The organism is Mesorhizobium sp. P2_B5 (assembly GCF_056404775.1).
Genome location: NZ_JBFUDJ010000013.1, coordinates 56,793 through 110,533, shown reverse-complemented (window position 1 = coordinate 110,533; position 53,741 = coordinate 56,793). Strand labels below are relative to the sequence as shown.

The window sequence follows — 53,741 nt, the reverse complement described above, 5'->3', positions numbered from 1 at the left end:
CCCGGCGGCGCTCAAAGGCACCGGCGAAGGCGACCGCCCGTGGGATCTCGAGCCCAACAGCCGGATGACCAACGGCACGGTCGCCGATGTCACCGAGATTGCGGGTCGCACGGTGACGCTCACCTACGACAATGGCCAGAAAAAGCAGATCGCGATCCCCCAGACGACACCGGTGGTGACCTTTGCGCCGGCCACACCGGCCGACCTTCAGCCCGGTGCCGTGGTGTTCGTCAACGCCGAGCGTGGCAGCGACGGCACGCTGACCGCCGACCGGGTCGTGGTCGGCAACAACGGCGTCGTTCCGCCGATGTGAAAGCGGTTGCTGCTCCTGCGAAGGCGCCAGACACAATCCAGAAACAAAATTCTACAGTCGGGAAAAACTGTCGAAAAATTCGGAGGCGATAGTCATGGCTGCGGGGTTCACGTCACCGATCTTGCTCGGTGGCGGTCAAATTCAGCCCGCGCAGAAAAGGAAACGAAGTCATGAAGAAGTCCCTCCTGTCGGCTCTCGGGCTGGCTTTTGCCCTGGCTGTCTCGCTGCCGCTCATCGGCGCCAGCAGCGCCGACGCAGCACCGCTGCACAAGAAGCACCACCACCATCATCATCACCACAAGCATCACCGCCATCATCACCACCACCACCACCATTACCACAAGAAGGTGGAAGCCAAGAAGGCCTGAGCCGGCTGACTTGCCTGATGGGAAGGCTGGCCTTGGAGTCCTCGCCAAGGCCGCCTTCCCATTGGTCTTTGCCGGGCGAGACGTGGCGAGATGAAGACAGGATTCGATGGCGCCCATGCGCCAGAAGGCGAGCAGCCAACGAACGTATCAGGCGCAAGGCCGAGGAGCACAGCGGTTGCGAGGCATGCTGCAGGACATCGAGAGTGTCTCAGTGCGTTGCCGAAAACCCGCTAGGATGGCGGACCCGGTCTTGGCCGGACATTTTCGGCACACCACCGTGCGACCTTCGCGTGGCATGCGGCGCGTCCATGCCAGCGCACTTCACGCCAAATGCATGATCGATGCCGGCCGTTCCCGCCAGGCGCCGGCTGTTGATGAAGGCTAAAAATCGCCTTCGCGAAAAAACACGAAGAAAATTCGAACCACGCATGAACCTTTCCTCTGCGAGCCGCACTAACCCGGCATGGACGCCAAGAAGGCGATCCCAACCTAGAAGGACGCCATGATGGCGATCCTCGATCCAGAGAAGGAAATGCTCAAATGACCAACTTCAAGCGCATCACGCTCGCTGCGGCTTTCGTCGTCTCGGCTCTCGGTTCGGCTTCGGTTTCGACCTCGGCTTTCGCCGGCGGCACGCATCCCACTGGCGACGGCGGCGCGGTTTGCAAGGGCGCCGGCCATTGCCTAGTGCTCTCGATCGAGTGCAAGGGCACCTATACCGATGCCACTGACAAGAATGGCACGGTCTATGGCAAGTGCAGCCAGACCGCGCAGGTTTCGCCGCAGGGCAAGATCAAGCTCGCCAAGTAATCGGTCCCTGATCAAGGAAATGGCGGCCGTCCACGGGACAGCCGCCATTTTCTTTTGAGGCCTCTTTGTTTTACGCAATTCCCAAGGGAAAGCGCTAAGCGCTTTTCCCGGGAAAACCGTTCACACTTTTCCTGGAATTGCTCTAGCGCCGGCTGAGCAACAGGCTGGCGAGGAGGCCGACCACGACCAGACCCACGGCAGCCGCCGTCGCCGGATGATCGCGCGCCGTCTTTTCAATCGCCCTGCCCTGCTTCCTGATTGCGGGCATGGCATCGCTGATGCGGTCGGCAAGCTGCGCATAGTAGTCGGAGGCAGCATCGCGTCCGTCCTCGTAGTAAGCGCCGCCGCGTTTGGCTACAGCTTTCTTCAAAGCAGCAAGTTCCTTGGAAAGGGTCGCGACCTGCTTTTCAAGATCGAGATCGGAGAGGGTCGAAAGCGATGCCATGATTTTTTTCCTTCTTTCAAGAGAAGGCCAAACGCACGGCTGCGGAACCGGTTCCGATTTTGCTTGCCTCTGGCAATTGACCGAGAGGTCTAGCGCACCTGATCGAGCAGACGCTTGCACTCCAAGAGGTCGAACAGCGCCTCCTGCAGCAAGGCGCGGTTGTCGCGCGACAGTTTCGACGCGCCGGGCTGGACGGGACCTTCCTCCTCGGTTTTGCCCAGCCCGAAAAAGCGGCGGCTGGGTTTTACCTTGGGCTGGCCGACCAGCATCTCGTCATCCATGCCGCGCGGCTGCGCCGCCGGCGTCAGCGGCACCTGATCGGCCTGCCTGCGCTGCGAGATCGCCTCGACGGCAGCCATGTCGCCATTGCCGATGGCGACCAGGAAATGGTTGCCGTTCTCGCGCAGCAGCTTCTGCACGCCCTTGATCGTGTAACCCTGGTCATAAAGCATGTGGCGGATGCCTTTGATCAGTTCTACATCCTGCGGCCGGTAATAGCGGCGGCCGCCGCCACGCTTCATCGGCTTGATCTGGTTGAAACGGGTTTCCCAGAAGCGCAGCACGTGCTGCGGCAGATCGAGATCCTCCGCGACCTCGCTGATGGTGCGGAAAGCGTCGGGGCTCTTGTCCATGGGCGAAATCCTCACGCTGGACGGCGATCCAGCCTAGTCTGCCGAATCGGGTATTATTTCAGCGGTTTATGAAACAACATTCAAGCCCGGCGTCAAACCGGCGGCCGTTTTCAACCGAAGGTTTGGGCAAAACCTATTTGCCGCCCTTGGCCTTGCTGTTCTGGTGCGAGCGCAAGATACGACTCTTCAGCACATTCGACGACTTGAAGGTCATCACCCGGCGCGGCAGGATCGGCACTTCCTCGCCGGTCTTGGGATTGCGGCCGATGCGTTCGTTCTTGGAACGGACATGGAAGGTGGCGAAGGACGACAGCTTCACCGTCTCGCCGCGCACGATGGCTTCGCAGATTTCGTCCAGCACCGCCTCGACGAGTTCTGCCGATTCAGTGCGCGACAAGCCGACCTTACGATAAACAGCTTCGGCAAGGTCGGCGCGCGTAAGTGTCTTTCCCCCCATGCGACCGTCCCATCAGTTCAAAAACATAAATCGATACAAGCAAAGGCAGAGCCTAAGTAATTGATCCGGCAAGGTCAAGGACCGAACCGGACCGTTCGGCACTTACCAGCGAACCAGAACCGCGCCCCAGGTGAAACCGCCGCCCATCGCTTCCAGCAGCACGAGGTCACCCTTCTTGATACGGCCGTCGGCGACGGCCACCGAAAGCGCCAGCGGCACGGAGGCAGCCGAGGTGTTACCGTGCAAGTCGACGGTGACCACCACCTTTTGTTCAGCAATCCCGAGCTTCTTGGCCGAAGCGTCAATAATGCGTTTATTGGCCTGGTGCGGCACGAACCAGTCGAGGTCGGCGGCGGTGATGCCGGCCTGCGAAAACGTTGCCTCGATGACATCGGTGATCATGCCGACGGCGTGCTTGAACACTTCGCGGCCTTCCATCCTGAGATGGCCGACCGTGCCGGTGGTCGACGGGCCGCCATCGACGAAAAGCTTGTCCTTGTGGACGCCGTCGGAGCGCAGGCTCATCGCCAGTACGCCACGGTCGGCAATGCCGCCGGTGCCTTCATCCGCTTCCAGCACCACCGCGCCGGCGCCGTCGCCGAACAGGACGCAGGTCGAGCGATCGCTCCAGTCGAGGATGCGCGAAAAGGTTTCCGCGCCGATCACCAGCACGCGGTTGGCGAGGCCGCCTCTGATGTAGAGGTCGGCGGTGGTCACCGCATAGACGAAGCCCGAGCACACCGCCTGCATGTCGAAGGCAAAGCCATGATGCATGCCGAGCCGGTTCTGGATATCGACGGCGGTCGCCGGAAAGGTATTGTTGGGCGTCGAGGTCGCCAGCACGATCAGGTCGATGTCTGCGGGCGTCAGGCCGGCGCTGTCGAGTGCCGCGCGCGCGGCCGCCTCGCCGAGCGATGCCGTCGTTTCGTCATCGGCGGCGATATGGCGTTGGCGGATACCGGTGCGCTGGGCGATCCACTCGTCGGAGGTCTCGACCATGCCTTCGAAATCGGCATTCTTCATGATGCGGCGGGGCAGCGCGGCACCGGTGCCGCGCACGACTGATCTGATCAAAGTGTCTTTCCTATTCCTTTGCGTCGACGGCGGCGTCGGCTTTCCTGTTTGCCTGGGCATGCGGATTGCGCGCATGGAACAGATCGAGATCGGCCTCGATGCGGTCGATCAGATTGTTGCGCACCATATCGTAGCCAAGCTCGATCGCTGCCGCAAAACCATCCGAATCGGCACCGCCATGGCTTTTTACCACGATGCCGTTCAGACCCAGGAAGACACCGCCATTGGAGCGGCCCGGATCGAGCTTTTCACGCAAACGGTCAAATGCGCCCTTGGCGAAGACATAGCCGATCCTGGCCATCAGCGTACGACTCATCGCGGCGCGCAGATAGCCTGAGATCTGGCGCACCGTGCCTTCCGCCGTCTTGAGCGCGATGTTGCCGGCAAATCCTTCGGTGACGACCACATCGACCGTGCCCTTGCCGATGTCGTCACCCTCGACGAAGCCGTGATAATTCATCGAAGCCATATTGGCCTCGCGCAGCATGCGCCCGGCTTCCTTGACCTCTTCCTGGCCCTTTATCTCCTCGACCCCGACATTCAGCAGGCCGACTTTCGGCCGGTCGATGCCGAACACCGAACGCGCCATGCCGGTGCCGAGAATGGCAAAATCGATCAGTTGATGCGCATCGGCGCCGATCGTGGCGCCGACGTCCAGCACCACGCTCTCGCCGCGCAGCGTCGGCCAGATCGCCGCGATCGCCGGGCGGTCGATGGTGGCCATGGTGCGCAGGCAGAATTTCGACATCGCCATCAGCGCGCCGGTATTGCCGGCCGAAATGCAGGCCTGCGCGCTGCCAGATTTGACCGCTTCGACCGCCTTCCACATCGACGACTTCCAGCGGCCGTGGCGCAACGCCTGGCTCGGCTTGTCGTCCATCCTGACCGCGATCTCGCAATGGTGGAACTCGCTGATCTCGGCCAGTTTGGGGAATTTGGCGAGCTCGGGGCGCACCATCTCTTCGCGCCCATAGATGATGAAGCGGATGTCGGGACGCCTGACAGCGACCGTCATGAGTGCCGGGATGACCACGTTTGGCCCGTGATCGCCACCCATGGCATCGATGGAAATCCTGATCACGCGGTCTTTATCTCACTAGCTTGGGCCAGGGCGCATGGCCCGCGAAATACGAAACTCGCGAAATAAGGGGGGCTCGCGAAGGTTCGGGGAAAATAGCGGTTTTGGGCTGCCGCACAACCGACTTTTCTCGGATCGCATCCTGTTTTAGGATTTTCCGAGCAAGGATCGCAGCTTTTGCTGGAATTCGTTCTCGACCGGTTCGTCCGGGCCAGCCGCCCCGAGCGAGGCGCCGGACTTGCGCGGATAGGGATCGATCGCCAACCCGAAGAACTGTTCGGCGAGCGCGCCGACGTCGATTGTGTCGCCGGAAAAGGTTTCCGGGCCGTCTGGCCCGTCTGCATCGAGCAGGATTTCGCCGCCGCCTTCGAAACCTTGCCGTCCGAGCTTGGATTGCTCGGGCAGGAAGAGCGCCTCGACCTCCTCGTCGATATGGGCCACGACCGGTTCGAGGGTGACGATGCAGGCCTGGGTGATATCAGCCTCGACGCGGCCACTGACCTTGACGCCGTTGCGCTTCCACGGCGCCACCAAAAGCTCAGCACGGTAGTTTTCGACCGAGAGCAGCTCATGCTCCGCAGCAAGGGCCGCGCGCTGCGCGGCGTCGGCGTCGATCACCACCGGAAGGCCTTTGTGCGGCAGGCGACCGACGTTCGCCTTGAACGACACTGGGCTCGATGTGTCCGCATGTTTCATCTCAGCCTCCCTCTCTTGATTTCCTTCATTGCGCCTTGGCGACGGGGAACGCCACCGTGCCGGAGAGGATCGACTCGGACGGCTGTGCCTCAAGCTGCCTTGCGGCATCGATCACATAGGATGCCAGCGGCAGCGCCTGCGGCCAGGCGCCGGCGTCGGGCCTGACATTGCGCGCCAGGGCGGCAGCAAGCGCGTCGTCATCACTGCGTTCCAGCGCATCGTCATAGGCGGCGGTACGGCCGTAGAACATTTTCGCCAGCCTCTTCATGCGCTTCGGCACCCCGACATCGCCAACGCCCAGTTCCCGCAGCGAATGCTCGACATCGAGAAAGAACTCGTCGATCAGCACCTGTGCGACCTCTAGCGCGACACCCTCTTCGCCGCGCAGCCTGTGCTGAAACAGGAACATGTGCAGCGACAGCATCTCGAAACGGCCGAGCGGCGTGTCCGGCACATTCCAGTCGGAATAAAAAACAATCTGCCGCGCCGCTGCCACGATTTGTGCGTAAAGCGCCTCGGTGATAGCGCGGTTGGCGTTGCGTTCGCGGCCAAAAAGGCGCTGGAACATTGAGGGTGGTCTCCTGGGGACCGTTTGTTTGAATTGGCCTTGTTGCATCGGCAAGCAAGCTGGTTTACCGGTTTTGCCGCCCAGCGCAAGTTGCGGTCAGCTAATGGAGTTGTTGTTGCGCGCGCTGAAATTCAAGTCGACTTTGCTGCCCGGAGCTACCGCGGCGGTTTCGCTGGTGTTGGTGGCTTCCGCGCTGTCAGGCTGCAATTCATCCAAAATGTTCGGCGACCTTACCCCGGGCGAGACGCTGACGCAGGGCTATGTCATCGACCAGCAGGCGGTAGACTCGGTGCCGGTAGGCTCCAGCCGCGAACAGGTGCTTCTGGCGCTCGGAACGCCGTCGACGACGGCAACTTTCGACAATGAGGCCTTCTATTACATCTCGCAGACGCGCAAGCGCTATGTCGCCTTCGACAAGCCGCACCTGGTCGACCAGAAAGTGCTGGCGGTCTATTTCGGCGATGACGGGCGTGTCACCCAGATCGCCAATTACGGCCTGAAGGACGGCAAGATCTTCGACTTCGTTTCGCGCACCACGCCGACCGGCGGCAAGGACCAGAACTTCCTCAGCCAGATCATCAATGGCGCCAGCAAGCTCGCGCCCGGCATCCCCGGCGGCGGCGGCGCCTAAGAAGCGGTCGCTTCCTCCAAGATTTTCTCGCTTTTTGCTTCCCTCGAAGCAACATCATCTCAGGCGACCAAAAGCCCGCGGGAGCAATCCTACGGGCTTTTGTTTTGAGGTCACGTCGCCGCCTCGCCCGTCGCGCTTTGCCGCGCTTCCGAAGGCGTCATACCGAAATGCCTGCGAAAAGCATGGTTGAAGGTCGAGGGGTCGCCGGCGCAGGCTGATGGCGGCGTTCGGCATCCATCCCCGCGCTAGGGCCTTCCGCCGCGAGCACAAGCGAGGTGCCTTCGTTGCCAATCTGCGTGGCCTTGCGCCGATGCCTGAGCGCGAGCCTAGCGTAAGCGAATTGCTCGATCGCTACAGCAAGCGCGGCGATGCCGGCACCGAGCCGGATGAGAGCTAGAAAGCTTTCCCGCGTCCGTCCAGCACTCTCAAACAAAAACCCGCGGGATCGCTCCCGCGGGTTTTTCCTAAAGCAGTCGCGTTGCCTCAGCCGTGCGCGAGCACGGCCAGGAGCAACAGCGCGACGATGTTGGTGATCTTGATCGCCGGGTTGACCGCCGGACCGGCGGTGTCCTTGTAGGGATCGCCGACGGTGTCGCCGGTGACCGAAGCCTTGTGCGCTTCGGAACCCTTGAGGTGCTTGACGCCGTCCTTGTCGACAAAACCGTCTTCGAACGATTTTTTCGCGTTGTCCCAGGCGCCGCCGCCCGAGGTCATCGAGATGGCGACGAACAGGCCGTTGACGATGACGCCGAGCAGCGAGGCGCCGAGCGCGGCAAAGGCGGATGCCTTCGAGCCCGAGATGAGCAGCACGCCGAAATAGACGACGAGCGGCGCCAGCACCGGCAGCAGCGACGGGATGATCATTTCCCGGATCGCCGCCTTGGTCAAAAGGTCGACGGCACGCGCATAGTTCGGCTTGGAGGTGCCGGCCATGATGCCCGGATCCTCGCGGAACTGCTTGCGCACCTCCTCGACGATAGCGCCCGCCGCGCGGCCGACGGCCGTCATGGCGATGCCGCCGAACAGGTAGGGGATCAGGCCGCCGAAGATCAGGCCGGCGACGACGTAGGGGTTGGAGAGGTCGAAGGAGATGTCGCCCATGCCCTGGAAGTAGGGATATTTGTCGCCATTGGCGGCAAAGAACTTCAAATCGTTCGAATAGGCGGCAAACAGCACCAGCGCGCCGAGGCCGGCGGAGCCGATGGCATAGCCCTTGGTCACCGCCTTGGTGGTGTTGCCGACAGCGTCGAGCGCGTCGGTGGAGTGGCGTACTTCCTTGGGCAGGCCGGCCATTTCGGCAATGCCGCCGGCATTGTCGGTGACCGGGCCGAAAGCGTCGAGCGCGACAATCATGCCGGCAAGGCCGAGCATGGTGGTGACCGCGATCGCCGTGCCGTAGAGGCCGGCAAGCTGGTAGGTCGAGATGATGCCGCCGACGATGACGATGGCCGGCAGCGCGGTCGATTCCAGCGAAACCGCGAGGCCCTGGATGACGTTGGTGCCGTGACCGGTCACCGAAGCCTGGGCGATCGAGTTCACCGGGCGCTTGTTGGTCCCGGTGTAGTATTCGGTGATCACCACGATGAGGCCGGTCACCACGAGGCCGATCAGGCCGCAGATGAACAGGTTCTTGCCGGTGATGGCCATGCCGGCAACGGTGCCGATCTCGCCCCAGCCGAGGCATACCGAAGTGGCGACGGCGAGGCCGGCGATCGACAGCAGGCCGGTGACGATCAGGCCCTTGTAGAGCGCGCCCATGATCGAGCCGTTGGACCCGAGCTTGACGAAGAAGGTGCCGACGATCGAGGTCAGGATGCAGGCGCCGCAGATGGCCAGCGGATAAAGCATCGTAGCACCGAGAACCGCCGTGCCGCCGAAGAAGATGGCGCCGAGAACCATGGTGGCGACGACGGTCACCGCATAGGTTTCGAACAGGTCGGCGGCCATGCCGGCGCAGTCACCGACATTGTCGCCGACATTGTCGGCGATGGTGGCCGGGTTGCGCGGATCGTCTTCGGGAATACCGGCTTCGACCTTGCCGACGAGATCGCCGCCGACGTCGGCGCCCTTTGTGAAGATGCCGCCGCCGAGACGGGCGAAGATCGAGATCAGCGAAGCGCCGAAGCCGAGCGAAACCAGCGAGTCGATGACGATGCGGTCATTGGGCTGCAGGCCCATGGGGCCGGTCAGGATCAGGTAGTAGATCGAGACGCCGAGCAGCGCGAGGCCCGCCACCAGCATGCCGGTGATGGCGCCCGACTTGAAGGCGATGTCGAGGCCGGCGGCAAGGCTGTTGGACGCTGCCTGCGCGGTCCGCACATTGGCGCGCACCGAGACGTGCATGCCGATGAAGCCGGCGGCGCCCGAGAGCACGGCGCCGATCAGGAAGCCGACCGCTGCGGTGATCGAAAGCAGCCACCAGGCGAGAATGAGCACGACCACGCCGACCATGGCGATGGTGGTGTACTGGCGCGCCAGATAGGCCTGCGCGCCTTCACGAATGGCGGCGGAGATTTCCTGCATGCGTGCGTTGCCCTGATCGGCTGCAAGAACCGATCGTGTCGCCCAGATGGCGTAAAGGATTGAAAGCAAGCCGCAGGCGATGACGGCGTATAGGATGGTCATTGCCGAATTTTCCTCGATTGGTGGCCCAAAAGAACCCCTCCCTGGGCCGTTGGTGCGGGGAGCGGATAAAGCCTAGGCGGAATCCGTCCTTCGCAGCGGTGTATGCGAAACAGGGCTCGGAACGTCAAGATATTGTTCGGTTTTTGCCCGGCTTTCAGCCAAAAGGTTTAGGCCAGAACATTCCCGCCGCCGATGCCTTGCTATTAGATCGATTGAAATGACGCGGCGTCAGTCAACCGTGGCGTGCAGCCTGGCCGCAAATCACTCGCCGGTCTCTTGCCCCATGCGGCGCGCGGTGTAGCGCTCGATGGCCGACAGGCCGTCATAGATCAGCACTGCAAGGGCAGCGACGATCAGGCCGCCTTGCAGGACGAAGGCGAGGTTGTTGGACAACAGGCCGGCGATGATCACCTCGCCCAGCGTCTTGGCGGCAACCGTCGAGCCGATCGTCGCGGTGGCCAGGCTGATCACCACCGACAGTCTGATACCACCCAGAATGATCGGAGCGCTGAGCGGCAGTTCGACCTTGATCAGCCTTTGCCAGCCGGTCATGCCGGCGCCGCGCGCAGCCTCCATGACATTGCCCGGCAGCGTCGTCAGCCCGGTCAGCGCGTTCTCGAAGATCGGCAGCAGGCCGTAGAGGAACAACGCAATCAGCGTCGGCTTCTCGCCAAAACCGACGGCAGGCACCGCCAGCGCCAGCACCGCCACTGGCGGGAAGGTCTGGCCGATGTTGACCAGGCTGCGCGACAGCGGCAGGAATTCGGCGCCGGCTGGCCTGGTGACCAGGATGGCAAGCGCAACCGCGACGATGGTGGCGGCTACAGTAGCGATCAGCACCGTCCTGAGATGCAGCAGTGTCAGCGTCAGCAGGCTGCCCTGATTGTAGATCGCCGGCGCATTGTTTTCGGTTAGCGGCTTCAGCAGCGGCTCGAACCAGCCGGGATTGGTGACGAAGGCTGTGAGCAGCACCACCAGGGCAAGCCTGAGCAGTGAAGGCAGCCAGGCTTTCATGCCGGCCTCGCCGCGCGCTTGACCAGCCCGTCGACGGTGACGCGGCCGAGCGGCTTGCCGTCGTCGCCCTTGACCGGCAGCGCCGGTCGGCCCGACCACAGAAGCTCCGCCAGCGCGTCGCGCTGGCTGGCGTCACCGGGGATCGCCTCGCCTTCGGCCGTCCCCTGCTCCACCGCATCGCGCACACGGCCAAGCGACAACAGCCGGAACGGCTTTTCGCTGGCGCCGACCAGGGTTTCAACGAAGGCACTGGCGGGCCTGGCCAGGATCTCTTCCGGCTTGGCGTATTGCACCAGCTTGCCGGCATCCATGACGGCGATTTTGTCGCCCATATGCACCGCCTCTTCCATGTCGTGGGTGACGAGGATGATGGTGGTGCCGAAGCGTTTCTGGATCGCCAGCAAATCTTCCTGCGCCTTGGTGCGAATGATCGGGTCGAGCGCGCCGAACGGCTCGTCCATCAGAAGCACATTGGGCTCGGCGGCCAGCGCGCGGGCGACGCCGACGCGCTGCTGCTGGCCGCCGGACAGTTCGTGCGGGTAGCGTGGGCCATAGGCCTGAGGGTCGAGCTGGTAGAGCGTCATCAGCTCGTCGACGCGGGCTTTGATGCGGTCCTTGTCCCAGCCGAGCAGCACTGGCACGGTGGCGATGTTCTGCGCCACCGTTCGGTGCGGGAACAGGCCGTGGCCCTGGATGGCGTAGCCGATGCTGCGGCGCAGCTCGTAGCCCGGCAGCGAGCGGTTGTCGTTGCCGTCAAGCTTGATCACACCAGCGGTCGGCTCGACCAGCCGGTTGATCATCCGCAGCAGCGTCGTCTTGCCGGAGCCGGAGGTGCCGACGATGACGCAAACCGTGCGCGGCTCGATGACCATCGAGACGTCGTCGACCACGGTCGTTGCGTCATAGCGCTTGGTAATGCCTTCGATCTCGATCATGCCGTTTCAACCCTGCGCTTGGTGGCGGTCATTTCGATCACTGCGTCGAGGATGATAGCCGCGGCGAAGGCCAGCGCCACCGTCGGCACGGCGCCGAGCAGCACCAGGTCCATCGCCGTCTGGCCGACGCCCTGGAACACAAACACGCCAAAGCCGCCGCCGCCGATCAGCGCTGCGATGGTGGCCAGGCCGATGTTCTGCACCAGCACGATGCGGATGCCGGTGAGGATGACCGGAAAGGCCAGCGGGAACTCGACGCCAAACAGACGCTGGCGGTCGGTCATGCCCATGCCGCGCGCGGCATCGTTGGCCGCCCGTGGCACGCCGGCAAGGCCGACCACGGTGTTGGCCACCACCGGCAGCAGCGAATAGAGGAACAGAGCGACGAAAGCCGGCGCGGTGCCGATGCCTCTGATACCGAGCGCCGCAGCACCTGGAACATGCGCGGCCACCCAGCCGAGCGGCGCGATCAGCAGGCCGAACAGCGCGATCGAGGGTATGGTCTGGACGATATTGAGCACATTGAGCACGCCGGCGCGCAACCGTTCGACGCGATGGCACAGAATGCCGAGCGGCAGGCCGACGATCACCGCCGCCGCCAGCGAGCCCAGCGCCAGCGTGATGTGCTTGGAGCCTTCGGCCCAGAAACTGTCGGCGCGGTTGGCATATTCCTTGAGGATCGACAGGCTGTCCCATTGCCCCGAGATCAACAGCAAGCCGATGGCGAGCGCCGCTATGACGAGCACCCCAACGCGGGCCAGCGGCGACAGGTTGAGCCTTGTCAGCACATCGGCCAAAAGCAGCGTGAAGGCGAAGATCAGCAGCCAGAAGCCGGAGGCCGGCGAGATGCGGGCGAAGGTGTTGCCCGCCGGCGTCAGGAAGGTGCCGGCAACGCCGATCAGGATGGCAAGGGCAACAAGCGCCACCACGCTGGCGGCCAAGCGCAGCACAAGAGGAGTCTTCAGCAAGGCAATGATCGCGGCCACGACGACGATCGCCAGCAGCAGCGGACCGATGGCCGGAGGCAACGCCTCCAGGATCGAACGCGCCTCGCCTGGCACGATGCGGTTGGCGCGGAAGGTGGCGAACGGCGCAAAGAACGCCGCATAGGCAACGATCGCCGCGATGACGACGCCGAGTTTGTCGAAACAAAGGGTCATGGATGCCCCTCATGAGAGGCGATTGGCGCAGGTCGGCATGAGAGCCAATCTCCCCCCTTGCGGGGGAGATGGCCGGCAGGCCAGAGGGGGGTGTGAAGGATCGCCAGCTTTCGACCGTCGGTTCGTTCGGAAGCAACCCTATCAAAGTGCCCAGCTGTGATGGGTTGAGGTGTCAGCGGGACAGCACCCCCCTCTGTCCTGCCGGACATCTCCCCCGCAAGGGGGGAGATCAGCTGCTTCCAGAGTGGAGCGCCTTGCACCGGTGTCACTATGAGCTACGCGCTGACTACTTCAAGAACCCGTTCTTCTTCAGGAAGTCCTCGGCAACGCCTTTGACCGGCTCGCCGCCGACCTGGACGCGGCCGTTGAGATCCTGCAGCGTGACGAGGTCGAGCTTGGCGAAGACCGGCTTGAGCAGCGTCTCGATCTCGGGATGCTCTTTCAGCACGGCTTCACGGATGATCGGCGCCGGCTGGTAGACCGGCTGCACGCCCTTGTCGTCGTCGAGCACGACCAGGCCGGACGGCGCAATGCCGCCATCGGTGCCGTAGACCATGGCGGCGTTAGCGCCGTTGGTCTGGTTGGCGGCCGCGCCAATGGTCGCCGCGGTGTCGCCGCCCGACAGCGTGATCAACTGGTCGGGCTTGAGCGTGAAGCCATACGTGGTCTGGAAGGCCGGCAGGGCTGCCGCCGAATTGACGAACTCGGCCGAGGCCGCGAGCACTACCTTGCCCCCACCCGCGACGTATTTGCCGAAGTCGGAGAGCGTCGCCAGCTTGTTGGTCTCGGCAACCTCCTTACGCAGCGCGATCGCCCAGGTGTTGTTGGCCGGCGACGGCGACAGCCAGACGATCTTGTTGGCGTCGTAGTCGAGCTTCTTGGCGGTCTCATAGCCCTTGGCTGCATCCTTCCAGACCGGATCGTCGGCCTTCTCGAAGAAGAAAGCGGCATTGCCGGTGTATTCGGGATAGATGTCGATCTCGCCGGCGGTGATCGCCTTGCGCACCACCGGCGTGCCGCCGAGCTGGATGCGGTCGGTGGTCTTGATGTTGTTGGCGTTCAGCATCAGCTGGATGATGTTGCCGAGCACGCCGCCCTCGGTGTCGATCTTCGAGGAGACGACGACCTGGGCATTGGCGGAAGCCGCGGTGATGCCAAGCGCCAATGCCGCGCTGGCCAGAACCTTGACTGAAAACATTATGAAAACCTCTTGCTTTGAACCGGAATGCGGCGGCCGCATATGAGCATGGCTTCAACGCCCCGTCGGGGCACACGGTTTCATAACAAGTGGCGCAGGCGCAATAATTTTGTGCCGTCGCCGCGATTTCGGCCGGCGCCATGCTGACAGGCCGTGTCAAGCAAGATGATCTCGGGCGCCGGCTTTGCGCAATCCGGTCAGCTTGAGCGCACCCAGCGCCACGAAGCACAGTGCGACGACCGGGAAGACGAGCCAGTTCAGCATCTCCCAGCCCCAGGCATTGTAGACCGCGCCCGACATCAGCGAGGCGAAAGCGACGGAGCCGAACAGGACGAAATCGTGGAAGCCCTGCACCTTGCTTTTTTCGGAGGGGTGGTAGCTGTCGGCGACCATTGAAGTGGCGCCGATGAAGGCGAAATTCCAGCCGAGGCCAAGCAGGATCAACGCCGTCCAGAACTGCCATAGATGCAGGCCTGACAGCGCCACCGCGGCGCAGCCGATCAAAAGGATCAGGCCGGCGGCGACGACGCGTTCGGCGCCGAAGCGATGGATCAACGAGCCGGTGAAGAAACTCGGCGCAAACATCGCCATCACGTGCCAGGAAATGCCGAGCGTGGCGTCATCCGTCGACAGGCCGCAGCCGACCATGGCCAACGGCGCGCCGGTCATGACGAAGCTCATCAGCGCGTAGCTGCCGACGGCGCAGAACAGCGCCGCGACGAAGCGCGGCCGGGTGACGATGTCGGATAGCGGCCGAGCGTCGCTGTACGCAACTTCGGCGTGGCCGGCGGCCTTGGCCGGGATGCGAAGGAACGACAGGATAATGGCGCCAACCGCCGCCAACACGGGAATGGCCGCGAACGATCCGGCAAACATCACGGGCGCCAGCAATTCGCGGGTGAAGATGACGATCTGCGGCCCGAGTATGGCGGTGATGATGCCGCCGGCCAGCACGAAGGAAATGGCGCGCGCCTTGAATTCGGGCGGTGCGTTATCGGCGGCGGCGAAGCGGAATTGCTGGACGAAGGCGCCGCCGACGCCGATGACCAGCAGGGCGAAAGCGAACAGCCAGAAGCTGGCCTGATACAGCGCCAGCGTGGAGACAACTCCGCCGAGTGCGGTGACGATGGTGCCGGTCATGAAGCCGCCGCGCTGGCCGAGCCAGCGGATGATGGCGGCGGCCGGCAACGCGCCGAGCGCCACGCCGATATTGAAGCCGGTGATCGGCGCGGTCGCCAGCGACTTGTCGGGGCCGAGTAGATATTGCCCGGCCAGTCCGCCCATGGAAATGGCGATCGGCGCGGCAGAGCCGATGATCGCCTGCGACGCTGCCAGGATGATCGCCGTGCGGCGCGCTTCCCTTGCTGCGCCGGCGACTGCGTCGGTCACGACGCGTCCTTGCCGCGCCCCTGACCGCGCACCCGGCGCGACACGCGATCGAGCACGGCATTGGTCAGCTTCGGCTCGTCTTCCTCGTAGAAGGCCTTGGCGATGTCGACATATTCCGAAACGATGACAGCCACCGGCACGTCGTCGCGCTTCATCAGCTCATAGACGCCGGCGCGCAAGATGGCGCGCAGCGTTGAATCCAGCCTGGACAACGGCCAGTCCTCGGTCAGCGCCTGGCGAATGATCGGATCGATGGTCTTCTGGTTCTCGACGACGCCGGTCAGGATGGCGCGAAACCATTGCGCGTCGGCCTCGCGATAAAGCGCGCCGTCGACTTCCTTGCCAAGCCGGAACGCCTCGTATTCCGCCGTGATCTCGAAGACGCCGCTGCCGGCCACGTCCATCTGGTAAAGCGCCTGCACGGCGGCCAGACGGGCAGCGCCACGCTTGTTGGCATGGCGCGGACCGGGCGAAGCGGGCTCGCTCACGATTGCGCTCCCAGTTGCTCTTTGAGCGCGATCATGGTGAGTGCCGCGCGCGCGGCAAAGCCGCCCTTGTCGCCTTCCGTGCGCTTGGCGCGCGTCCAGGCCTGCGCATCATTCTCGGTCGTCAGGATGCCGTTGCCGATCGGGATCGCTTCCTGCACGGACAGATCCATCAGCGCACGGCTCGATTCATTGGCGACGATATCGAAGTGGTAGGTGTCGCCACGGATGATGGTGCCGAGCGCGACAAAGCCGTCATAGTCCTTGCCGCTCTCGCCCATGCCGTCGAGCGCAAAAGTGATCACGGCTGGAATTTCCAGCGAACCGGGAACGGTGACGACTTCATAGGTCGCGCCGGCTTCATCGAGTGCGTTCGTCGCGCCGTCGAGCAGCGCGTCGGCAAGATCGTCATGGAAACGTGCCTCGATGATCAGAAGGTGGGCCTTCTTCTTCGGGCTGATGAACGCTTTGCCGTGTTGGGATGTGCCAGCCATAAATGTCTCCGGGGGTCGCCGGTGACTTAGGCCGAAGCGGCCGCATTCGCAAGCTTTGTCCGAAGGGCCAGACCAATTTCCGTGCTACCTCGACCTCGAGAGCGGGCATTCGCGAACTGCGCCCGGCAATGAAAATAGTTCAGGACCGATGTCGACTTTCGGGAGGCACATTCGTCTTCATGATAGGAGGCGGAAGAAATTCGCCCAGGCAAGGAAACGAATGCGATGACAATCACCATCACGGCCTTTGAACGATCGCCCGATGGCGGCAAGGGGCTGGCGCGCGATACGCGCGTTCGCTGGGCGCTCGAAGAAGTGGGGCAGCCTTATGAGGTTCGTCTTGTGTCCTTCGCGGGGATGAAAGCGCCTGACCATCTGGCCATCAATCCCTTCGGCCAGATCCCCACCTATGAGGAAGGTTCCCTCTCGTTGTTCGAGACCGGCTCGATCGTCTTTCATCTTGCCGAGCAGCATGCGGGCCTGCTGCCGAGGGATCGCGATGCGCGGGCGCGCGCCATCACCTGGATGTTTGCCGCCCTCAACACCGTCGAGCCGCCGATACTCGAACTGACGACGGCAAGGATATTCGAAGCTGACAAGCCTTGGAGCGAGGCGCGCTTGCCGCTGGTAAAGGACCGTGTTCGCGCGCCGTTGGACAAGCTTTCGGCTCATTTGGGCGCCGCCGACTGGCTCGATGGTGCGTTCAGCGCGGGCGATTTGTTGATGGTATCCGTGCTGCTGCGGCTGAGAATGTCAGGCATCCTGGACGAATATCAAAACCTGGCTGCCTATGTCGCGCGCGGAGAAGCCCGGCCCGCTTATATCAGGGCTTTCTCTGCGCAATTTGCAATCAACGCCCCATCAGCCAGCTGAAGCCGCCTGAACGCTACAAACCCTCTTTCGCCGCCTCGACCAGGCGCGCGGCGTAGCGGGCCATGGTGTCGATCTCGAGATTGACGCGGTCGCCGACCTTACGCTCGCCCCAGGTGGTGACGGTCAGCGAATGGTGGATCAACAACACGTCGAAGCGGGTGCCCTCGACCTTGTTGACGGTGAGCGAGGTGCCGTCGAGCGCGACCGAGCCTTTGGGCGCTATGAATTTCGCCAGTTCGCGCGGCGCCTCGAGCGTAAAGCGCACGGCGTCGCCCTCGTCCTTGCGCTCGACGATCTCGGCCATGCCATCGACATGGCCGGAGACGATGTGACCGCCGAGTTCGTCGCCGATCTTCAGCGCCCGCTCCAGATTGATCCGGGTACCGGATTTCCAGCCCATTGCTGTCGTCAGCCGAAGCGCCTCTTCCCAGGCCTCGACCTCGAACCAGCGCGCGTTCGAGCCGCTGTCCGGCAGCGCCGTCACCGTCAGGCAGACACCGCCGCAGGAAATCGACGCGCCGATGGCGATGCCTTGTGGGTCGTATGCGGTGTCGATGCGCAGGCCCACCCCTTCCCTAAGCGGCCGCACCGAGGCGACGGTGCCGACATCCGTAACAATTCCGGTAAACATCAGAAATCTCTATCTTTCGGTTTGACCATGATCTTTCCCAAAAACCGGTTCCCACTTTTTGGGATCATGGTCGTATCCATTCGGCATAGCCGTCTTCGCCGAAGCGCATCTCGCGCAACTTGCGGAACCCTGCCGGGATATGGTCGGCGTCGATGGGCGATGCAATGCCGTCCTCGCCGATCGCCTCCGGCCCCTGGAACAGCACGATGCGGTCGACCAGTCCCTCGGCGAGAAAGGCGCTGGCCACCTTGGCGCCGCCTTCGACCAGAACGCTGGCCATGCCGAGCGCGCCGAGATCCTCAAGCAGTTCCGGCAGAGCCACCCCGCCTTCATGGGTTTCGGTGCCGATGAAGCGCACGCCGGCACGCTCCAGCACCGACCGCCGCAACGGGTCGGCCTCCAGGCAGGCGGCGATATAGAGCGGCACCCGGTCGATGCCGGAGACCAGCTTCGAGGCTTCCGGCAGCCGGATCTGGCGGTCGAGCACGATGCGCGCGGGCGAGCGGTTCTCCAGCCCCGGCAGCCGCACGGTAAGCGCCGGATCATCCTCCAGCGCCGTGCCGATGCCGACCAGTATGGCGTCGGCCTCGGCCCGCATCAGATAGACTTCGCGGCGTGCAATATCGCCGGTGATCGTAACCTGGCCGGCGCCATGCATGCCGATCTTGCCGTCGCTGGAAAGCGCAAGCTTCAGAATCACTTCCGGACGCTTTTTCAGCGATCGAGTGAGATAGCCGGCCATCTGCTCGGCGGCTTGCGCGGCCAGCACCTTTTCGACCACCTCGATACCGGCGGCGCGCAGGATGGCGTAGCCCTTGCCGGAAACGCGCGGATCGGGATCGCTGGCAGCGCCCACCACCCGCGCCACGCCGGCATTGACCAGCGCATTGGCGCAAGGCGGGGTGCGGCCATGATGGGCGCAGGGCTCGAGAGTGACGTAAGCTGTAGCGCCACGCGCGAGCTCACCCGCCTCAGCCAGCGCCTCGGTCTCGGCATGCGGCCGGCCGCCGACGGCGGTGACGCCGGTGCCGACGATCATCGGCCCGGCGCCGTCATCGCGCACGATGATCGTGCCGACCGAAGGGTTGGTCGAGGTGCGGCCGGCATTTCTGCGCGACAGCCGCAGCGCTGCCGCTATGAAACGACGATCGAGAGCTTCCTGTTCAGCTTTGCCAGGCGCTGCCATGCTTAGCCGGCGTCCTCTTCGCTCTTCAGCTCGTCACCCTTGAGCTCGTCACCTTTGAGTTCTCCCAGCACGTCATGGAAATCCTTGGCCTCGCGGAAATTGCGATAGACCGAGGCGAAGCGGACATAGGCGACGTCGTCGAGCGACTTCAGCGCCTCCATGACGAGACGGCCGACCTCGCCCGAGGCGATTTCCGTCTCGCCGGAGCTTTCGAGCTGGCGCACGATGCCGGTCACCGCGCGGTCGATGCGTTCGGGATCGACATTGCGCTTGCGCACCGCAATCTCGACCGAGCGCAGCAGCTTGTCGCGGTCGAACGGCACTTTGCGGCCGGACTTCTTCACCACCACGAGGTCGCGCAACTGGACGCGTTCGAAGGTGGTGAAACGGCCACCGCAATCGGGGCAGACGCGCCGCCGGCGGATTGCCGCGCCATCCTCGGCGGGGCGCGAATCCTTCACCTGCGTATCTTCGGACTGGCAATAGGGACAGCGCATGGAGAGCCTTCGGGTTGGCGATTCTGGCTAGATCAGGATGACGTTTGGTTGAATGACCGAATCGGTATCTGTTCTATCTCTTTGTTGAGCATGATCTTTTCCGAAAACCGGTTCCCACTTTTCAGGATCATGCTTTAGACGAGAGGCTTAGAGTTTTTTGCCGGGACGGGCAAAGGCCGCTCGCTCCCTCAGAGATAGCGAGGCGCGAGGAAAATTGCCAGCCGCGCCAGATACGTCAGGGCGCGACGTCCTTGGTCGGGAAGCCGCAGGACGTTCCGAGGTTGCGGTAAGCCTTGGTGAAACCATCCATCGGGATGCTGGCGACAGTTTGCTTGCCGAACGTCACATCGAGCGAGATGACCTGGCGCATGGCACGCAGCAGCGCGAGGCTGGTCTTGGCCTGGTTGTCGATTGTCCAGCTCGGGCGGCCGGCGGCATCATTGGAATAGACCGTCGCGGAAACCTTGACGCCGGGGTCGCCGAAGGTCGCCGCGATCTTCTTGCCCGTCGGCAGCTCCTTGTTGGCGACAGTGATCATGATGGCCGGATAGGCGTCGGGCGGCAGGGCGTCGCCGGTCGAGATCGAAAGCGTCAGCGTGCCCGCATTGCCGCTGCCATCGAGAAAGGCGGTAGAGGCGGCGCAGGTCTTGTGCGAATCCTGGCCGGTATCGAGCGCATCGATGATGGTGGTCCACCTGCCAAAGGTGGTGGTCGCCGGCATATCCGTGCTCGGCTGCGTCTGCTCCTGGGCAACCGCGCCCGACACAGTGAAAGCGGCAAGCGAGCCGAAGAGGGCCAGAATGGCAGGACGGTACACATGCATCATCAAATCTCCAGTAGGCCGCGCCGCCCGAACAGGAGCGGCGCGGAGCGCGGGATAAAAGACGACGCGCTGCGTGCGGTCAACCGAGATAGGGATAGAGCGGGAAACGATCGGTCAGCGCCACGACCTTGGCCTTCACCGCCGCCTCGACCGCGGCATTGCCTTCGTCGGAATTGGCAACTTTCAGCCCGTCCAGCACCTCGGCGATCAGCTTGCCGATCTCGCGGAACTCGGCCTGGCCGAAACCGCGCGTGGTGCCGGCCGGCGTGCCAAGGCGAACGCCCGAGGTGACGAAAGGCTTTTCCGGGTCGAAGGGGATGCCGTTCTTGTTACAGGTGATGTTGGCGCGGCCGAGCGCCGCCTCGGCGCGCTTGCCGGTGGCGTTCTTGGGCCTGAGGTCGACCAGCATCAGATGGTTGTCGGTGCCGCCGGAGACGATATCGAGGCCGGTTTCCTGGAGGCTCGACGCCAGCGCCTTGGCGTTGGCGGCGACGCTCTCGGCATACACCTTGAAGCTCGGCTTCAGCGCCTCGCCGAAAGCAACCGCCTTGGCTGCGATGACATGCATCAGTGGGCCGCCCTGCAGGCCGGGGAACACCGCCGAGTTCATCTTCTTGGCGATGTCCTCGTCATTGCACAAGATCATGCCGCCGCGCGGGCCGCGCAGCGACTTGTGCGTGGTGGTCGTGACGACATGGGCATGCGGCAATGGCGAGGGATGCACGCCGCCGGCGACGAGGCCGGCGATGTGGGCCATGTCGACCATCAGATAGGCGCCGACCGCGTCGGCGATCTCGCGAAAGCGCTTCCAGTCCCAGATGCGCGAATAGGCGGTGCCGCCGGCCAGGATCAGCTTCGGCTTGGTCTCATGCGCGGTCTTCTCGATCGCATCCATGTCGAGCAGATGATCGTCCTTGCGCACGCCGTAGGACACGACCTTAAACCATTTGCCGCTCATGTTGACGGGCGAGCCGTGGGTCAAATGGCCGCCGGAATTCAGGTCGAGGCCCATGAAGGTGTCGCCGGGCTGCAGCAGCGCCAGGAAGACCGCCTGGTTCATCTGGCTGCCGGAATTCGGCTGGACGTTGGCGAAGTTGCAGCCAAACAGCTTTTTGGCACGCTCGATGGCGAGTTCTTCCGCGACATCGACGAACTGGCAGCCGCCATAGTAACGCTTGCCCGGATAGCCCTCGGCATATTTGTTGGTCATGATCGACCCCTGCGCCTCGAGCACGGCGCGGGAAACGATGTTTTCCGAGGCGATCAGCTCGATCTCATGGCGCTGGCGGCCAAGTTCATTGCGGATGGCGCCGAAAATATCCGGATCGGCATCGGCAAGCGTGGTTTCGAAGAAAGATTCGAATTTGTTCGACGCTGCCGCTGCAGTTGCCATGGCCTGAAATCCTCCGGTTCGGGGCAATTTACCTATGCATATCGCTGCCCCAAAACCGCTGCGCGGTTCTGGGCGACACGCATTGCCGCGCCATTAACACAGTTGTTTTGGCCTCGCCACGTTTGCGGCGCGAAATTTGCTGGCCGGATTGCGCCAGAGCGGACCGCAGGTCGCAATTTCCGCTCCTGCCGCCCCTGAAGCAAGGCTTCAGTAAGCGTGATCTCGGTAAACAGCGATCGTGCCGTATGGTCGTTGATCGCGCCACTGCGGAACATGTCGCGCACGGCGGTGCGCTCCGCTTCGATGCCGGCGAGCCGCATTTCAAACTCCAGCCGCCCGCCTTCAAGACCCGGTGAGACGCCGGCGCCGCGTATCTCCTGGGTGGCTCACCTTGGAGCCGTTCCTGGATGCGTGACGATGCCGTCCTTGCCACCTCCCGAAAGACTTATCCAAGGCCGAGACGAGTGCCGGAACGAAAAAAGCCGCCTTGCCGGCGGCTTTTTAGATATAACATCAATCGCTTAGAGCGAAGATGTAATCTGCAGTTCGCTGGCGCCATCGAGTGCGTAGACGTCGTCGCGGAACTGCACAACGCCCGGACCCGTCGACCACGCCGACAGATAGAGGAAGTGCACCGGTACCGGGTTGACGACCTGCACAGGCGTGTTCTCACCGGTCTTGATGGTCGCCTCGAAATGCTGGCGGTCCCAACCGGGCGTGTCGCGCAGGATCCAGGTGACGAGGTCGCGCACGTTCTGCACGCGCACGCAGCCCGAGGAATCGAAACGCATCATCTTGCCGAACAGGCTCTGCTGCGGCGTGTCGTGCATGTAGACGCCGTCCGGGCTCGGGAAGTTGATCTTGACCGAGGCCATGGCATTGCCGGAGCCCGGATCCTGGCGGAAGCGGTACTTTTCAGCATCGTCCGTCGACCAGTCGACAGTCATCGGGTCGACTTCGCTGCCATCCGGCGCAAACAGGCGGATGTGGCTGTCCTTGAGATAGTCGGGGTTCTTCCGCATCAGCGGAATGATATCCTTGCGCACGATCGAGACAGGCGCGTTCCAGTAGGGATTGACGATGATCTCGTTGATCTTGGAATTGACCACCGGGGTCTGGCGGTCGATCTTGCCGACGATTGCGGTGTGGCGCAGCACCACGCGGTCGTTCTCGACCGCCTCGATCTGTGCCGCCGGAATGTCGACCAGCACATAACGGCTGCCCAGCGTGCCGGCCTTTTCGCGCAGCCGCTCCAGATTGGTCTGCAGCTGGCCGAGCCGGATCTGCGCCGAAACGTTCATCGCGGCATAGGTGTATTTGCCCATGGCGCCGTCTGCCGGCAGGCCATGGCGCGCCTGGAAGCGCTTGACCGCGGCGTCGACATAGGAATCGAACGACGTCGAAATGCCGGCGCTCTGCGCCAGGTCGCCCGAAATTATCAGCCGCTTGCGCAGCGGCACGACATCCGGATCGTCGACGCCAAGTTGCAGCTTCTTGGTCGCCGGTACCTCTTCCCAACCGCCTTGGGCGACAATGTTCTGGTACTGCGCCACGGCCTGCTCCGTGAAGGCAACCGTCTGCAGGCTGAAGATCGGCAGCGTCGAGGCGACCTTGCCGCCTTCCGAGGCGCGGGCGTCGAACTGGTCGTCCCAATTGCCGCGGGCTGAGGATTTCAGGATATCGTCGATGACATCCTGCGCACTGGCGGCATTGGCGACCATGGCGACGGCGAGCGCGGAGGCTCCGGAAAGGAAAAAGCGGCGGCTTGTTCTCATGGACGTTCCAGACATTCTTGTAGCACTTGGCTTGTAGCGTTTGGCTTCGGCTACTTGCACGATCATTGGGCAATATCGCCCGCACTCTAAAGTTGGCACTGTTAACAATTAGCCAACCATGACCTGCATCACTTAGCCGTGAAAAGCGAACCGCGATGCGACCTTACAGGCGCGCCAATGGCTTTCGCCGCTGCATCACCCGCATCCTCGCTTCCACCGCGAATATGGCGGCAACGTGGCTTCGCGCCGAATTTGGACACGCCGGCGATCTGAAATGGAATGACCGGTGCTTTTCGGCACCGTTCCCTGACTGTTCCTTCAAGGCCGAGGCTCGCTGGCCCGGCTCAGTTCCTGGGGTTGCCTTCCAGCTCCGAACAGCGCTGCAGCACCTGGTTTTCCGGATAGCGCAGCATCTTGCTGTCATCGAGCTTGAGCAACAGCGTTCGTCTTTTGTCGACGCTTTGCTCATCGTCCGAGCAGGTCATGTCGAGAATGATGGCGTCCAGGCCTTTCAGTTTCTGGACTTTTTGGACGCTACAGCCGACTTCCCACATGTCGGCCGATTTGTCGGTGAACGTCACGATGGAGTCATTGTTGTCGCACGGGCTCGAGCCTTCGCTAGCGAAGGCGCCTTGCCACCACTCCTGCGCAAACGCCATTTGCGGCGCGGCCAAGAGCATCATTGCGACCGGATAGATTTTGAGATTGTTGCCTAAACGCATGCTGTCCCCTCCGGGCGGTGAGATTAGGCATTGCGGAGGCGAAAGCAAACCGCAGCAAGGCGCGGCGGCATGGTCAAATGGTGGTCACAGCCATGATCGCAAAAAGGACCGACGCCCCCCGGCGCCGGTCCTTCATTTGCTTTCCCCCGGCCGCGCTTCTTCTGGCGCGGCTCGCGATCCGATGTCCGGATTACATCCGGTAGGCGATGGTGTCGTTCCAGAACCGGTCGAGGCGCTGCAGCGCACGGTTCATCTGCTTGAACTCTTCGCTGTTGATGCCGCCGACCTGTTCGATCGAGCCGACATGGCGCTCATAGAGACCGGCAACGACGTCGGCCACTTCATTGCCCTTCGGCGTCAGCGAGACGCGGACCGAACGGCGGTCGATGCGCGAGCGCTGGTGGTTGATGAAGCCGAGATCGACCAGCTTCTTCAGGTTGTAGGAGACGTTCGAGCCGAGATAGTAGCCACGCGAACGCAGCTCGCCGGCGGTCAGCTCGGAATTGCCGATGTTGAACAGCAGCAACGCCTGGATGGCATTGATGTCGGAACGGCCGTTGCGGTCGAACTCGTCCTTGATCACGTCAAGCAGACGGCGATGCAGACGCTCCACCAGCTGCAGCGATTCCATGTAAAGCGTACGGATAGCCTCGCGGCGATCGTCGGATACGTTGGCGGTCTTCGCCGCCGGACGCGAATTGATCATTGTCTTTGCCTCTCGTTTGTCGCCCTGGTGATTTTTTTGTTTTTCACCTTGATCGCGACACTATCGAATACTCATAAAATTCGACTTAAACGCTAGGGCTAACAAGAGCTTACCGGTAATAGGTTTCGGAAGACGCTTAACGAACGGTCACCCGAGCAAGGATAATTAACCTAAAGATTTAGCCAATGGCTGCGGGGCGGCGCTTCAGGCGCGCGCGGGACGCTTCTGCATCCAGATCACGACGCGAAAGACGACGTAAAGCAGCGCCACCGCGAAGTGCGAAAACAGGATCAGCGGCCGGTGGCCGAACAGATCGGGAAAGCCGGCATACATGATGATCTCGGTGACAGCGCAAATGAACCAGATCACCGGGCCCCAGGAGGCCAGCATCCACAGGCCGGCTGCGGCGAAGGGAAAGAACACGGCCAGCATCACCGCCGCCACCTGCCAGTGCACCGGCATCAGGTCGAAGCGCCACAGCGAGCCGGGATAAAAGCCGATCAGCCGGATCCAGTACAGGATGCCGAACAACAGGCAGTAGCCCGCTATGACGCGCTGGAACCAGGCGAAGATGATTTCGACGCCCGAAGGCTGCAGCACGATGCGCCGCGACGTGACCTCGCTCACAGCTCGAGCTCCCGTTCGAGCGGCGCGAAATAGGCGTCCACCGCCGCCGCGTCGACCTCGGCCAAGGTTGCCGGCCGCCATTGCGGCGTCGAGCCCTTGTCGACGATGACGGCGCGGATGCCTTCATAGAAGTCGTGGCTGGTCAGCATGCGGTTGAGGATGCGGAACTCCATCTTCATGCAGGCCTCCATCGACAAAGTCAGCCCGGCGCTGATCTGGCGCCAGGCGACATTGAGACTGGTCGGCGAACGCGAGCGGATCGTGGCCAGCGTTTTGGCGGCGAATTCGTCGGCGTCGGCCGCCCGCTCCAGGCTGACGACGATATCGGCAAGCGAAGGTTGGGCGAAATGGCGGGCGATCGCTTCCAGCACCGGCTGGGCGGTCTCGCGCTTGGCCGGCACAAAAAAGCCGCGCAGCACCGATTCCGGATCGCCATTGATGCAGAGCCGGTCGAGGAACGCAGATTGGTCAGCGGCCTTGATGGTGTGGGTGGCCAGGCCCGACCACAGCGCATCGCCATAGCGGATGCGGTTGCCGGTCAGTGCCAGGTACATGCCGAAGCTGCCGCCGAGATCCGGCAGAAGGTGGCTGCCGCCGACATCGGGGAAAAAGCCGATGCCGACCTCCGGCATGGCGAACTGGGCATTCTCGGTCAGCACACGGTGCGAGCCGTGGAACGAGATGCCGACGCCGCCGCCCATGACGATGCCGTCGATCAGCGCGACATAAGGCTTTTTGAAGCTGTTGATGCGGGCGTTGAGCCGGTATTCGTCGGCGAAGAAGTCGACCGGCGGCTTTCCAGCCCGAGCCTCATAGACGTGCATGATGTCGCCGCCGGCGGAGAACGCCCTGCCCTCGGCCTTGACGACGACGACATCGACGCCGGCATCGCGCTCAAAGGCGTCGAGCGCCTTGTCCAGCGCCTTGATCATGCGATGCGTCAGCGCATTGAGCGCCTGCGGCCGCGTCAGCGTGACGACGCCTGCCTTGCCCAACCGTTCGAAGCGGATCTCGTCGCCGCCGCCAAAATCCATCGTCAGAGAATCCCTCCCCGCGCCTGCGGGACTGAAGTGCTAAAGGTGGCGCATGGGTGCGTCAACCGGCGGAGGTGGTTTGGATCTCCGCTGCGGAACGCGACGGTGCTTTATCGTCGGGCAAAATTCGGGCAAAACTGCCGACGAAACGCTACCTCAGTACCAGCCTGTTTGTGACCCAGGGGCGAAACGATGACGCTTGAAACCGCAGCGCCGGGCAATGGCTGGGAGATGCCGAAAAAGTTCGACCCGGACGATGCGCTCAGCCGCCCGCTGATGGCCAATCTGGCAACGGTTACCGCGGACGGCGCGCCGCGCAACGCGCCGATGTGGTTCATCTGGGAGGACGATGCGATCTGGCTGCTCGGCTCAACCGCGGCAAGTGCTGTCAAACACCTCGAACGCGACCCACGTTGCGCGGTGGAGATCGTCCATTTCGACAATGAGGCCGGCATCCTGCTGCATCTCGGCCTGCGCGGCGCCGCCACCGTCGAGCCGATGTCGCCCGAACGTTTCAAACGGCTGCTGCACAAATATCTCGGCCCGGAGCCGACCTGGAACCGCTGGTTCATCGACACCGTGGCCGACATCCACCATCCGAAGGGGCGCCTGATCCGACTCGCACCGGAGAGCATCTTCACCAACAATGTGTCATTCTTCAAAACCGGGCCGGAGCTGGCGTGGCCGCCCAAGGGATAGCGGCGAGATCGGCTGGCACAATCGTGTCGCATTGGTCAGCGGCAAGGGCTCGTGGTAAAAGCCGCCTCGAAATAGCGGCGGGGCTCGTGGTAAAAGCCGCGCGATCCGGAGTTATGGCGATGAACAAATTCACCCCCGCAAAGCCCGCCTGCGCGCGCAGCGTCGACGAGATCACCGGCAGCCGCCGCTTGCGGCGCATGCGCAAGGCCGACTGGTCGCGCCGCCTGGTGCAGGAGAACCGGCTGTCGGTCGACGACCTGATCTGGCCGATCTTTGTCATCGACGGCAAGGACACGCGCGAGCCGATCGCCGCCATGCCCGGCGTCTTCCGCTTGTCGCTCGACCTCGCCGTCAAGGAGGCTGAGCGCGCGGCAAAGCTCGGCATACCGGCGATCGCCACCTTCCCCAATGTCGAGCTTGCGCTGCGCGACCAGATCGGTTCGCACATCCTCGACCCGGAAAACATCATCAACCGTGCAACCCGCGCCATCAAGGACGCGGTGCCGGAGATCGGCATCATCACCGATGCCGCGCTCGACCCCTTCACCTCGCATGGCCATGACGGCATTTTGCGCGACGGCATCATCGTCAATGACGAGACGGTGGAACAGGTGACCGCGGCGGCCGTCATCCAGGCGGCGGCCGGCGCCGACATCATCGCGCCGTCGGACATGATGGACGGCCGCATCGGCGCCATCCGCGACGCGCTCGATGCCAATGGGTTTTCAGACGTGGCGATCATGTCCTACGCGACGAAATTCGCTTCCGCCTTCTACGGCCCCTATCGCGAAGCGGTTGGCACCGCCGGCCTGCTCAAGGGCGACAAGAAGACCTACTATCTCGATCACGCCAATTCCGACGAAGCGGTGCGCGAGGCCGAGCAGGACATCGCCGAGGGCGCAGACATGCTGATGGTGAAGCCCGGCCTGCCCTATCTCGACATCATCCGCCGGCTGAAGGACGAGTTCCAGATGCCGACCTTCGCCTACCAGGTGTCGGGCGAATATTCGATGATCAAGGCGGCCGCGGCCAATGGCTGGATCGACGGCGAGAAGGCGATGCTGGAGAGTCTGCTCGCCTTCAAACGCGCCGGCTGCGACGGGATCCTGACTTACTTCGCGCCTGAAGTGGCGCAGATGCTGAAGGGCTAGCCGCGCCGCGGCCACCCTGCTCACCTTCCTAAAATTCCACGTCGAGTTCGATAATGTCCTCGGGCTCGGCAAGCGCGTCCCGCGTCCACTCCTGCATCAGCGACCAGTCGAGGATCACCTCGCAATAGCTCGCGTGTGGCGCTTCGAGCTCAACCGCATAGGTGCGGAAACGGGTGCAGACCGGCGCATACATCGCGTCGGCCACGGTCGGCGAGGAACCGAACATAAACGGCCCGCCATAGGCTGCCAGGCATTCGGACCAGATCGTCTTGATCCGCTCCACGTCCGGGCGCGCGCCGGAAAATATCTTGAAGCTCTTGTGCCGGGCTTTCAGGCTCATCGGCAGCGCCGAGCGCAAATTGTGAAAGCCTGAATGCATCTCGCCTGATACCGCACGGCAATGCGCGCGCGCCACGCGGTCGGCAGGTAGCAGACCGGCATCCGGCATGGTCTCGGCCAGATATTCGGCGATCGCCAGCGTGTCCCACACCGTCACCCCGTCATGGGTCAGCCGCGGCACCAGCACCGATGGCGACAGGAGCAGCAATTCCTGCCGTTGTTCGGGGTCGTCGATGTCGATGCGCTTCTCCTCGAACTCCAGCCCGGCCATGCGGCAGAGTAGCCAGCCACGCAAGGACCAGGAGGAATAGTTCTTCGACGAGATCGTCAACGTCGCCTTGGTCATGCCGTCGGCCCTCCGAGCCCCTTTGCCGGCAACAATCCTCTCGCAATGCACAAAATTTTGCACTAGATTTTTTTGCACTGCCACATGGCGGCTTCGGAACGGGATGCATCTCGATGCTGTACCAGGCCTACCAGCTTCAGGACGACCTCATCGCCCCGTCGCGTTTTTTCGCCGATCTCTTGCGCTCGGCGATGAGCAGCATGGTTTCAGGCGACAGCGTAAAGCAGCGCCTTGCCGCCAGGCTGGAGATGATCGGCCGCTTCAAGCTCACCCATACGCGACCGGATTTCGACATCAGATCCGTCAGGGTCGGCAATCGCGACGTACCGGTCACCGTCGAGACAGCACTCGAGCTGCCGTTCGGGACGTTGCTGCGCTTCGCCAAGGACATGGATACGCGCCAGCCCAAGGTGATGGTGATCGCCCCTTTGTCGGGTCATTTCTCGACGCTGCTGCGCGGTACGGTGGAGACGCTGCTGGCAGACCACGAGGTCTACATTACCGACTGGGCCAATGCCCGTGACGTACCGCTCGTCGCCGGCCGCTTCGGCGTGGATGACCATGTCGACTACATCATCCGCTTTCTCGAAGCGATTGGCCCGGGCGCGCACTTACTGGCGGTCTGCCAGCCCTGCGTCCAGGCGCTTGCCGCAGTCGCCGTGATGTCCGAGGACAAGCATCCTGCGACACCGCGCTCGATGACGCTGATGGCGGGGCCAATCGATCCGCGCGAGAGTCCGACCAAGGTCAACGAGTTCGCCGTCAGCAAGTCGCTGGCGTGGTTCCAGAGTTCCGTCATTTCGCGCGTGCCGTGGCGCCATGCCGGCGGCGGACGCCGCGTCTATCCGGGCTTTCTGCAGCTTGCCGCGTTCATGGCCATGAACATGGACCGCCATAACAAGGCCCACCAAAAACTGCATGACCATCTGGCGACTGGCGAGACTGCCGAGGCCGAGAAGATAAAAACCTTCTACGACGAGTATCTGGCGGTGCTCGACCTCACCGAAGAATTCTATCTCGAAACCATCGACCGCGTGTTCCAGAAGGCGGAGCTCGCCACCGGTACGTTCACGTTCCGCGGCAGCCCAGTCGATCCGGGCGCGATCCGCAACACGGCGCTGCTGACCGTCGAGGGCGGGCGCGACGACATCTGCGCCCTCGGTCAGACCTCGGCCGCGCATGAATTGTGCCGGTCGCTGCGTCCGCATCTGAAGCGCCATCATTTGCAGGCCAATGTCGGCCATTACGGTGTCTTCAACGGCAAGCGCTGGGAGCGCGAAATCTATCCGGCCGTGCGCAATCTCATCCTGTCGATGGAATAGGTTTTGCCCACAGGGACGCTGAGGAGATAGCCGGAACCCGAACGTACCGGGTTCCGGCTTTTCCTCACGCCTTCGGCAGATAAGGGATCGTTCCGGCCAGGTCGGTATCGTCGATCAGCTGGAAGCGGCTGTCGCTGCCCTTCTGGCGCTCCGCCACAAACGGGGCGTATTGCGGATCGCTGGTGAAGGCTTCGGCAGCCTTTGCCGACGGAAACGCCATGATGGCGATCAGGCTGGTGTCGAGCGGCTTGCCCTCGAGCGTCTTCACATTGCCGCTGCGGGCGAGATACTTGCCGCCATGCTTGTGCACGAGGTCGTGCACCGAAGCGGCATAGGCCGGCACCCATTTGTCGTCCTTCACCTTGATGTCTGCGATCACGTAAGCGGTCATTGTCTAACTCCTCATGGATCGGCGCCGAACTGCCCGGCGACGTGACCGCTGCCTCGCATGACGGCGCCGGGCCGCTCCAGTCACCAAACTGTACCAGGGGGACCAGTACAGCTTCTGTACTGGCTGAATGCTGATTTTCTGAATAAGGTTCGGCAACTTCTTTTGGAGATCGCCACATGACGCAAGCCGGATATAAGCAATTCTGCCCGCTCTCGATGGCGGCGGAGCTGTTGTGCACACGCTGGACGATGGTGCTGCTGCGCGAACTGGTGGCGGGCTCGACCCGTTTCAACGATTTGCGCCGCGGCGTGCCGAAAATGTCGCCAACCCTTCTGTCGCAACGGCTGAAGGACCTTGAGGCCGGCGGTATCGTCGAACGCACCGAGATCGAATCCGAGAAGGGCGTGTTCGAATACCGGCTGACCGAAGCGGGCCGGGATTTGCGCCCGGTGGTCGAGGCGATGGGTTTTTGGGGGCAGAAATGGGTGGAGGCAAGGCTCTCGCTTAGGAACCTCGATCCGTCGCTGCTGATGTGGGACATGCGCCGCAATCTGAACCCCTCCCCGCTGCCCGACGGGCGCACCGTGATACAATTCCTGTACCATGACCTGCCGGCGTCAAAACGCTCATGGTGGTTGATCGTCCAAAAGCACGGCGATGTCGATCTGTGCTGGTACGATCCGGGCTTTGACGTCGATCTCTATGTCTCGACGGACCTCTGCACCATGACGTCGATCTGGATGGGGCTGACCACGGTTCACAAGGAACGCGACAAGATCAGCCTGACCGGCGATCTCGACGTCGCCGGTAAGATGCAGGCCTGGCTTGGCCTCAGCCCGTTTGCGGTGATGCCGAAGCGCGCCGCGGCTTGAGGCCAGTTGCCGTCATAGGCGCCGCAAATTAGCTGACCTATCCCGCCAGCGCTCTATACTCGTAAATGCTGGGGCGACGCCGCGTCGGGACCTTGTCTGTCAGGTCTACCACGCGGATCCATTTACAGGCGTCGCCTCGCAAGGTGACCTTCCGGCCGATCACCTTTTCGGCTGCTGCAAACGGTGTACTGGCCTGGGTCTCCTGACTCTCCTGGACGACCTCTCCGTCCATCCTCTCGACGCGATATGCCTTCATCTCGTGCGCTCCCGACTCAGGGCCCCCGAAGGTAACGCGGCGGCTTTTTCCGTCAAGCATTAGGATATTCTAAATCTTTGTGATTTTAAAAAAACCACTTGCAATTCGCAATCAGTTTGTTACAAGACAACCACTTGCAAATTACAATCGGTTACCTCGGAGGCTTTCATGTCCAAGCTGCGTGTCAATGCATTCACCCTGTCGCTCGACGGTTTCGGCGCCGGTCCTGACCAGACCCTGCAAAACCCGCTGGGCGTTGGTGGCGAAGATCTGCATAAATGGATGATCGGCACCCGCACCTTTCGCAAGATGGTGATGGGCAAGGAAGGCGGCACCACCGACACCGACGATGACTTCGCCGTCCGCAGCTTCGACAATGTCGGCGCCTGGATCCTCGGCCGCAACATGTTCGGGCCGATCCGCGGCGAGTGGCCGGACGACAGTTGGAAAGGCTGGTGGGGCACCAATCCGCCCTATCATGTGCCGGTCTTCGTGCTGACGCACTACAAGCGCGATCCGATCGAAATGGAAGGCGGCACCACTTTCCACTTCGTCACCGGCGGCATCCATGAGGCACTCGACCAGGCGAAAGCCGCAGCCGGTGGCAAGGATGTCCGCGTCGGCGGCGGCGTCTCCACCATCCGGCAGTATCTCCAGGAGAAGCTCATCGACGAGTTGCATCTGGCAGTGTCGCCGGTGCTGCTGGGCAAGGGTGAGAACCTGTTTGCCGGTCTGGATATGCTTGAGCTCGGCTATCAATGCACCGAGCAGGTGGCGACAGCGCTTGCGACGCATGTGACGATCAAGCGGGGTAGGTAGCGAACCCCTCGGCGCAGGCTCCTTTCTCCCCGTCCCTATACGGGGAGAAATGCCCGGCAGGGCAATGAGGGGCGGCGCAAACGGTCGAAGGACTTCACCACCGAACCCAACCGCCGATGGCGTTATGGCGTTGAAATAAATCATCCCGTATGAGCCACTTGAGCGGCCAACTATCGAGGTTAGCTCCGCCCCTCATCCGCCTGCCGGCACCTTCTCCCCGTATAGTGACGGGGAGAAGGGAGCTAATACTTCTCCGGCACGTAAAGCTCCCGCGGCAACACCTGCCGTTCGTACTCCGGATTGAACACCCGCTCGGGCAGCGTGATCTCTTCGTGCGGCACTTCCTCGTAAGGCATCTGCTTGAGCAGGTGGTCGATGCAGTTCAGCCGCGCCCGCTTCTTGTCGTTGCCTTCGACGATGTACCACGGCGCCTCGGGAATGTTGGTGCGGGCAAACGTCTCCTCCTTGGCCTTGGTGTACTGCTCCCAGCGCACGCGCGACTGCAGATCCATCGGCGACAGTTTCCACTGCTTCATCGGATCGTGGATGCGCATCAGGAAGCGCATCTGCTGCTCCTCGTCGGTGATCGAGAACCAGTATTTGACCAGCGTGACGCCGGAGCGGACCAGCATGCGCTCGAACTCCGGCACGTCGCGGAAGAACTCCTCGACCTGATCCTGGTCGGCAAAGCCCATCACCCGCTCGACGCCGGAGCGATTGTACCAGGAGCGGTCGAACAGCACGATCTCGCCGCCGGCCGGCAGATGCGGCACATAACGCTGGAAGTACCATTGCGATTTCTCACGCTCGGTCGGCGCCGGCAGCGCCACGACACGAGCGATGCGCGGGTTGAGGCGCTGGGTGATGCGCTTGATGACGCCGCCCTTGCCGGCGGAATCGCGGCCCTCGAAAATCACCACCAGCTTCTTCTTGTGGTAGGCGACCCAGGACTGCAGCTTGATCAGTTCCGACTGCAAGCTGATCAGGTCGCGAAAATACTGCATGCGATCGATCGATGGCGGATGGGCGTTCTTGTAGATCTTGGCGATCTCCAGCGACAGCGCCGGCTCCGACATTTCAAGCTCATAGTCTTCGTCGAGCGTGTCGGCGAGTTCGGCCTCAAGCCAATCCCTGGCCGGAGAATTCTGGTTTAACTCGGTCATTTCTGCTGCTCCGCTTGCCGGCTGTCATGAAACCCTGAGCCGATTTGATATAGGCCGGCAATGACGGTTTTATTGCAAGCCGCCGGCCAGCCGATCATCACTGCAAATCGGCGAGGCATGGTCGATCCATTGCCGTGGCATGGCGACAAACCGCTTAAATTGTCCTACAAATGGCTGACCCATTCGGGCGGCCCCCGCCCTTCTCGACCAAAACCGCCCCACCCCACCAAAATTGCGAGGATCTGACATGGAATACCGCACGCTTGGCCGTTCCGGCTTGAAAGTTTCGACGCTGACGCTGGGCACCATGACCTTCGGCGGCAGCGGACCTTTCGCCGCCGTCGGCAATTCCGATCTCGCTGAGGCATCACGCATCATCGACACCTGCATCGATGCCGGCATCAATCTCATCGACACCGCCAATGTCTATTCGAACGGCCTGTCGGAAGAGATCATCGGCGAGGCGCTCGGCGGCAAGCGCAAGAACGATGTGCTGATCGCCTCCAAGGCGCGCATGCGGATCGGCAAAGGTCCCAATGACGAAGGCCTGTCGCGCCATCATCTGATCCGCGAATGCGAGAAGAGCCTGAAGCGCCTCAGGACCGATGTCATCGATATCTATTTCCTGCACGAATGGGACGGCACGACGCCGCTCGAGGAGACCATGGCCGCGCTCGACACGCTGGTTGCCCAGGGCAAGATCCGCTATGTCGGCTGCTCCAATTACTCCGGCTGGCAGGTGATGAAGGCGCTCGGCATCAGCGACAGCCAGCACCAGCCGCGCTTCATCACTCAGCAGATCCATTACACGCTGGAAGCACGCGAGGCTGAATACGAACTCTTGCCGATCTCGGTCGACCAGGGCCTTGGCGTGCTGGTGTGGAGCCCGCTTGCCGGCGGCCTCTTGTCGGGCAAATACCGCCGCGACAGCCCGACCGCGCGCCAGCTCGCCGGCTGGTCGGAACCGCCGATCCGCGACGAGGACCGGCTGTGGCGGATCGTCGATGTGCTGGTCGACATCGGCGCGGCCCGCGGCGTCTCGGCGGCGCAGGTGGCGCTTGCCTGGCTGCTCGGCCGGCCGGCGGTCAGTTCGCTGGTGATCGGCGCGCGCAACGAGACCCAGCTTATGGACAATCTTGCCGCGGCGGCACTCGCCCTCACTGCTGAGGAACGCGACCGTCTCGATGCCGTCAGCCGGCCGCCGGTGCTCTACCCCTACTGGCACCAGCAGTTCACGGCGAAGGACCGGTTCGGCCCGGCCGATCTGGTTCTCGACCGCAGCGTCATCTGAAAGACTGTCGAAAGCCGGCTAGCCCGCGATAAACCGCCAGACCTCCGGATCGGGCTCGATCTGGCCGCTGAGCACGAAATATTTGTAGAGCACGAGCAAGCTGATCGCCTGCTCGGCCCGCTCTTCGGCAAATTTGCGGCAATAGGCGTTGGCCGCCGCGACGATGCGCTGGGCTTCGGCCGGATGCTTCTCGAGGTGGTGCACCCGCTCGGCCAGATCGCTGAAATCGGGCGCCAGCGGCACATAATGGACATCTGGCTCGAGCTGGCCCTCGGCGAACCAGGTCTCGTAAGTCGGCGGCGGCATGAGGCAGAGCGAATTCGAGCTCATGATCCATTTCAGATTGGTTGCGACATCGTTGCCTTCGAGGGAAATGATGTAGCGGTAGCGCCGCTGCTGATCGATGGTGAGATAGGGTTTTCGGTATTCCGCCGGCGCCGTCGCCCTTGGCGTGCCGACATCGCAGATCGGCAGGTCGCGGGCGGCCTCCAGCAGCAAAGTGCGGATCGGATTGTTGAGCTCGCCGCGCCAGACGACGAGCGGATGCTTGTCGGCGAAGGCGACATCGTCGGCCGGCATGTGGAAATGACGGAACTTGTTCAGCTTGAACAGGACGCCGTTGCCGTTGTCGCCGAGGATCGGCCGGTCCTTGACGATCGACGGCATCTTCGGCACCTCGATGACGTCACCGAATTCCAGGTCGATGCGCAGACCCGGATCGAAATAGCGGGTGAACTCCTTCAGATCGTAATAGTACATGCTGCGGTCCGTCGGCAGCCGATTGACCGCCACGGCCTCGGGGCTTGGTGTAAAGGGCTCCCGCAGCGTGTTGTAATAATTGAGCCGCTCACGGACCGATGCGTCGGAAAGCCTGGCCTGAGCGAGCAGACGGCCGAGCTGGCGCCGGAAAAGGACCGGCGGCGCGATGTCGCGCATGGCGTTGCGCGCATAATAGACGAGCTTCTGTGCGTTTCTTTGAAGCGTGGCCATCGGTCGTTTTGATTCGAAATCGGTCGGCGGCGGCTCCAGTAACTGTCCCGCAGCCTTTTCTAAACCATTGTGTTAGCCATCACGCAAGTCCCGAACCGCTGGCATCTGCCCTCCCCGCGCTGTTGTGTTTGCCCGCCAATGCTTCTAGGCAGGATCAGGCACAGCGAAAGGAAACGATATGGCGCGACCACCGAACTACGGTCAGGAACGCAAGGAGCGCGACCGGCAGAAGGCCGCCAAGAAGGCGGAGAAGCTGGCCGCCAAGGTTGCGGCCAAGGAGCGCTCCGAGCCTGAAAACGAGGCCGGTTCCGAAGCCGAGACCGAGACGGCAAAATAGGCAAGACAGGATTGCACGATGTCCGGCCCGCTTCACGGGCCGGATTCCGGCGATGCTGTTGTGAATCAGGCCGTCGCTTTATCGCTGACGAAGACGTTGACTTCACGTGCCGCGGCAATGAAGGCACGCCTTGCGATCATCGCCGGCTTGTCGCCGGCCAGCGCATCATGACAGGCCTGCAGCGCTTCGCGATGCTTGGGGCTGCGCTTGCCGGGCCAGCTGTTGAGCAGGTAATCGGAGGCCTCGCGGGCCGTGCGCAGGAGCTGGTTTTCTCCCCCCGCGGCTGCCTTGACGGTCACGGGTGTTTCAAATCGGTTGTTTTCCATGGCCGCTCCTTACGCCATCGGCGCTCATGAAGCGAGGCCGAAAGCGGATGGCGCCGGCGTTCTGTCACCTTCGTGACCGATATCAAGCGGCGACGACGGCAAATCCCCTGGCGCGCAGACCGCGCCGGTCATTGTGCAGCGACGTCACCAGGCGGTCGCGGCTGCCGACAATATGGGCGGAAAGCCGCTCTGCCGCCGCGTCGGCGTCGCCCGCCCGCACCGCGGCCAGGATGGCGTGATGTTCGCTCCAGGCGCGGCCGAGTGCTGCCTCGTCACGCACCTCCAGCCAGCGCGCCCGCGACAGCCGCGTCATGGCATCGCGCACCGCCCTGAACAGGAACTCGTTGCCGGAGAGCCGCGCCAGTTCGATGTGGAAATCCATGCCGACGCGATGCCATTCCTCGCGCGGGGTAGCGGCATCGCAGGAGTCCAGCATCGCCTCGATGATTTCTATGGCGCTTCTGTCGGCCAGCGCCGAAGTCAGCCTGACGGCCGCTACCTCGACCGCCTCGCGATAGACCGCGATCTGTTCCAGTTCGGCGAGGTTGATCGGCGATACCGTCCAGCCGCGCCCGTCGCGGCAGATCAGCCCTTCCGTCTCAAGCCGCAGCAGCGCTGCCCTGACCGGCGTGCGAGAGGCGCCGAAGCGGCTCTCGATCCAGCGTTCCGTCAGCCTTTCGCCAGGCCCGACCTCAAGGCCTAGGATCATCTCGCGAAGCGCTTTTTCGACGGTCTGCATCTGCGACATCTTTGGTTCCGTTGCTGGCGATCGGCCTCGCATTGAAGTCTGGCCGATCACGTTTGAGAGCGCCGCATTGACAGCGGCAAAGCTTGCGTTCAAGACGGATACCAGCTTGGTATCCCAAAATGGTATCCGCAGCAAGCGGACAGGACATGACATGCCGCAGGACAGTGCAGCGCAAGCGACGCAAGCGCCCTCGACCTACAATGTGCACTGGCGGCGCAACCTGTTCGTGTGTTTTGCCGGATCGTTCAGCACGCTTGTGGCGATGACGCTGCTCTTGCCGTTCCTGCCGCTCTATGTTGAGCAGCTGGGCGCCGTGGGCCACGCGGCGATCGTGCAATGGTCGGGCATCGCTTTCGGCGCAACCTTCTTTGCCGCGGCCCTCGTCGCGCCGCTGTGGGGGCGGCTGGGCGACCGCTACGGCCGCAAGGTAATGCTGGTGCGCGCCAGTTTCGGCATGGCGATCTGCATGTCGCTGACCGGCATGGTGCAGACCGTCTGGCAGTTGGTGCTGCTGCGCCTGCTGATCGGTTTTGCCGGCGGCTATTCCTCGGGCTCGACCATTTTGGTCGCCATGCAGACGCCGAAGGAACGCTCCGGTTGGGCGCTCGGCGTGCTGTCGGCCGGCATCACCGCAGGCTCCCTGGTCGGCCCGCTGCTCGGCGGCGCGCTGCCGCCGCTGATCGGCATCCGCGCTACCTTCCTCATCGCCGGCGGCGTCATTTTCCTGGCGGCGCTGGCGACGACATTCCTGATCAAGGAGATGCCTCGCCCGACAGCGCTAACCAAACCCAAGGAGAAGCCGAAGGGCGGCTGGGCGCAGATCCCTGACAAGCGGCCTGTCGCCGCCATGTTGGCGACCGGCATGCTGTTCACCTTCGCCAACATGTCGATCGAGCCGATCATCACCGTCTATGTCCAACAACTGGTCGCGGACGCCAGTCGGGTGACACTGACCTCCGGTGTCGTCATGTCGGCGGCCGCACTCGGCGCCATCCTGTCGGCGTCACGACTGGGCAAGCTCGCCGACCGCATCGGCCACTGGAACGTCATCGTCGCATCGCTTGCCGTTTCGGCAATGCTGCTGATACCGCAAGCCTTCGTTACCGAGAGCTGGCAGCTTGTCGGCCTGCGTTTTCTCATGGGTCTGGTACTGGGCGGTCTCTTGCCCTGCATCACCAGCGTCATCCGCCACAATGTTCCCGATGGCGTCGGCGGCAATGTGCTCGGCCTGGCGATCTCTGCGCAATATGTCGGCCAGGTCGCAGGCCCGCTGCTCGGCGGCTTCGTCGGCGGTCATTTCGGCATGCGCGCGGTGTTTCTCGGCACATCCGTGTTGATGGCCGGCGGCGCTGTCTACAACTGGCTGGTCCAGTCACGCCGCACGCGTGACATGCTGGCGGTATCAGGCAAATCCTGACAGGTTGCGCCGCCTATCGCCAATCACAGGAGCCTGAGACATGAGCATCGCCGACCATCCGGCAGAAGGCAGCGCCCGCATCCTCGTCTTCGCCGGCGGCCTGTGCGGCGCGGCGGGCGTGGCATTGTCGGCTGCGGCCGCGCATCTGGGCGGCGCTTTCGTCGGCACCGCCGCATCATTCCTGATCATGCATGCGCCGGTGTTTCTGGCCGTTGGCCTCGCCCGCGCAAACCGGATCCTGCGGATCGGCAGCTTGGTGCTCCTCATCGGGCTGGTGCTGTTCTGTGGCGATCTGCTGGCGCGCGATTTCGTGGGATCGCGGCTTTTCCCGATGTCGGCGCCGATCGGTGGCAGCTTGCTGATCGCCGGCTGGCTCGCGATCGCGGCCTCGGCGCTGGTGCGCCAGCGTTCTTGAATCGGCGGGGCAAGAGACCCTGCCCCGGCCGATATTTTTCACACGAGGCTTAATCCTGCCGGCGTTCCGGTAGCAGGTCGCCCTTGCGCTTGGCAGGCTTGGTCAGCCGCTGCCGCTCCGGGCGCTCGGTAGCTGGCGAGATGCCCCAGTAATTGCGGTAGATGTCTTCGAAGAGATGCTTCACGGGATGCATGGGTTCGGTCTCCTCTTAGAGAATTTGAATCGATCCAATCAGCCGGCACGAAAATGCCGACCGATCAGCTGCGCTTGCGTTCCACGAGGAAATGCAGGTCGCGCTTCCACGGGCCAGTCCGGCTACGGCGCTTGCGGGTGGCGGCATCCGAGGCGATGCCCCAGTCATTGCCGTAGATGTCTTCGAACAGATAATTCATGGGATGCATGGCACCCTCCTCTTGAACCGATCCAACGGATAGCCGGTAAACTTCCTTGGATCGATTCAAATATAGACCTTCCCCACCCTCCGATCAAGGGAAAATTTGAACCGATCCAACGAAAGTGTTAGATAGTGCCGGTTGAGGAGACCAAGATGACGGCATTGACTTCCGGGAAGACGAGACCAGTGCGGCTGGCCGACATTGCCAAGGCAGCCGGCGTCTCGCACGGCACGGCGTCCAATGTCTTCGCCCGACCCGAGATCGTGCGTGAAGAGGTGCGCGAGCGCGTCAAGGCGGCAGCGGAGGCAATGGGCTATGCCGGCCCCGACCCCAAGGGCCGGCTGCTGCGCGCCGGCAAGGTCAACGCTATCGGCGTCGCCACGGCCGAACCCTTGTCCTATTTCTTCGACGATCCGTTCGCCCGCGTCATGATGGCCAGCATCTCACAGGCCTGCGATGCCACCGGTGCGGGGATTTCGCTGGTCTCCGCCGCCAACAACGAACAGCTCGCCTGGAACATCCAGAGCGCCCTTGTCGACGGCTTCATTGTGTTCTGCATCGAGGGCGGTTCACGGGCGGTCGAACTGGCGCGTGAGCGCAAACTGCCTTTCGTGGCGCTCGACCTCGATTCGGAGGATGAGACAGTCGCGGCGATCGGCATCGACAACGTCGCCGGCGCCAGCCTGGCCGCGCGCCATCTGGCCGAGCTCGGCCATCGCCGCTTTGCGGTACTCGCCCTGGAATCTGCCGACGCCGGCTTTGGTCCGGTCACGCAAGAGCAGGTCGAGACGTCGGCACTCTATTCCGGCACGCGCGACCGTTTGCGCGGCTATTTCGCCGAACTCTCCCGCTTCGGCATCGACGTCTCGCAGGTACCTATCTACGAAACCCTGAATGACGAAGAGACCGTGCGGGCCGGTCTCGAGCATATTTTCGCGCTGCCGAAAAAGCCGACGGCGATCCTGGCCATGTCGGACAGAATGGCGCTGCATGCGCTCGACTGGCTGCGCCAACATGACATCGCTGTACCGGGCGACGTGTCCGTCGTCGGCTTCGACGGCGTGCCGGAAGGTGCTGTTTCCAAGCCGCCGCTGACCACCGTCGCCCAGCCGATTGCAGAGATGGGCAGGCTCGCCGTCAAGGCGATCCTGGAGAACGATGGCTCGCTCAGCCGGCAACTGCTGCCGGTCGATCTGGTGATCAGAGCCTCATCGGGCCCCTCTCCTGCCTAGCCTTCATCGGCTCAGCCTTGCCACTACGGGCGACATGCCGAAAGGCTGGCGAGCGGCCGGGGCTTCGGTGCGAACCGGTTTCTTGCCCGACCAGCCGATTCCGGCCAGCCATTCGAGATAGAAGGCGAGCGCGAACTGCATGGCGATGCCCGCGGATATCAGCAGGGCGTCATAGGCAAGGCCGCCCGGATTGATCAGCCTCATCACCTGCGCCACCATGGCGATCACCGTGCCGGCAAGGAAAACCGGCAGCGAGCGCTTGCCGAGCAGAGCGAGCGGATGGTCGCGGCTGAGACGGAACAGGTTCGAGACGGCCGGCAAGGCGACGATCAGATAGCTCACCGCCAGAATGTGCAGCAACCGCGGCAGCGACAGGAAGGTCTTGTCGAAGCCGCCGATCACCACAGGCAGATCGAACCAGGTGATCTGGCCCCAGAGCGGGCTGTGCACCCAGACCAGCGCTGCCGCGACATAGGTCGCCGCTGCGCCCACCAGCCAGCGATTGACGGGAATCGTACCGCCGCGCCGGACATGCAGCATGCCGGCGAGACCAATGTTGAACAGGAACTGCCAGGACAGCGGGTTGAGGAACCAGAAGCCCGGCTCGGGATAGTTCGGCGGCGCGATCTGCCAGATGCCGGCGACGAGCCACAGGGCACCAGAAAAGACCAGTGCCGGCAGCGGCCTGTAGCTGACGAAGAGCAGGAAGACCGGCGCCATCAACAGCAGAGCCGCATAGACCGGCAGGATGTTGTTGTAGCCGAGCTGGTGGCCGAGCGTGACGATGCCGACCATCACCTCCGGCGTGTTCTTCATCAGCGGTTCGATGTTGATCAGTTTCAGCAGCTCAGGCCGGTGGGCGAAGACCGCCGCCGCGCAGAACATCGCCATCACCACCATGGTGGTGACGATGTGGGCGGTGTAGAGGACGCCGGCGCGGCGCCACATCTTCAACGTCGCCAATAGCCGACCACCGGTCTGGAACTTGCTGCCATAGGCGAGCGCCACGGACATGCCGGAGATCAGCACAAAGGCTTCCGCCGCGTCCGAGAATCCGAAATTCTTGTAGGTCAGCGTTTCGAAGACGGTGCCCGGCACATGGTCGATATAGATGGTCAACAGAGCGAGCGCTCGGAACACGTCAATGCGGGTGTCGCGTTCGGCGCGATCCGGCGGGAGTTGCGTAGTCATCGACAAAAGGCCTCAAAGCGAGAGCAAGGGTGCTCGTGTTGTTCATGCCGGGATGCGACCGTCGGCGCACACCGCTTCGATTCCTCCCGCGGGAAGCATATCGGCGCAGAAACGGTCTGAAATGAGCCTGGTTCAATCACATTTCGCGGAGCGTGAAAATATTCCGTTTTGAAGCCGGCAAACGAACAAAACAATCACGAAATCAAAGAGATATGAGCGTGCCTGAATATACCGGAAAGCATGACGTTCTACACCAGGATCTGGCCTTCCCTTACCGGTTCCTCGAGCCGGCAAATGCAAGCGGCGAATGCCTGTTTTTGCTGCACGGATCGGGCGTCGACGAAACGACGATGCTGCCGATTGCGAGGCAGATCGCACCCGACGCCACGCTGGTCGCGGTGCGGGGCCGCATCCCCCAGGAGGACGGCTTCCGCTGGTTCGAGCGGATCACCCCGACCCGCTTCGAGCAGGTCAGCATCCGCGCCGAGACATCGGCCTTCGCTGCGTTTGCAAGCGAGGCCGCAAGGCGGCACCGGCTCGATCTCGCTCGCGCGACTTTCCTCGGCTATTCCAACGGCGCCAATCTGGTGTCCAGCTTGATGCTGCTCAACCCCGGCCTCGTGCGCAAAGCGGCGTTGCTGAGAGCGATGCCGGTGCTTGACGATATTCCGTCAACCGACGTCAGCGGAACGCGGGTTCTGATTATTGCCGGCGCCGCCGACGAGACCTACGGGTCGTTTGCGCCGGCGCTGGTGACGCTGCTCACCAAACGCGGCGCCGAGGTCGACGCCCGGATCGTCGCCTCAGGTCATGACATCGGCGACCCTGACGCCGCGATTGTCAGGCAATGGCTTGCTGCGCCGATTGCTGCATAGCAAATCATCACTACCGGGTCGTGCCGGCAATCGTGGCCATCCCTCCGAAAGTGGCCAGGATTGAGAGAGCTATCGACGTTCGCGACCGCGCCGCGATCTAGGCTAAGTAAGCCGGGAGCCCACTGGCCGCTGCCCGTGTAAAAAGCGCGGTGGACGAGCTTCTTTGGATCTATCTAGTGGAATGTGCTATGATTCTTGTCGTGGGCAAGAAGGCAAAGCAGAAAACCGAACCCCAGGCAGATCGCGAAATGGCGATCGAAGCCGCCTACTTTGCCCGCAAGTTCGGCCTCACCAAAGAGGAAGCGCTCAAAACCCTCAAAGAGGCCGGCGTCGTGAAACTGTTGCCTAGCAGAAATCTGGCAAGAACCCGATAAGGGCTGGCTTGGGCGACACGGTTTTTGGCCAGAAAATCAAACGAACTTCAGGGCTAGGCTTTTGCGTCAGATCTGTATGGACGCTTCATCGCCCATAATCAGATTTTGGCGCCCGCTCCGCGTCAGCCGCCAAGGCGCGTGACAAAATAGGTGAGTGCCGAAATTGCCGCCGTGGCCGGCAAGGTGACAATCCACGCGATGACGATGTTGCCGGCAATGCCCCAGCGCACGGCCGAGACGCGGCGGGCAGCGCCGACGCCGATGATGGCCCCGGTGATCGTGTGGGTCGTCGACACGGGAACGCCGAGCCAAGTGGCCGCGAACAGAGTGATGGCGCCGCCGGTTTCGGCGCAGAAGCCCTGCATCGGGTTCAGTCGGGTGATTTTCGAGCCCATTGTGTGAACGATGCGCCAGCCGCCGAGCAACGTGCCCAGAGCCAGCGCCGACTGACAGGTGAGGACGACCCATAGCGGCACGTAGAAATTGGCGCCGAGCATGCCTTGCGAATAGAGCAGTACGGCGATGATGCCCATGGTTTTCTGGGCGTCGTTGCCGCCGTGTCCGAGCGAATAAAGCGAGGCAGAAAAGAACTGCATGACGCGGAAGGTGCTGTCGACGGCAAACGGTGTCTGGCGCACAAACAACCAGGAAACGCCCAGGATCAGGACCAGCGCCAGAACAAAACCGGTCGCCGGCGACACGACGATTGCGGCGATCGTCTTGCCGAGCCCCGTCCAGACGATGGCGCTGACGCCGGCCTTCGCAATACCCGCGCCAACCAACCCACCGATCAGCGCATGCGAGCTGCTCGATGGGATACCAGCAATCCAGGTGACGATGTTCCAGACAATGGCGCCGGCAAGCGCCGAAAAGATTACCGCCGGCGTGACAATGGTGACGTCGACTATGCCTTTTCCCACGGTCTCGGCGACATGGAGGCCGAAGAACATGAAGGCGATGAAATTGAAGAAAGCCGCCCATAGAACCGCATATTGAGGCCTCAGCACGCGGGTGGAGACGATGGTGGCAATGGAGTTGGCGGCGTCATGCAGGCCATTGAGAAAATCGAAAAACAGCGCGACGGCGACAAGGCCGGCCAGCACGGGAAAGGCGATGGTGGCTTCCATTGCCTAAACGTTCTCGATGACGATGCCGCTGATCTCGTTGGCGACGTCCTCGAAGCGGTCGACCACTTTCTCCAGCTGGCCATAGATCTCGCTGCCGATCAGGTAGGCCATCGGATCGCTGCGGCCATGTCGCTTGAACAGGTCCTTCAACCCTTGCTCATGCAGATCGTCGGCGCGGCTTTCGACGCGCATGACTTCTTCTGCGATGGCGTTGAGGCGCACCGTGTGCGTGCCGACTTTGCTGAGCAGCGGGATCGCCTCGGCAACCAGCCTGGAAGCGGCAACGATGACGCCACCCATTTCCTGCATCAGCGGGTCGAATTCCTTCTTTTCGAACAGCTTCACCGTCTTGACGGTCTTGTGCATCATGTCGATGGCATCATCCATCGACTGAATAAGATCCTTGATGTCGCCGCGATCGAAGGGCGTGATGAAGGAGCGCCGAACCGCCAGCAGGACTTCGGCGGTGATGTGGTCGGCCTCGTCCTCGAGATCGATGATTTCCTGGCACCAGCGCTCGATATCCTTGCCCTGGAGAAGCTGCTGCAGCGCCTCGGCGCCACCGACTACGGTACGGGAATGCCGTTCAAACAGATCGAAGAAGCGATCTTCGCGCGGCAGCAGCTTGCGGAACCAGCCCAGCATCGATCTCCCGTCGCGCCCGTCCACACTCATCAACTCACATAACCCCCCATCGAGCCACTGAAAACAGTAAGCCGGCTGAAAGATGTGGATGCGGGCGAATCGCAGATGCGGCTAGACGGCTCGAGGGCTGACCAGCCCGAAGCTGCAGGAACTCGCCTGGTCGAAGCACGGCTTCCGCGGACCGCTGGGTACCGTCGCCGCCGGCGCCGACGCGATTGCCGGCGTGCGCCCGGCGGAAATCGAGGCGGTGCTGCCGATGCCTTCGGCCGACGTCATGCTGGCGCTGCTCGCCCAGATGGAAGGCTGAGCAGAGGCGCGTTACCCCTGCCCCATCCGGTTCCAGGCATCGAGCCCGGCGATCTTGTAGGCTTCGGCCAGCGTCGGGTAGTTGAAAGTGTTGTTGACGAAGAAGTCGACCGTGCCGCCGAGATTGATCACCGCCTGGCCGATATGGATCAGTTCGGTGGCGCCCTCGCCGACGATGTGGGCGCCGAGCAGGCGGCGGGTTTCGACCGAGAACAGCAGCTTCAGGAAGCCGGTGTTGACGCCCATAATGTGGCCGCGCGAGGTTTCGCGAAAACGCGCCACGCCGACCTCATAGGCAGCGCCGCTCTCGCGCACCTGTTCCTCCGACTGGCCGACGGTGGAGATTTCCGGCACCGCGTAGATGCCATAGGGGAAGGTTTCCGGCGGCGGCGGCAGCTGCACGCCAAAAGCGTGGCAGGCGGCCACCCTGCCCTGCTCCATCGAAGTCGAGGCAAGGCTCGGAAAGCCGATGACGTCGCCGGTGGCATAGATGTTGGGCACGGCGGTTTGGAACGTCTGCGGATCGACCTTGATGCGGCCCCTGGAGTCGGCATCGATGCCGACCACGTCGAGGCCAAGGCTGCCGAGATTGCCGCTGCGGCCGGCGGCATAGAGCACGACCTCGGAGCGGATGGTGCGGCCGTCGGCAAGCGTCACTTCGGCATAGTCCGGCTTGGAGACGATTTCCTTGACCGTACTGCCGAGGCGAATGGTCATGCCGCGGTCGCGCATCTGGTGGATGAAGTCGTCGACGATCTCGCGGTCGACGAAATCGAGAATGGTGTTGCGCGGCTCGACCAGCGTCACCGGCACGTCGAGGGCCGAAAAGATGGTGGCATATTCGACGCCGATGACGCCGGCGCCGATGACCGTCAGCGTACGCGGCAGGCGGTCGAGTTCCAGCATCTCGTCGCTGTCGAAGACGCGGACCTTGTCGAAGGGCACGTCGCGCGGCCGATGCGGCCTAGTACCAACGGCGATCAGCGCATTGGCGAAGCCGACCTCCGAGTAGTCGCCATTGTCGGCGGTCAGGCTGATCTTGTTGGAGCCGAGAAATTTCGCCGTGGCGCGTGCGCTCTTGACCGCATTGCGCATGAACTGGTGCTGCAGCACCTCGACCTCATGGTCGAGCGTCTTGTGCAGGCGATCGACCAGATCGCCGATCGAAATATCCTGCTTGACCCGGTAGCCGCGGCCGTAAAAGCCGCGCTCGCGCCAGCCGGAGAGGTTCAGCACCGTCTCGCGCAGCGTCTTCGACGGGATGGTGCCGGTGTGCACCGAGACGCCGCCGAGGCGCCGGCCCCTGTCGACCACCAGCACCGATTTGCCGAGCTTGGCCGATTGCACCGCGGCGCGGCGGCCGGAAGGGCCGCTGCCGATGACCAGCATGTCGTAGTCCATATTTCCCCGTCCCCTCGGCGTCTTGTTGCGCCGCAGCAAGCTAAACTGGGACGAGTGTCATGTTCAACTGCCCAGACCGCAAACTCGTGCGGTTCGGCGCAACTGTGATGGATCTTCCGGCGTGATGTGAGAACTGCTCGAGAAAGCTTAACCCGACGGCAACGCTTGCGTGCAATGGTCCCTCTCGAGGGGATCGCCGGGGGTGACTGATTTGAGCATTTTCAAGAGTGAGACGCTGCATGGCGCAGAGGCGGGTCTCTGGTCCAGCCTGCGCGGCCGCGAAATCCTCATCGATCTGCGCGAGGGACTGTTCCGTTTCATAGCCCTGGCTGTCGCCGCGCTCTTTGTCTATCGGGGCGTGCAGCATCTGGTCGTCGATCCGGCTCGTCTCAATCTGTTGCTGCTGATGATCTCCGACTCGTTGACTTTCATCTGGTTGCTGACGGCGCGGCGACCCTTGGTGCGCGACTGGAACCCCTTCACCGTCTTCATCGCTCTGGCAGCCGGTTTCGGCGCCGGCTTCGTCTCTATGGAGGTCGGCGTTCCAATCATCCCGCTCTATATCGCGGCGCCTGTCCAGGTCATCGGGCTTTGCGTTGTCATCTGGGGCAAGGTGTCGCTTGGCCGCTCCTTCGCCATTCTGCCCGCCAACCGCGGCGTCGTGACCGGCGGCGCCTACCGGTTCGTGCGGCATCCAATCTATGCCGGCTATTTGATCGGACATATCCTGTTTCTGCTGTCGAGCTTCTCGATCTACAACTTCACTGTCTATGCCATCATCACGCTCTTTCAGATTCACCGCATCCTGCGCGAGGAAGCCATCCTGGCAAGGACGCAGGAATACCGCGAGTATATGGACAGGGTCCGCTACCGACTTTTCCGCGGCATCTTCTAGGAACGGTCAGCCGAACGCCGGAGTGTCCGTTTCTTGAATTCGCCGTCGCCCTCACCATTTGAAAGGGCGACAGACATTCCAGTTGGGATGCCATGGCGAGGACATGACATGAACGCGCGCGTACTTGACGGCGAAATCATCACCAGCAGGCTCGACGACGTCAGGGCCTATGACGGTGTGCGCACGCGGCGCATCCTCGCCTTCATCATCGACTACTGCATCGTGGCGCTGCTCACCATTCCGTTCGCGATCCTGGTGGCCGTGCTTGGCCTTTTGACCTTCGGTCTTGGCTGGGCGCTGTATTCCATCCTCGTGCCGGCGGTCGCCATTCTCTACATCTGGAACACGCTGGGCGGTCGCAACCAGGCCACTTCAGGCATGAGGATGATGGGCATTCGGCTCGATCGTCTCGACGGCAGCCGGATCGACGGGCTCACCGCTGTTGTCCATTCGGTGCTGTTTTGGGCGAGCACTGTCATCCTGACGCCGCTCGTCCTCCTGGTGACGCTGTTTTCCGATCGCAAGCGCACGCTGCACGACCTGCTGCTTGGCACTGTTGTCAGCCGCAGCGACCGTTGAACCGGCGTTCAACCGACCCCGAGAAGCATTTGTGCGCAAATGTGAAGGCGTTCGTTCAACCTTGCCTTCACAATCCTGTTGAATTTTTCGCCAGCCAAGCCAAAGGTAGAGCGATTCGCAGGAGTGTTCCCAAGGTTCGATGACACAGCATCCGACCCAGTCGCCGCAGTTCTTCCTGACCGCGCCATCGCCGTGCCCGTATCTTGAGGGCCAGTTCGAACGCAAGGTGTTTACGCATCTGGTCGGCGACAAGGCGCCGGAGATGAACGACCTGCTGACGCAAGGCGGCTTCCGGCGTTCGCAGAACATCGCCTACCGGCCGGCCTGCGAGACCTGCCGCGCCTGCGTCTCGGTGCGCATCCTGGCGCAGGAATTCACCGCCAGCCGCAACATGAAGCGGGTGATCCAGCACAATTCCGACCTTGTCGGCGCCATGCATGACGCGCAGCCGTCGACCGAGCAGTATTCGCTTTTTCGCGGTTATCTCGACGCCCGCCATCGCCGTGGCGGCATGTCCGACATGACGGTGCTCGACTACGCCATGATGGTCGAGGACACCCATGTCGACACCAAGGTCATCGAGTACCGCCGACGCGGCCCCGACACTTTCATCACCGGCAAGGGCCAGGGCGAGCTGATCGCAGTAGCGCTGACCGACAAGATGGCCGACGGCCTGTCGATGGTCTATTCCTACTTCAATCCTGAGTTCGAGGACCGTTCGCTTGGCACCTTCATGATCCTCGACCATATCGCCCGCGCCAGAGCCATGGGTCTGCCCCATGTCTATCTCGGCTACTGGGTCAACGGCTCGCGCAAGATGAACTATAAGATGCGCTTCATGCCGCAGGAGCATCTCGGCCCGAAGGGCTGGGAACGCTACGACCACGAAGCGGTCACGCGCTGATCTTTCTTCTTTCCCAAATCCGGGCCTGAACATTTTCAACGGGGACGATGCCGGTCTTTTCGCTGTTGGCGGAGAGTGCGCGATTGCGCCGACCGGTCATCCTGCCTCTCGTCCATTGCGAAAGTCATTGCATGTCATCTCACAACGCCCACACCAAAGGACTTCTGCTCACCGCGCTTGGCGGGTTGATGCTGACCGTCGACATCCCGCTGATCCGGCTCGCTCATGGCGAAGCGTGGACGATCCTTTTGCTGCGCACCGGCTGCACCTTCGTGGCGGCGCTGATCGTATGGGCCGTCTGGCGCTCGTTCAGCAAGAATGCGCCGCAGCTCATACCCGGCTGGTCGGGGCTGATTGTCGCCGTGATCTACGGGCTCGGCGCGGTCGCCTTCATCACCGGCGTCTACAACACCTCGACCGCCAATCTGGTTTTCATCCTGGCCTTCTCCACCATGTTTTCGGCGCTGCTGTCATGGCTCTTTTTGAACGAGCGGCCGCGGCCGCTGACGCTTGCGGCAATGGCGTTGATGATCGTCGGCATCGCCATCATCGTCGGCGATTCCATCGGCACCGGACACCTGTTCGGCGACGTGATGGCGTTGTGTTCGGCCTTCGCGATTGCCTGCGCCATCACCATATCGCGCGCCAGCGGCAAGGATATGGGTTTCACCGCGTTGACCGGTGTCCTCCTGCCTTTTGCGTTGGCGGTGTTCATGGTCTCCAGGACCGGTTTTCAAGTGGAGGCGCCATGGTGGATCATCCTCAACGGTGCCGTCGTCATGCCGTTCGCCTTCTTCTGCCTCGCTAACGGGCCGAAATACATTTCAGGCCCGGAAGTGGCGATGTTCTATCTCCTGGAAACCGTGCTGGCGCCGGTCTGGGTGTGGATGATCTTTGCCGAGACGCCGTCGCGCAACAGCCTGATCGGCGGCGCCATCCTCATCGTCACGCTGGTCGCGCATTCGCTGTGGCAGTTGCATGAGGGGCGCAAGCGTCGGGCAGCGCTCGCGGTTGCCTATCCGGTCTGACTTTTCTTCGCCGGACCGGCGACAATCTCGATCTGTGGCGGTCCGCCTTCGAGCTCTGCCACGGCCTCGGGAACGGCATCCTCGGCCAGTTCCACCTCGCGCAGCCATTCGCGCCAGATCGCCACCAAGAGCGCCATCAGCACGGGGCCGATGAACAGGCCGAGAAAGCCCATGGTCTTGACGCCGCCGATCAGGCCGAAAAAGGTCGGCAGGAAAGGCAATTTGATCGGCCCGCCGACCAGTTTCGGGCGCAAGGTCTTGTCGACGATGAAGAGTTCCACCGCGCCCCAGATGAACAGCGCCAGTCCCGCCATCGGCGAGCCGCTGGCGGCGAGGTAGATCGACACCAGGGTAAAGGACAGCGGTGCGCCGCCGGGGATCAGCGCCATCACGCCGGTGAGTGCGCCGAGCGTCACCGGCGACGGCACGCCGGCCAGCCAGTAGGCGACGCCCAGCACCAGCCCCTCGCCGATGGCGATCACGGTCATGCCGGTGACGGTGGACGAGATGGTTGCCGGCACGACTCGCGAAATCCGCTCCCAGCGCGTCGGCAGGATGCGTTCGCCGAGACGGTCGATCTGGGCCGCGAACTGCTCGCCGTCCCGGTAGGCGAAGAACAGGGCGATCATCATGAACAGCAGTGTCAAAAGCAGGCCGAAGGCGCTGCCGCCAGCCGCCAGCACGCCGCGATAGATGCTGCCTATATTGGCGCCGCTGACCAGCTGGATGAGCTCGCCGATGCCGCCGGGGTGACCGAAATTGTCGACCCACTGTTCGTTCAGCCACTCGCCGATCACCGGCAGCGTCGTGATCCAGTGCGGTGTGACGGCGCCATGCCGGTTGGTCTCGATCGCCCAGCCGACCCATTCGCGGACTTCGTTGATGGCGTAGGTGCCGGCGAGCGCGATCGGCACCACCAGGAAGGTGAGGATGAACAGGATGGCAAAGGTCGCGGCAATCGTGCGGTTGCCGCCGACGCCGGCAAGCAGCCGGCGATAGAGCGGCCAACTGGCGAAGGCGATGACAAGCGCTGCCAGCACCGGAAACAGAAAGCCGTGGAAGAAATAGACACCGGCGGCGACGATCAGTACCAGCAGCCAGCGCGCCGCCGATAGCGGCGGAATGACGGCGGCCCTCAACGGCGTCGACAGGCCGAACAGGCGCTGCTGACGCTCCGGCTTCTGGATCTTCGCTTCCTTCAAACGCCCATCTCTCCCCGGCCTACCACGCGTTTATGCACTGTTATAGTGCCGCAATCGTGACGATAGTCCAAATGGTTGGCCATCTCCCCCCCCTCGAGGGAGGCCAGAGGGGGTCGCCTCGCGTGAAGCGCTAGCCTTGTTCGGTCCCAAATAGGAGGTCGCGTCCAGTCGAACCGACCCCCTCTGTCGCCTCCGGCGACATCTCCCCCTCAAGGGGGGAGATTAGCTACCCAAACTTCCCCGTCCGCGGGAATCCCTTCGGCACCATCCGTCCGGCCGATGCCCTGGCGCCGATCCACTCCGCCAACTCCTCGCGCGACCGGGTAAACGTACGGTCGGCCGAATCCTGCCATGACAGGCCGCTCGCCAGCGTGAAGGGTTTGAGGTCGAGCAGGCCGCCATCCTTGTATTTCTGCAGGCGAACGCCCTTGCCGCGACCCATTTCGGGGATTTCGGACAGCGCAAACACCAGCATCTTGCGGTTCTCGCCGACAATGGCAAGGTGATCGCCCGAAACCGGCACGCAGGCCTTGGCCTCGTCGGGCGCCTTGACGTTCATCACCTGCTTGCCCTTGCGGGTGTTGGCGACGACCTCTTCCTCCGGCACGATGAAGCCGTTGGCATCATAGGAGACGAGCAGCAGCTTGCGCTTGGGGTCGTGGACGAAGGCGGTGACGATGTCCTGGTCGTTGTCCATGTCGACGATGATGCGGATCGGTTCGCCATGACCGCGGCCGCCCGGCAGCCGGTCGGCGCCGATGGTGTAGAATTTGCCGCCGGTGGTGAAGACCAGGATCTTGTCGGTGGTCTGGGCATGGAAGGCGAGCTTGAGGCTGTCGCCCTCCTTGAAGGTCAAGGTCGAATGGTCGGCCAGATGGCCTTTCATGGCCCGCAGCCAGCCCTTTTCCGAGACCACCACGGTGACCGGCTCGCGCTCGATCATGGCGTGCGCGATGTCGGTCAAATCGTGTTCCGGCGCGTCGGCGAACTGGGTGCGGCGCTTGCCGAGTTCGGTCTCGGGGCCGAACTTGTCGCGGATGCTGGCGACTTCCCACTTGATCGTCGACCATTGCTTGGCATTCGACGCCAGCAGCGCCTCGATCTGCTTCTTCTCGGTGGTGAGGCCGTCGAACTCCTTGCGGATCTCGAACTCTTCCAGCTTGCGCAGAGCGCGCAGCCGCATGTTGAGGATGGCTTCGGCCTGGGTGTCGGTGAGCGACCAGCGGGCCATCATCACCTGCTTGGGCTCGTCCTCCTCGCGGATGATCTTGATCACCTCGTCGATGTTGAGGTAGGCGATCAGGTAGCCGGCGAGGATCTCGAGGCGCCTTTCGATCTCGCCCAGGCGATGCTTCGAGCGGCGGATCAGCACATCGCGCCGGTGCTCCAGCCACTCCTGCAGCACGCCTTTCAGCGACAGCACGTTGGGCACCTTGCCGCGCGACAGCACGTTCATGTTGAGCGGGAATCGGCTTTCGAGCTCGGTCAGTTTGAACAGCGATTCCATCAGGATGCCGGGATCGACCGAACGGCTCTTCGGCACCAGCACGACGCGGATGTCCTCGGCGCTTTCGTCCCTGATATCTTCGAGCAACGGCAATTTGCGCGCGATCAGAAGCTCGGCGATCTTCTCGATCAACCGCGCCTTCTGCACGCCATAGGGGATTTCGGTGACGACGATGCTCCAGGTGCCCCTGCCCTGGTCTTCCTGGCCCCATTTGGCCCGGACGCGGAAACCGCCGCGGCCCGTCTCGTAGGCTTCGAGGATCGAGGCGCGGCTGTCGACGATGATGCCTCCGGTCGGGAAATCCGGCCCCTGGACGAAGTCCATCAGCTTCGCCACCGGCGCGCTCGGATCCTCGATCAGGTGCAGGGCCGCATCGCAAAGCTCGGCGGCATTGTGCGGCGGGATCGAGGTGGCCATGCCGACCGCAATGCCGGATGAGCCATTGGCGAGCAGGTTCGGGAAGGCGCCGGGCAGCACGACCGGCTCCTCGTCCTCCTCATTGTAGGTCGGCCGATAGTCGACCGCGTCCTCGGTGATGCCGGAAAGCAGTTCCGTCGCC

Annotated in this window: 62 protein-coding genes and 2 pseudogenes (2 of these 64 cut by a window edge); 23 read left to right on the top strand and 41 right to left on the bottom strand. The window is 62.8% G+C overall.

All coding sequences use genetic code 11. From position 1 onward, the window contains the following. The 3 genes from AC1D1N_RS28635 to AC1D1N_RS28625 form a co-directional block, all read left to right on the top strand. A protein-coding gene (locus AC1D1N_RS28635; RefSeq protein WP_436259620.1) for a hypothetical protein crosses the window boundary here: on the top strand, window positions 1–313 show its 3' portion. 302 nt of this gene lie to the left of the window's left edge; 313 of the gene's 615 nt are visible here — the last part of the coding sequence; its start codon lies beyond the left edge, outside the window; the stop codon is at window positions 311–313. A gap of 170 nt (window positions 314–483) precedes the next feature. Continuing rightward, window positions 484–681, top strand: coding sequence for a hypothetical protein (locus tag AC1D1N_RS28630; RefSeq protein ID WP_436259619.1), 198 nt, complete (start codon window positions 484–486; stop codon window positions 679–681). Between the two features lie 540 nt (window positions 682–1,221). Continuing rightward, window positions 1,222–1,491, top strand: coding sequence for a hypothetical protein (locus AC1D1N_RS28625; protein ID WP_352591219.1), 270 nt, complete (start codon window positions 1,222–1,224; stop codon window positions 1,489–1,491). A 142-nt stretch (window positions 1,492–1,633) separates the two neighbouring features. On the opposite strand, the gene AC1D1N_RS28620 is transcribed toward AC1D1N_RS28625, so the two are convergent. The 7 genes from AC1D1N_RS28620 to AC1D1N_RS28590 all read right to left on the bottom strand — a co-directional run bounded on the left by AC1D1N_RS28620 (window position 1,634) and on the right by AC1D1N_RS28590 (window position 6,441). Next, window positions 1,634–1,936: a hypothetical protein gene (locus AC1D1N_RS28620; protein WP_436259618.1), complete on the bottom strand. Its 303-nt coding sequence runs from the start codon at window positions 1,934–1,936 to the stop codon at window positions 1,634–1,636. Window positions 1,937–2,025: 89 nt separating this feature from the next. Next, window positions 2,026–2,568, bottom strand: coding sequence for a MerR family transcriptional regulator (locus AC1D1N_RS28615; protein WP_023669374.1), 543 nt, complete (start codon window positions 2,566–2,568; stop codon window positions 2,026–2,028). A gap of 133 nt (window positions 2,569–2,701) precedes the next feature. Beyond that, window positions 2,702–3,025: an integration host factor subunit alpha gene (locus tag AC1D1N_RS28610; protein WP_006201891.1), complete on the bottom strand. Its 324-nt coding sequence runs from the start codon at window positions 3,023–3,025 to the stop codon at window positions 2,702–2,704. 102 nt (window positions 3,026–3,127) lie between these two features. Next, window positions 3,128–4,099 (bottom strand): beta-ketoacyl-ACP synthase III, encoded by a 972-nt coding sequence (locus tag AC1D1N_RS28605; RefSeq protein ID WP_477352551.1) that lies wholly within the window; start codon window positions 4,097–4,099, stop codon window positions 3,128–3,130. 10 nt (window positions 4,100–4,109) lie between these two features. Beyond that, window positions 4,110–5,180 (bottom strand): phosphate acyltransferase PlsX, encoded by a 1,071-nt coding sequence (plsX, locus tag AC1D1N_RS28600; protein ID WP_112561328.1) that lies wholly within the window; start codon window positions 5,178–5,180, stop codon window positions 4,110–4,112. A 144-nt stretch (window positions 5,181–5,324) separates the two neighbouring features. Continuing rightward, entirely contained in the window at window positions 5,325–5,873 is a 549-nt protein-coding gene (locus AC1D1N_RS28595) for a YceD family protein (RefSeq protein ID WP_477352549.1), read from the bottom strand. A gap of 25 nt (window positions 5,874–5,898) precedes the next feature. Then, window positions 5,899–6,441: a ubiquinol-cytochrome C chaperone family protein gene (locus tag AC1D1N_RS28590; protein WP_477352547.1), complete on the bottom strand. Its 543-nt coding sequence runs from the start codon at window positions 6,439–6,441 to the stop codon at window positions 5,899–5,901. A gap of 115 nt (window positions 6,442–6,556) precedes the next feature. On the opposite strand from AC1D1N_RS28590, the gene AC1D1N_RS28585 reads away from it, so the two are divergent. Further along, entirely contained in the window at window positions 6,557–7,072 is a 516-nt protein-coding gene (locus AC1D1N_RS28585) for an outer membrane protein assembly factor BamE (RefSeq protein ID WP_246501607.1), read from the top strand. A gap of 110 nt (window positions 7,073–7,182) precedes the next feature. Here AC1D1N_RS28585 and AC1D1N_RS28580 read toward each other — a convergent pair. Further along, window positions 7,183–7,251 (bottom strand): annotated as a pseudogene (locus AC1D1N_RS28580) (hypothetical protein); the annotation flags it as partial. A 38-nt stretch (window positions 7,252–7,289) separates the two neighbouring features. Here AC1D1N_RS28580 and AC1D1N_RS28575 point away from each other — a divergent pair. After that, a complete protein-coding gene (locus AC1D1N_RS28575; RefSeq protein WP_477352545.1) occupies window positions 7,290–7,469 on the top strand; it encodes a hypothetical protein in 180 nt (59 codons plus the stop codon). A gap of 86 nt (window positions 7,470–7,555) precedes the next feature. Here AC1D1N_RS28575 and AC1D1N_RS28570 read toward each other — a convergent pair whose 3' ends face one another. From AC1D1N_RS28570 to ribH, 8 genes are all read right to left on the bottom strand, one after another. Next, on the bottom strand, window positions 7,556–9,697 hold the full coding sequence (locus AC1D1N_RS28570) for a sodium-translocating pyrophosphatase (RefSeq protein WP_436259613.1): 2,142 nt from the start codon (window positions 9,695–9,697) through the stop codon (window positions 7,556–7,558). Window positions 9,698–9,958: 261 nt separating this feature from the next. Continuing rightward, on the bottom strand, window positions 9,959–10,711 hold the full coding sequence (locus tag AC1D1N_RS28565; protein WP_477352544.1) for an ABC transporter permease: 753 nt from the start codon (window positions 10,709–10,711) through the stop codon (window positions 9,959–9,961). After that, window positions 10,708–11,646, bottom strand: a complete 939-nt coding sequence (locus AC1D1N_RS28560) for an ABC transporter ATP-binding protein (RefSeq protein WP_112561324.1) — start codon at window positions 11,644–11,646, stop codon at window positions 10,708–10,710. Before AC1D1N_RS28560 ends, AC1D1N_RS28565 begins: the two co-directional genes overlap by 4 nt. Next, a complete protein-coding gene (locus tag AC1D1N_RS28555; RefSeq protein ID WP_477352543.1) occupies window positions 11,643–12,806 on the bottom strand; it encodes an ABC transporter permease in 1,164 nt (387 codons plus the stop codon). The genes AC1D1N_RS28560 and AC1D1N_RS28555 overlap by 4 nt, the downstream gene beginning before the upstream one ends. A 286-nt stretch (window positions 12,807–13,092) precedes the next feature. After that, window positions 13,093–14,004 carry a glycine betaine ABC transporter substrate-binding protein OsmF gene (gene osmF, locus AC1D1N_RS28550; protein WP_477352541.1) on the bottom strand — a complete coding sequence of 304 codons (912 nt, stop codon included), beginning with the start codon at window positions 14,002–14,004 and terminating at the stop codon, window positions 13,093–13,095. Between the two features lie 156 nt (window positions 14,005–14,160). Next, window positions 14,161–15,393, bottom strand: coding sequence for an MFS transporter (locus AC1D1N_RS28545; protein WP_477352539.1), 1,233 nt, complete (start codon window positions 15,391–15,393; stop codon window positions 14,161–14,163). After that, window positions 15,390–15,881: a transcription antitermination factor NusB gene (gene nusB, locus AC1D1N_RS28540; protein WP_477352537.1), complete on the bottom strand. Its 492-nt coding sequence runs from the start codon at window positions 15,879–15,881 to the stop codon at window positions 15,390–15,392. Before nusB ends, AC1D1N_RS28545 begins: the two co-directional genes overlap by 4 nt. Beyond that, complete coding sequence (gene ribH, locus AC1D1N_RS28535; RefSeq protein WP_477352535.1) at window positions 15,878–16,372, bottom strand: 6,7-dimethyl-8-ribityllumazine synthase; 495 nt, start codon at window positions 16,370–16,372, stop codon at window positions 15,878–15,880. Before ribH ends, nusB begins: the two co-directional genes overlap by 4 nt. A gap of 225 nt (window positions 16,373–16,597) precedes the next feature. Here ribH and AC1D1N_RS28530 point away from each other — a divergent pair, with 225 nt between their 5' ends. After that, entirely contained in the window at window positions 16,598–17,245 is a 648-nt protein-coding gene (locus tag AC1D1N_RS28530; RefSeq protein WP_112562968.1) for a glutathione S-transferase family protein, read from the top strand. A 13-nt stretch (window positions 17,246–17,258) separates the two neighbouring features. On the opposite strand, the gene AC1D1N_RS28525 is transcribed toward AC1D1N_RS28530, so the two are convergent. The 11 genes from AC1D1N_RS28525 to AC1D1N_RS28475 form a co-directional block, all read right to left on the bottom strand. Next, the gene (locus AC1D1N_RS28525; RefSeq protein ID WP_112562970.1) at window positions 17,259–17,876 is read right to left on the bottom strand and encodes a riboflavin synthase; all 618 of its coding nucleotides are present in this window, start codon (window positions 17,874–17,876) and stop codon (window positions 17,259–17,261) included. Window positions 17,877–17,940: 64 nt separating this feature from the next. Beyond that, window positions 17,941–19,062: a bifunctional diaminohydroxyphosphoribosylaminopyrimidine deaminase/5-amino-6-(5-phosphoribosylamino)uracil reductase RibD gene (gene ribD / locus AC1D1N_RS28520; RefSeq protein WP_477352532.1), complete on the bottom strand. Its 1,122-nt coding sequence runs from the start codon at window positions 19,060–19,062 to the stop codon at window positions 17,941–17,943. A gap of 2 nt (window positions 19,063–19,064) precedes the next feature. Then, on the bottom strand, window positions 19,065–19,559 hold the full coding sequence (gene nrdR / locus AC1D1N_RS28515) for a transcriptional regulator NrdR (protein WP_023669351.1): 495 nt from the start codon (window positions 19,557–19,559) through the stop codon (window positions 19,065–19,067). Window positions 19,560–19,794: 235 nt separating this feature from the next. After that, on the bottom strand, window positions 19,795–20,382 hold the full coding sequence (locus AC1D1N_RS28510) for a hypothetical protein (protein ID WP_477352629.1): 588 nt from the start codon (window positions 20,380–20,382) through the stop codon (window positions 19,795–19,797). A 79-nt stretch (window positions 20,383–20,461) separates the two neighbouring features. Beyond that, window positions 20,462–21,775: a serine hydroxymethyltransferase gene (glyA, locus tag AC1D1N_RS28505; RefSeq protein WP_112562976.1), complete on the bottom strand. Its 1,314-nt coding sequence runs from the start codon at window positions 21,773–21,775 to the stop codon at window positions 20,462–20,464. A 32-nt stretch (window positions 21,776–21,807) separates the two neighbouring features. Beyond that, a complete protein-coding gene (locus AC1D1N_RS28500; protein WP_436259603.1) occupies window positions 21,808–22,095 on the bottom strand; it encodes a hypothetical protein in 288 nt (95 codons plus the stop codon). Between the two features lie 201 nt (window positions 22,096–22,296). Continuing rightward, entirely contained in the window at window positions 22,297–23,550 is a 1,254-nt protein-coding gene (locus AC1D1N_RS28495) for a L,D-transpeptidase family protein (protein ID WP_477352531.1), read from the bottom strand. Window positions 23,551–23,894: 344 nt separating this feature from the next. Continuing rightward, a complete protein-coding gene (locus AC1D1N_RS28490) occupies window positions 23,895–24,272 on the bottom strand; it encodes a hypothetical protein (RefSeq protein WP_477352529.1) in 378 nt (125 codons plus the stop codon). A 190-nt stretch (window positions 24,273–24,462) separates the two neighbouring features. Then, window positions 24,463–24,978: a transcriptional regulator LdtR gene (gene ldtR, locus AC1D1N_RS28485; RefSeq protein ID WP_112562982.1), complete on the bottom strand. Its 516-nt coding sequence runs from the start codon at window positions 24,976–24,978 to the stop codon at window positions 24,463–24,465. A 204-nt stretch (window positions 24,979–25,182) separates the two neighbouring features. Continuing rightward, window positions 25,183–25,605, bottom strand: coding sequence for a DUF6163 family protein (locus tag AC1D1N_RS28480; protein ID WP_477352527.1), 423 nt, complete (start codon window positions 25,603–25,605; stop codon window positions 25,183–25,185). Further along, window positions 25,602–26,639 (bottom strand): enoyl-CoA hydratase/isomerase family protein, encoded by a 1,038-nt coding sequence (locus tag AC1D1N_RS28475; protein WP_477352525.1) that lies wholly within the window; start codon window positions 26,637–26,639, stop codon window positions 25,602–25,604. The genes AC1D1N_RS28480 and AC1D1N_RS28475 overlap by 4 nt, the downstream gene beginning before the upstream one ends. A 192-nt stretch (window positions 26,640–26,831) precedes the next feature. Between AC1D1N_RS28475 and AC1D1N_RS28470 the strand changes: the two genes are divergently transcribed. Next, window positions 26,832–27,338 (top strand): pyridoxamine 5'-phosphate oxidase family protein, encoded by a 507-nt coding sequence (locus AC1D1N_RS28470; protein WP_477352523.1) that lies wholly within the window; start codon window positions 26,832–26,834, stop codon window positions 27,336–27,338. Between the two features lie 119 nt (window positions 27,339–27,457). After that, complete coding sequence (gene hemB / locus AC1D1N_RS28465; RefSeq protein WP_477352521.1) at window positions 27,458–28,489, top strand: porphobilinogen synthase; 1,032 nt, start codon at window positions 27,458–27,460, stop codon at window positions 28,487–28,489. A gap of 28 nt (window positions 28,490–28,517) precedes the next feature. Here the strand turns inward: hemB and AC1D1N_RS28460 are convergent, their stop codons facing one another. Beyond that, window positions 28,518–29,174, bottom strand: coding sequence for a glutathione S-transferase family protein (locus tag AC1D1N_RS28460; RefSeq protein WP_477352519.1), 657 nt, complete (start codon window positions 29,172–29,174; stop codon window positions 28,518–28,520). A gap of 113 nt (window positions 29,175–29,287) precedes the next feature. On the opposite strand from AC1D1N_RS28460, the gene AC1D1N_RS28455 reads away from it, so the two are divergent. After that, window positions 29,288–30,496, top strand: coding sequence for a polyhydroxyalkanoate depolymerase (locus AC1D1N_RS28455; RefSeq protein WP_477352517.1), 1,209 nt, complete (start codon window positions 29,288–29,290; stop codon window positions 30,494–30,496). Window positions 30,497–30,560: 64 nt separating this feature from the next. Here the strand turns inward: AC1D1N_RS28455 and AC1D1N_RS28450 are convergent, their stop codons facing one another. Continuing rightward, on the bottom strand, window positions 30,561–30,887 hold the full coding sequence (locus AC1D1N_RS28450) for a DUF1330 domain-containing protein (protein ID WP_352560442.1): 327 nt from the start codon (window positions 30,885–30,887) through the stop codon (window positions 30,561–30,563). Window positions 30,888–31,063: 176 nt separating this feature from the next. Here AC1D1N_RS28450 and AC1D1N_RS28445 point away from each other — a divergent pair, with 176 nt between their 5' ends. Both AC1D1N_RS28445 and AC1D1N_RS28440 read left to right on the top strand, forming a co-directional pair. After that, window positions 31,064–31,759: a winged helix-turn-helix transcriptional regulator gene (locus AC1D1N_RS28445; RefSeq protein WP_477352515.1), complete on the top strand. Its 696-nt coding sequence runs from the start codon at window positions 31,064–31,066 to the stop codon at window positions 31,757–31,759. 424 nt (window positions 31,760–32,183) lie between these two features. Beyond that, window positions 32,184–32,834: a dihydrofolate reductase family protein gene (locus AC1D1N_RS28440; protein ID WP_477352513.1), complete on the top strand. Its 651-nt coding sequence runs from the start codon at window positions 32,184–32,186 to the stop codon at window positions 32,832–32,834. Window positions 32,835–33,076: 242 nt separating this feature from the next. Here the strand turns inward: AC1D1N_RS28440 and ppk2 are convergent, their stop codons facing one another. Beyond that, the gene (ppk2, locus tag AC1D1N_RS28435) at window positions 33,077–33,997 is read right to left on the bottom strand and encodes a polyphosphate kinase 2 (RefSeq protein WP_477352511.1); all 921 of its coding nucleotides are present in this window, start codon (window positions 33,995–33,997) and stop codon (window positions 33,077–33,079) included. A 247-nt stretch (window positions 33,998–34,244) separates the two neighbouring features. Between ppk2 and AC1D1N_RS28430 the strand changes: the two genes are divergently transcribed. Then, entirely contained in the window at window positions 34,245–35,288 is a 1,044-nt protein-coding gene (locus AC1D1N_RS28430) for an aldo/keto reductase (protein ID WP_477352509.1), read from the top strand. Window positions 35,289–35,306: 18 nt separating this feature from the next. On the opposite strand, the gene AC1D1N_RS28425 is transcribed toward AC1D1N_RS28430, so the two are convergent. Then, the gene (locus AC1D1N_RS28425; RefSeq protein ID WP_477352507.1) at window positions 35,307–36,278 is read right to left on the bottom strand and encodes a glycosyl transferase family 90; all 972 of its coding nucleotides are present in this window, start codon (window positions 36,276–36,278) and stop codon (window positions 35,307–35,309) included. 178 nt (window positions 36,279–36,456) lie between these two features. On the opposite strand from AC1D1N_RS28425, the gene AC1D1N_RS28420 reads away from it, so the two are divergent. Further along, entirely contained in the window at window positions 36,457–36,615 is a 159-nt protein-coding gene (locus AC1D1N_RS28420) for a hypothetical protein (protein WP_477352505.1), read from the top strand. 65 nt (window positions 36,616–36,680) lie between these two features. Here AC1D1N_RS28420 and AC1D1N_RS28415 read toward each other — a convergent pair whose 3' ends face one another. Continuing rightward, window positions 36,681–36,941, bottom strand: a complete 261-nt coding sequence (locus AC1D1N_RS28415; protein WP_112563470.1) for a DUF982 domain-containing protein — start codon at window positions 36,939–36,941, stop codon at window positions 36,681–36,683. Window positions 36,942–37,023: 82 nt separating this feature from the next. Then, on the bottom strand, window positions 37,024–37,689 hold the full coding sequence (locus AC1D1N_RS28410) for a GntR family transcriptional regulator (RefSeq protein WP_477352503.1): 666 nt from the start codon (window positions 37,687–37,689) through the stop codon (window positions 37,024–37,026). Between the two features lie 151 nt (window positions 37,690–37,840). Here AC1D1N_RS28410 and AC1D1N_RS28405 point away from each other — a divergent pair, with 151 nt between their 5' ends. Next, on the top strand, window positions 37,841–39,106 hold the full coding sequence (locus tag AC1D1N_RS28405) for an MFS transporter (RefSeq protein WP_477352501.1): 1,266 nt from the start codon (window positions 37,841–37,843) through the stop codon (window positions 39,104–39,106). Window positions 39,107–39,146: 40 nt separating this feature from the next. Continuing rightward, on the top strand, window positions 39,147–39,521 hold the full coding sequence (locus AC1D1N_RS28400) for a DUF423 domain-containing protein (RefSeq protein WP_112563476.1): 375 nt from the start codon (window positions 39,147–39,149) through the stop codon (window positions 39,519–39,521). Between the two features lie 49 nt (window positions 39,522–39,570). On the opposite strand, the gene AC1D1N_RS28395 is transcribed toward AC1D1N_RS28400, so the two are convergent. Together AC1D1N_RS28395 and AC1D1N_RS28390 are read right to left on the bottom strand one after the other, a co-directional pair. Further along, on the bottom strand, window positions 39,571–39,714 hold the full coding sequence (locus AC1D1N_RS28395; protein ID WP_477352499.1) for a hypothetical protein: 144 nt from the start codon (window positions 39,712–39,714) through the stop codon (window positions 39,571–39,573). 64 nt (window positions 39,715–39,778) lie between these two features. After that, window positions 39,779–39,922 (bottom strand): hypothetical protein, encoded by a 144-nt coding sequence (locus AC1D1N_RS28390; protein ID WP_477352497.1) that lies wholly within the window; start codon window positions 39,920–39,922, stop codon window positions 39,779–39,781. Between the two features lie 146 nt (window positions 39,923–40,068). Here AC1D1N_RS28390 and AC1D1N_RS28385 point away from each other — a divergent pair, with 146 nt between their 5' ends. After that, entirely contained in the window at window positions 40,069–41,148 is a 1,080-nt protein-coding gene (locus AC1D1N_RS28385; RefSeq protein ID WP_477352495.1) for a LacI family DNA-binding transcriptional regulator, read from the top strand. A 3-nt stretch (window positions 41,149–41,151) separates the two neighbouring features. On the opposite strand, the gene AC1D1N_RS28380 is transcribed toward AC1D1N_RS28385, so the two are convergent. Further along, complete coding sequence (locus AC1D1N_RS28380) at window positions 41,152–42,339, bottom strand: OpgC family protein (RefSeq protein ID WP_477352493.1); 1,188 nt, start codon at window positions 42,337–42,339, stop codon at window positions 41,152–41,154. A gap of 212 nt (window positions 42,340–42,551) precedes the next feature. Between AC1D1N_RS28380 and AC1D1N_RS28375 the strand changes: the two genes are divergently transcribed. Both AC1D1N_RS28375 and AC1D1N_RS28370 read left to right on the top strand, forming a co-directional pair. Further along, complete coding sequence (locus tag AC1D1N_RS28375; protein ID WP_477352491.1) at window positions 42,552–43,214, top strand: alpha/beta hydrolase; 663 nt, start codon at window positions 42,552–42,554, stop codon at window positions 43,212–43,214. 188 nt (window positions 43,215–43,402) lie between these two features. Further along, window positions 43,403–43,588, top strand: coding sequence for a hypothetical protein (locus AC1D1N_RS28370; RefSeq protein ID WP_477352489.1), 186 nt, complete (start codon window positions 43,403–43,405; stop codon window positions 43,586–43,588). A 122-nt stretch (window positions 43,589–43,710) separates the two neighbouring features. On the opposite strand, the gene AC1D1N_RS28365 is transcribed toward AC1D1N_RS28370, so the two are convergent. Further along, complete coding sequence (locus AC1D1N_RS28365) at window positions 43,711–44,715, bottom strand: inorganic phosphate transporter (protein ID WP_112563487.1); 1,005 nt, start codon at window positions 44,713–44,715, stop codon at window positions 43,711–43,713. A 3-nt stretch (window positions 44,716–44,718) separates the two neighbouring features. After that, window positions 44,719–45,360, bottom strand: coding sequence for a DUF47 family protein (locus AC1D1N_RS28360; protein WP_112563489.1), 642 nt, complete (start codon window positions 45,358–45,360; stop codon window positions 44,719–44,721). Between the two features lie 127 nt (window positions 45,361–45,487). Between AC1D1N_RS28360 and AC1D1N_RS28355 the strand changes: the two are divergent. Next, window positions 45,488–45,667 (top strand): annotated as a pseudogene (locus tag AC1D1N_RS28355) (hypothetical protein); the annotation flags it as partial. 11 nt (window positions 45,668–45,678) lie between these two features. Here AC1D1N_RS28355 and sthA read toward each other — a convergent pair. After that, the gene (gene sthA, locus AC1D1N_RS28350) at window positions 45,679–47,067 is read right to left on the bottom strand and encodes a Si-specific NAD(P)(+) transhydrogenase (RefSeq protein WP_352560476.1); all 1,389 of its coding nucleotides are present in this window, start codon (window positions 47,065–47,067) and stop codon (window positions 45,679–45,681) included. Between the two features lie 202 nt (window positions 47,068–47,269). Between sthA and AC1D1N_RS28345 the strand changes: the two genes are divergently transcribed. The 4 genes from AC1D1N_RS28345 to AC1D1N_RS28330 all read left to right on the top strand — a co-directional run bounded on the left by AC1D1N_RS28345 (window position 47,270) and on the right by AC1D1N_RS28330 (window position 50,473). After that, window positions 47,270–47,962: a methyltransferase family protein gene (locus tag AC1D1N_RS28345; RefSeq protein ID WP_436259590.1), complete on the top strand. Its 693-nt coding sequence runs from the start codon at window positions 47,270–47,272 to the stop codon at window positions 47,960–47,962. Window positions 47,963–48,070: 108 nt separating this feature from the next. Then, complete coding sequence (locus AC1D1N_RS28340) at window positions 48,071–48,541, top strand: RDD family protein (protein ID WP_112563497.1); 471 nt, start codon at window positions 48,071–48,073, stop codon at window positions 48,539–48,541. 139 nt (window positions 48,542–48,680) lie between these two features. Beyond that, window positions 48,681–49,445 (top strand): arginyltransferase, encoded by a 765-nt coding sequence (locus AC1D1N_RS28335; RefSeq protein ID WP_112563499.1) that lies wholly within the window; start codon window positions 48,681–48,683, stop codon window positions 49,443–49,445. Between the two features lie 131 nt (window positions 49,446–49,576). Further along, window positions 49,577–50,473 carry a DMT family transporter gene (locus AC1D1N_RS28330; RefSeq protein WP_477352485.1) on the top strand — a complete coding sequence of 299 codons (897 nt, stop codon included), beginning with the start codon at window positions 49,577–49,579 and terminating at the stop codon, window positions 50,471–50,473. Here AC1D1N_RS28330 and AC1D1N_RS28325 read toward each other — a convergent pair. After that, window positions 50,461–51,675, bottom strand: a complete 1,215-nt coding sequence (locus tag AC1D1N_RS28325; protein WP_352589432.1) for an AI-2E family transporter — start codon at window positions 51,673–51,675, stop codon at window positions 50,461–50,463. The two genes, AC1D1N_RS28330 and AC1D1N_RS28325, sit on opposite strands and share 13 nt — an antisense overlap. A gap of 226 nt (window positions 51,676–51,901) precedes the next feature. Next, window positions 51,902–53,741 carry the 3' portion of a DNA topoisomerase IV subunit A gene (gene parC / locus AC1D1N_RS28320; RefSeq protein WP_352589435.1) on the bottom strand. The gene runs 413 nt beyond the window's last position, so the window shows 1,840 of its 2,253 coding nt (coding positions 414–2,253); its start codon lies beyond the right edge, outside the window — the gene reads right to left on this strand; it ends in the stop codon at window positions 51,902–51,904.

Excerpts from the sequence above, each read along its gene's own strand:
- AC1D1N_RS28630 (WP_436259619.1), top strand. The coding sequence starts at position 484 with ATGAAGAAGTCCCTCCTGTCGGCTCTCGGGCTGGCTTTTGCCCTGGCT.
- AC1D1N_RS28625 (WP_352591219.1), top strand. The coding sequence starts at position 1,222 with ATGACCAACTTCAAGCGCATCACGCTCGCTGCGGCTTTCGTCGTCTCG.
- AC1D1N_RS28620 (WP_436259618.1), bottom strand. The coding sequence starts at position 1,936 with ATGGCATCGCTTTCGACCCTCTCCGATCTCGATCTTGAAAAGCAGGTC.
- AC1D1N_RS28615 (WP_023669374.1), bottom strand. The coding sequence starts at position 2,568 with ATGGACAAGAGCCCCGACGCTTTCCGCACCATCAGCGAGGTCGCGGAG.
- AC1D1N_RS28610 (WP_006201891.1), bottom strand. The coding sequence starts at position 3,025 with ATGGGGGGAAAGACACTTACGCGCGCCGACCTTGCCGAAGCTGTTTAT.
- AC1D1N_RS28595 (WP_477352549.1), bottom strand. The coding sequence starts at position 5,873 with ATGAAACATGCGGACACATCGAGCCCAGTGTCGTTCAAGGCGAACGTC.
- AC1D1N_RS28590 (WP_477352547.1), bottom strand. The coding sequence starts at position 6,441 with ATGTTCCAGCGCCTTTTTGGCCGCGAACGCAACGCCAACCGCGCTATC.
- AC1D1N_RS28575 (WP_477352545.1), top strand. The coding sequence starts at position 7,290 with ATGGCGGCGTTCGGCATCCATCCCCGCGCTAGGGCCTTCCGCCGCGAG.
- AC1D1N_RS28570 (WP_436259613.1), bottom strand. The coding sequence starts at position 9,697 with ATGACCATCCTATACGCCGTCATCGCCTGCGGCTTGCTTTCAATCCTT.
- AC1D1N_RS28565 (WP_477352544.1), bottom strand. The coding sequence starts at position 10,711 with ATGAAAGCCTGGCTGCCTTCACTGCTCAGGCTTGCCCTGGTGGTGCTG.
- AC1D1N_RS28560 (WP_112561324.1), bottom strand. The coding sequence starts at position 11,646 with ATGATCGAGATCGAAGGCATTACCAAGCGCTATGACGCAACGACCGTG.
- AC1D1N_RS28555 (WP_477352543.1), bottom strand. The coding sequence starts at position 12,806 with ATGACCCTTTGTTTCGACAAACTCGGCGTCGTCATCGCGGCGATCGTT.
- osmF (WP_477352541.1), bottom strand. The coding sequence starts at position 14,004 with ATGTTTTCAGTCAAGGTTCTGGCCAGCGCGGCATTGGCGCTTGGCATC.
- ribH (WP_477352535.1), bottom strand. The coding sequence starts at position 16,372 with ATGGCTGGCACATCCCAACACGGCAAAGCGTTCATCAGCCCGAAGAAG.
- AC1D1N_RS28530 (WP_112562968.1), top strand. The coding sequence starts at position 16,598 with ATGACAATCACCATCACGGCCTTTGAACGATCGCCCGATGGCGGCAAG.
- AC1D1N_RS28525 (WP_112562970.1), bottom strand. The coding sequence starts at position 17,876 with ATGTTTACCGGAATTGTTACGGATGTCGGCACCGTCGCCTCGGTGCGG.
- ribD (WP_477352532.1), bottom strand. The coding sequence starts at position 19,062 with ATGGCAGCGCCTGGCAAAGCTGAACAGGAAGCTCTCGATCGTCGTTTC.
- nrdR (WP_023669351.1), bottom strand. The coding sequence starts at position 19,559 with ATGCGCTGTCCCTATTGCCAGTCCGAAGATACGCAGGTGAAGGATTCG.
- AC1D1N_RS28510 (WP_477352629.1), bottom strand. The coding sequence starts at position 20,382 with ATGCATGTGTACCGTCCTGCCATTCTGGCCCTCTTCGGCTCGCTTGCC.
- glyA (WP_112562976.1), bottom strand. The coding sequence starts at position 21,775 with ATGGCAACTGCAGCGGCAGCGTCGAACAAATTCGAATCTTTCTTCGAA.
- AC1D1N_RS28500 (WP_436259603.1), bottom strand. The coding sequence starts at position 22,095 with ATGCGGCTCGCCGGCATCGAAGCGGAGCGCACCGCCGTGCGCGACATG.
- AC1D1N_RS28495 (WP_477352531.1), bottom strand. The coding sequence starts at position 23,550 with ATGAGAACAAGCCGCCGCTTTTTCCTTTCCGGAGCCTCCGCGCTCGCC.
- AC1D1N_RS28490 (WP_477352529.1), bottom strand. The coding sequence starts at position 24,272 with ATGCGTTTAGGCAACAATCTCAAAATCTATCCGGTCGCAATGATGCTC.
- ldtR (WP_112562982.1), bottom strand. The coding sequence starts at position 24,978 with ATGATCAATTCGCGTCCGGCGGCGAAGACCGCCAACGTATCCGACGAT.
- AC1D1N_RS28475 (WP_477352525.1), bottom strand. The coding sequence starts at position 26,639 with ATGGATTTTGGCGGCGGCGACGAGATCCGCTTCGAACGGTTGGGCAAG.
- AC1D1N_RS28470 (WP_477352523.1), top strand. The coding sequence starts at position 26,832 with ATGACGCTTGAAACCGCAGCGCCGGGCAATGGCTGGGAGATGCCGAAA.
- hemB (WP_477352521.1), top strand. The coding sequence starts at position 27,458 with ATGAACAAATTCACCCCCGCAAAGCCCGCCTGCGCGCGCAGCGTCGAC.
- AC1D1N_RS28460 (WP_477352519.1), bottom strand. The coding sequence starts at position 29,174 with ATGACCAAGGCGACGTTGACGATCTCGTCGAAGAACTATTCCTCCTGG.
- AC1D1N_RS28455 (WP_477352517.1), top strand. The coding sequence starts at position 29,288 with ATGCTGTACCAGGCCTACCAGCTTCAGGACGACCTCATCGCCCCGTCG.
- AC1D1N_RS28450 (WP_352560442.1), bottom strand. The coding sequence starts at position 30,887 with ATGACCGCTTACGTGATCGCAGACATCAAGGTGAAGGACGACAAATGG.
- AC1D1N_RS28445 (WP_477352515.1), top strand. The coding sequence starts at position 31,064 with ATGACGCAAGCCGGATATAAGCAATTCTGCCCGCTCTCGATGGCGGCG.
- AC1D1N_RS28440 (WP_477352513.1), top strand. The coding sequence starts at position 32,184 with ATGTCCAAGCTGCGTGTCAATGCATTCACCCTGTCGCTCGACGGTTTC.
- ppk2 (WP_477352511.1), bottom strand. The coding sequence starts at position 33,997 with ATGACCGAGTTAAACCAGAATTCTCCGGCCAGGGATTGGCTTGAGGCC.
- AC1D1N_RS28430 (WP_477352509.1), top strand. The coding sequence starts at position 34,245 with ATGGAATACCGCACGCTTGGCCGTTCCGGCTTGAAAGTTTCGACGCTG.
- AC1D1N_RS28425 (WP_477352507.1), bottom strand. The coding sequence starts at position 36,278 with ATGGCCACGCTTCAAAGAAACGCACAGAAGCTCGTCTATTATGCGCGC.
- AC1D1N_RS28420 (WP_477352505.1), top strand. The coding sequence starts at position 36,457 with ATGGCGCGACCACCGAACTACGGTCAGGAACGCAAGGAGCGCGACCGG.
- AC1D1N_RS28415 (WP_112563470.1), bottom strand. The coding sequence starts at position 36,941 with ATGGAAAACAACCGATTTGAAACACCCGTGACCGTCAAGGCAGCCGCG.
- AC1D1N_RS28410 (WP_477352503.1), bottom strand. The coding sequence starts at position 37,689 with ATGTCGCAGATGCAGACCGTCGAAAAAGCGCTTCGCGAGATGATCCTA.
- AC1D1N_RS28405 (WP_477352501.1), top strand. The coding sequence starts at position 37,841 with ATGCCGCAGGACAGTGCAGCGCAAGCGACGCAAGCGCCCTCGACCTAC.
- AC1D1N_RS28400 (WP_112563476.1), top strand. The coding sequence starts at position 39,147 with ATGAGCATCGCCGACCATCCGGCAGAAGGCAGCGCCCGCATCCTCGTC.
- AC1D1N_RS28395 (WP_477352499.1), bottom strand. The coding sequence starts at position 39,714 with ATGCATCCCGTGAAGCATCTCTTCGAAGACATCTACCGCAATTACTGG.
- AC1D1N_RS28390 (WP_477352497.1), bottom strand. The coding sequence starts at position 39,922 with ATGCATCCCATGAATTATCTGTTCGAAGACATCTACGGCAATGACTGG.
- AC1D1N_RS28385 (WP_477352495.1), top strand. The coding sequence starts at position 40,069 with ATGACGGCATTGACTTCCGGGAAGACGAGACCAGTGCGGCTGGCCGAC.
- AC1D1N_RS28380 (WP_477352493.1), bottom strand. The coding sequence starts at position 42,339 with ATGACTACGCAACTCCCGCCGGATCGCGCCGAACGCGACACCCGCATT.
- AC1D1N_RS28375 (WP_477352491.1), top strand. The coding sequence starts at position 42,552 with ATGAGCGTGCCTGAATATACCGGAAAGCATGACGTTCTACACCAGGAT.
- AC1D1N_RS28370 (WP_477352489.1), top strand. The coding sequence starts at position 43,403 with ATGATTCTTGTCGTGGGCAAGAAGGCAAAGCAGAAAACCGAACCCCAG.
- AC1D1N_RS28365 (WP_112563487.1), bottom strand. The coding sequence starts at position 44,715 with ATGGAAGCCACCATCGCCTTTCCCGTGCTGGCCGGCCTTGTCGCCGTC.
- AC1D1N_RS28360 (WP_112563489.1), bottom strand. The coding sequence starts at position 45,360 with ATGCTGGGCTGGTTCCGCAAGCTGCTGCCGCGCGAAGATCGCTTCTTC.
- sthA (WP_352560476.1), bottom strand. The coding sequence starts at position 47,067 with ATGGACTACGACATGCTGGTCATCGGCAGCGGCCCTTCCGGCCGCCGC.
- AC1D1N_RS28340 (WP_112563497.1), top strand. The coding sequence starts at position 48,071 with ATGAACGCGCGCGTACTTGACGGCGAAATCATCACCAGCAGGCTCGAC.
- AC1D1N_RS28335 (WP_112563499.1), top strand. The coding sequence starts at position 48,681 with ATGACACAGCATCCGACCCAGTCGCCGCAGTTCTTCCTGACCGCGCCA.
- AC1D1N_RS28330 (WP_477352485.1), top strand. The coding sequence starts at position 49,577 with ATGTCATCTCACAACGCCCACACCAAAGGACTTCTGCTCACCGCGCTT.